55 protein-coding genes and 3 tRNA genes (2 of these 58 cut by a window edge) are annotated in these 55104 nt (G+C 66.8%); 17 read left to right on the top strand and 41 right to left on the bottom strand.

The annotated features are described in order from the left end of the window. The 5 genes in view from J7I84_RS04390 to J7I84_RS04370 are tightly spaced (at most 20 nt apart) and all read right to left on the bottom strand, a layout consistent with a single transcriptional unit that may run on beyond the window. Window positions 1-253 carry the beginning of a CoA transferase subunit B gene (locus tag J7I84_RS04390; protein WP_251046026.1) on the bottom strand. Its footprint begins 530 nt before the window's first position, so the window shows 253 of its 783 coding nt (coding positions 1-253); it begins with the start codon at window positions 251-253; its stop codon lies off the left edge, out of view. Continuing rightward, window positions 250-1014, bottom strand: a complete 765-nt coding sequence (locus tag J7I84_RS04385; RefSeq protein WP_214941056.1) for a CoA transferase subunit A — start codon at window positions 1012-1014, stop codon at window positions 250-252. The genes J7I84_RS04390 and J7I84_RS04385 overlap by 4 nt, the downstream gene beginning before the upstream one ends. Before the next feature lie 20 nt (window positions 1015-1034). After that, on the bottom strand, window positions 1035-2198 hold the full coding sequence (locus J7I84_RS04380; RefSeq protein WP_214941053.1) for an acyl-CoA dehydrogenase family protein: 1164 nt from the start codon (window positions 2196-2198) through the stop codon (window positions 1035-1037). Window positions 2199-2200: 2 nt separating this feature from the next. After that, on the bottom strand, window positions 2201-4417 hold the full coding sequence (locus tag J7I84_RS04375) for a biotin carboxylase N-terminal domain-containing protein (protein ID WP_214941050.1): 2217 nt from the start codon (window positions 4415-4417) through the stop codon (window positions 2201-2203). 7 nt (window positions 4418-4424) lie between these two features. Further along, window positions 4425-6032, bottom strand: coding sequence for a carboxyl transferase domain-containing protein (locus tag J7I84_RS04370; RefSeq protein WP_214941047.1), 1608 nt, complete (start codon window positions 6030-6032; stop codon window positions 4425-4427). 146 nt (window positions 6033-6178) lie between these two features. Between J7I84_RS04370 and J7I84_RS04365 the strand changes: the two genes are divergently transcribed. After that, a complete protein-coding gene (locus tag J7I84_RS04365) occupies window positions 6179-6856 on the top strand; it encodes a TetR/AcrR family transcriptional regulator (RefSeq protein ID WP_214941044.1) in 678 nt (225 codons plus the stop codon). On the opposite strand, the gene J7I84_RS04360 is transcribed toward J7I84_RS04365, so the two are convergent. The 3 genes from J7I84_RS04360 to pdhA are packed head-to-tail and all read right to left on the bottom strand — an operon-like array spanning window position 6843 to window position 10425. Then, on the bottom strand, window positions 6843-8237 hold the full coding sequence (locus J7I84_RS04360; protein WP_214941042.1) for a dihydrolipoamide acetyltransferase family protein: 1395 nt from the start codon (window positions 8235-8237) through the stop codon (window positions 6843-6845). The two genes, J7I84_RS04365 and J7I84_RS04360, sit on opposite strands and share 14 nt — an antisense overlap. A gap of 8 nt (window positions 8238-8245) precedes the next feature. Continuing rightward, complete coding sequence (locus J7I84_RS04355; protein WP_214941038.1) at window positions 8246-9256, bottom strand: alpha-ketoacid dehydrogenase subunit beta; 1011 nt, start codon at window positions 9254-9256, stop codon at window positions 8246-8248. After that, the gene (gene pdhA / locus J7I84_RS04350; protein WP_214941035.1) at window positions 9256-10425 is read right to left on the bottom strand and encodes a pyruvate dehydrogenase (acetyl-transferring) E1 component subunit alpha; all 1170 of its coding nucleotides are present in this window, start codon (window positions 10423-10425) and stop codon (window positions 9256-9258) included. The genes J7I84_RS04355 and pdhA overlap by 1 nt, the downstream gene beginning before the upstream one ends. Before the next feature lie 193 nt (window positions 10426-10618). On the opposite strand from pdhA, the gene J7I84_RS04345 reads away from it, so the two are divergent. Both J7I84_RS04345 and J7I84_RS04340 read left to right on the top strand, forming a co-directional pair. Continuing rightward, window positions 10619-11092: an Lrp/AsnC family transcriptional regulator gene (locus tag J7I84_RS04345; RefSeq protein WP_214941032.1), complete on the top strand. Its 474-nt coding sequence runs from the start codon at window positions 10619-10621 to the stop codon at window positions 11090-11092. A 145-nt stretch (window positions 11093-11237) separates the two neighbouring features. After that, window positions 11238-11801, top strand: coding sequence for a hypothetical protein (locus tag J7I84_RS04340; RefSeq protein ID WP_251046025.1), 564 nt, complete (start codon window positions 11238-11240; stop codon window positions 11799-11801). A gap of 84 nt (window positions 11802-11885) precedes the next feature. Here J7I84_RS04340 and J7I84_RS04335 read toward each other — a convergent pair whose 3' ends face one another. Then, on the bottom strand, window positions 11886-13502 hold the full coding sequence (locus tag J7I84_RS04335; RefSeq protein ID WP_214941029.1) for a cation acetate symporter: 1617 nt from the start codon (window positions 13500-13502) through the stop codon (window positions 11886-11888). Continuing rightward, entirely contained in the window at window positions 13499-13879 is a 381-nt protein-coding gene (locus J7I84_RS04330) for a DUF485 domain-containing protein (protein WP_214941026.1), read from the bottom strand. The genes J7I84_RS04335 and J7I84_RS04330 overlap by 4 nt, the downstream gene beginning before the upstream one ends. Before the next feature lie 219 nt (window positions 13880-14098). On the opposite strand from J7I84_RS04330, the gene J7I84_RS04325 reads away from it, so the two are divergent. Genes J7I84_RS04325 through J7I84_RS04310 form a run of 4 tightly spaced genes read left to right on the top strand, consistent with a single transcriptional unit; the run spans window position 14099 to window position 17872 of the window. Continuing rightward, window positions 14099-15280 carry a sensor histidine kinase gene (locus tag J7I84_RS04325; protein WP_214941023.1) on the top strand — a complete coding sequence of 394 codons (1182 nt, stop codon included), beginning with the start codon at window positions 14099-14101 and terminating at the stop codon, window positions 15278-15280. A 33-nt stretch (window positions 15281-15313) separates the two neighbouring features. Further along, a complete protein-coding gene (locus tag J7I84_RS04320) occupies window positions 15314-16030 on the top strand; it encodes a LytTR family DNA-binding domain-containing protein (protein WP_214941020.1) in 717 nt (238 codons plus the stop codon). Next, a complete protein-coding gene (locus J7I84_RS04315; RefSeq protein WP_214941017.1) occupies window positions 16027-16398 on the top strand; it encodes a hypothetical protein in 372 nt (123 codons plus the stop codon). The genes J7I84_RS04320 and J7I84_RS04315 overlap by 4 nt, the downstream gene beginning before the upstream one ends. A gap of 7 nt (window positions 16399-16405) precedes the next feature. After that, window positions 16406-17872: a cation acetate symporter gene (locus J7I84_RS04310; RefSeq protein ID WP_214941371.1), complete on the top strand. Its 1467-nt coding sequence runs from the start codon at window positions 16406-16408 to the stop codon at window positions 17870-17872. Between the two features lie 100 nt (window positions 17873-17972). On the opposite strand, the gene J7I84_RS04305 is transcribed toward J7I84_RS04310, so the two are convergent. The 6 genes from J7I84_RS04305 to rpsB form a co-directional block, all read right to left on the bottom strand. After that, window positions 17973-18557: a DivIVA domain-containing protein gene (locus J7I84_RS04305; protein ID WP_214941014.1), complete on the bottom strand. Its 585-nt coding sequence runs from the start codon at window positions 18555-18557 to the stop codon at window positions 17973-17975. Between the two features lie 118 nt (window positions 18558-18675). After that, a complete protein-coding gene (locus J7I84_RS04300) occupies window positions 18676-19596 on the bottom strand; it encodes a phosphatidate cytidylyltransferase (protein WP_214941011.1) in 921 nt (306 codons plus the stop codon). Beyond that, a complete protein-coding gene (gene frr / locus J7I84_RS04295; protein WP_214941008.1) occupies window positions 19596-20153 on the bottom strand; it encodes a ribosome recycling factor in 558 nt (185 codons plus the stop codon). The genes J7I84_RS04300 and frr overlap by 1 nt, the downstream gene beginning before the upstream one ends. A 129-nt stretch (window positions 20154-20282) precedes the next feature. After that, window positions 20283-21020: a UMP kinase gene (pyrH, locus tag J7I84_RS04290; protein WP_141161027.1), complete on the bottom strand. Its 738-nt coding sequence runs from the start codon at window positions 21018-21020 to the stop codon at window positions 20283-20285. A gap of 148 nt (window positions 21021-21168) precedes the next feature. Then, a complete protein-coding gene (gene tsf, locus J7I84_RS04285; RefSeq protein ID WP_214941004.1) occupies window positions 21169-22005 on the bottom strand; it encodes a translation elongation factor Ts in 837 nt (278 codons plus the stop codon). Between the two features lie 128 nt (window positions 22006-22133). Beyond that, window positions 22134-23027, bottom strand: coding sequence for a 30S ribosomal protein S2 (gene rpsB, locus J7I84_RS04280; RefSeq protein ID WP_214941001.1), 894 nt, complete (start codon window positions 23025-23027; stop codon window positions 22134-22136). A gap of 448 nt (window positions 23028-23475) precedes the next feature. Here rpsB and J7I84_RS04275 point away from each other — a divergent pair, with 448 nt between their 5' ends. Further along, entirely contained in the window at window positions 23476-24060 is a 585-nt protein-coding gene (locus J7I84_RS04275; RefSeq protein ID WP_214940999.1) for a M23 family metallopeptidase, read from the top strand. Window positions 24061-24077: 17 nt separating this feature from the next. Here the strand turns inward: J7I84_RS04275 and J7I84_RS04270 are convergent, their stop codons facing one another. The 6 genes from J7I84_RS04270 to J7I84_RS04245 form a co-directional block, all read right to left on the bottom strand. Further along, the gene (locus J7I84_RS04270) at window positions 24078-25268 is read right to left on the bottom strand and encodes an acyl-CoA dehydrogenase family protein (protein ID WP_214940995.1); all 1191 of its coding nucleotides are present in this window, start codon (window positions 25266-25268) and stop codon (window positions 24078-24080) included. Between the two features lie 137 nt (window positions 25269-25405). Next, a tRNA-Ile gene (locus J7I84_RS04265) sits at window positions 25406-25479 on the bottom strand. 73 nt (window positions 25480-25552) lie between these two features. Continuing rightward, window positions 25553-26749, bottom strand: coding sequence for a glycosyltransferase (locus J7I84_RS04260; RefSeq protein ID WP_214940992.1), 1197 nt, complete (start codon window positions 26747-26749; stop codon window positions 25553-25555). Window positions 26750-26861: 112 nt separating this feature from the next. Beyond that, window positions 26862-27770: a DMT family transporter gene (locus tag J7I84_RS04255; RefSeq protein ID WP_214940989.1), complete on the bottom strand. Its 909-nt coding sequence runs from the start codon at window positions 27768-27770 to the stop codon at window positions 26862-26864. Next, entirely contained in the window at window positions 27770-28393 is a 624-nt protein-coding gene (locus tag J7I84_RS04250; protein ID WP_214940986.1) for a CDP-alcohol phosphatidyltransferase family protein, read from the bottom strand. Before J7I84_RS04250 ends, J7I84_RS04255 begins: the two co-directional genes overlap by 1 nt. 114 nt (window positions 28394-28507) lie before the next feature. After that, window positions 28508-29359, bottom strand: a complete 852-nt coding sequence (locus tag J7I84_RS04245) for a phage holin family protein (protein WP_214940983.1) — start codon at window positions 29357-29359, stop codon at window positions 28508-28510. 179 nt (window positions 29360-29538) lie between these two features. Between J7I84_RS04245 and J7I84_RS04240 the strand changes: the two genes are divergently transcribed. The 3 genes from J7I84_RS04240 (at window position 29539) to J7I84_RS04230 (ending at window position 31506) form a co-directional block, all read left to right on the top strand. Continuing rightward, entirely contained in the window at window positions 29539-30762 is a 1224-nt protein-coding gene (locus J7I84_RS04240; RefSeq protein ID WP_311381059.1) for a multidrug effflux MFS transporter, read from the top strand. A 63-nt stretch (window positions 30763-30825) separates the two neighbouring features. Then, a complete protein-coding gene (locus J7I84_RS04235; RefSeq protein ID WP_214940978.1) occupies window positions 30826-31020 on the top strand; it encodes a complement resistance protein TraT in 195 nt (64 codons plus the stop codon). A gap of 78 nt (window positions 31021-31098) precedes the next feature. Next, on the top strand, window positions 31099-31506 hold the full coding sequence (locus tag J7I84_RS04230; protein WP_214940975.1) for a hypothetical protein: 408 nt from the start codon (window positions 31099-31101) through the stop codon (window positions 31504-31506). Between the two features lie 68 nt (window positions 31507-31574). On the opposite strand, the gene J7I84_RS04225 is transcribed toward J7I84_RS04230, so the two are convergent. The 11 genes from J7I84_RS04225 to J7I84_RS04175 all read right to left on the bottom strand — a co-directional run bounded on the left by J7I84_RS04225 (window position 31575) and on the right by J7I84_RS04175 (window position 41555). After that, a tRNA-Asn gene (locus J7I84_RS04225) sits at window positions 31575-31647 on the bottom strand. A 122-nt stretch (window positions 31648-31769) separates the two neighbouring features. Next, window positions 31770-31842 (bottom strand) — tRNA-Asn (locus J7I84_RS04220). 95 nt (window positions 31843-31937) lie between these two features. Beyond that, entirely contained in the window at window positions 31938-33881 is a 1944-nt protein-coding gene (gene dnaG, locus J7I84_RS04215; protein ID WP_214940972.1) for a DNA primase, read from the bottom strand. A gap of 29 nt (window positions 33882-33910) precedes the next feature. Next, the gene (locus tag J7I84_RS04210) at window positions 33911-34171 is read right to left on the bottom strand and encodes a ferredoxin (protein WP_214940969.1); all 261 of its coding nucleotides are present in this window, start codon (window positions 34169-34171) and stop codon (window positions 33911-33913) included. Further along, window positions 34168-35436, bottom strand: a complete 1269-nt coding sequence (locus J7I84_RS04205) for an NADH-ubiquinone oxidoreductase-F iron-sulfur binding region domain-containing protein (RefSeq protein WP_311381058.1) — start codon at window positions 35434-35436, stop codon at window positions 34168-34170. The genes J7I84_RS04210 and J7I84_RS04205 overlap by 4 nt, the downstream gene beginning before the upstream one ends. Beyond that, window positions 35433-35990 (bottom strand): ferric reductase-like transmembrane domain-containing protein, encoded by a 558-nt coding sequence (locus tag J7I84_RS04200; RefSeq protein WP_251046021.1) that lies wholly within the window; start codon window positions 35988-35990, stop codon window positions 35433-35435. Before J7I84_RS04200 ends, J7I84_RS04205 begins: the two co-directional genes overlap by 4 nt. Next, the gene (locus J7I84_RS04195) at window positions 35983-37041 is read right to left on the bottom strand and encodes an FAD:protein FMN transferase (RefSeq protein ID WP_214940966.1); all 1059 of its coding nucleotides are present in this window, start codon (window positions 37039-37041) and stop codon (window positions 35983-35985) included. Before J7I84_RS04195 ends, J7I84_RS04200 begins: the two co-directional genes overlap by 8 nt. A gap of 1 nt (window position 37042) precedes the next feature. After that, window positions 37043-37354 (bottom strand): hypothetical protein, encoded by a 312-nt coding sequence (locus tag J7I84_RS04190; RefSeq protein ID WP_214940964.1) that lies wholly within the window; start codon window positions 37352-37354, stop codon window positions 37043-37045. Between the two features lie 101 nt (window positions 37355-37455). Next, window positions 37456-38700, bottom strand: a complete 1245-nt coding sequence (locus tag J7I84_RS04185; protein ID WP_214941363.1) for a deoxyguanosinetriphosphate triphosphohydrolase — start codon at window positions 38698-38700, stop codon at window positions 37456-37458. Window positions 38701-38767: 67 nt separating this feature from the next. Further along, window positions 38768-39946 (bottom strand): tRNA dihydrouridine synthase DusB, encoded by a 1179-nt coding sequence (dusB, locus tag J7I84_RS04180; RefSeq protein ID WP_214940961.1) that lies wholly within the window; start codon window positions 39944-39946, stop codon window positions 38768-38770. Between the two features lie 157 nt (window positions 39947-40103). Further along, entirely contained in the window at window positions 40104-41555 is a 1452-nt protein-coding gene (locus tag J7I84_RS04175; RefSeq protein ID WP_214941360.1) for a YibE/F family protein, read from the bottom strand. A gap of 139 nt (window positions 41556-41694) precedes the next feature. On the opposite strand from J7I84_RS04175, the gene J7I84_RS04170 reads away from it, so the two are divergent. After that, window positions 41695-42477 carry an alpha/beta hydrolase gene (locus J7I84_RS04170; RefSeq protein ID WP_214940958.1) on the top strand — a complete coding sequence of 261 codons (783 nt, stop codon included), beginning with the start codon at window positions 41695-41697 and terminating at the stop codon, window positions 42475-42477. Window positions 42478-42489: 12 nt separating this feature from the next. Next, entirely contained in the window at window positions 42490-43314 is an 825-nt protein-coding gene (locus J7I84_RS04165) for a 1-acyl-sn-glycerol-3-phosphate acyltransferase (RefSeq protein ID WP_214940954.1), read from the top strand. Window positions 43315-43385: 71 nt separating this feature from the next. Here J7I84_RS04165 and J7I84_RS04160 read toward each other — a convergent pair whose 3' ends face one another. The 3 genes from J7I84_RS04160 to J7I84_RS04150 all read right to left on the bottom strand — a co-directional run bounded on the left by J7I84_RS04160 (window position 43386) and on the right by J7I84_RS04150 (window position 46943). Then, on the bottom strand, window positions 43386-44429 hold the full coding sequence (locus tag J7I84_RS04160; protein ID WP_214940951.1) for a GNAT family N-acetyltransferase: 1044 nt from the start codon (window positions 44427-44429) through the stop codon (window positions 43386-43388). 2 nt (window positions 44430-44431) lie between these two features. Then, on the bottom strand, window positions 44432-45817 hold the full coding sequence (locus tag J7I84_RS04155; protein ID WP_214940948.1) for a glycine--tRNA ligase: 1386 nt from the start codon (window positions 45815-45817) through the stop codon (window positions 44432-44434). A 130-nt stretch (window positions 45818-45947) separates the two neighbouring features. Then, a complete protein-coding gene (locus J7I84_RS04150; protein WP_214940945.1) occupies window positions 45948-46943 on the bottom strand; it encodes a DMT family transporter in 996 nt (331 codons plus the stop codon). Between the two features lie 32 nt (window positions 46944-46975). Here J7I84_RS04150 and J7I84_RS04145 point away from each other — a divergent pair, with 32 nt between their 5' ends. Further along, window positions 46976-47209, top strand: coding sequence for an RNA-binding S4 domain-containing protein (locus tag J7I84_RS04145; RefSeq protein WP_214940943.1), 234 nt, complete (start codon window positions 46976-46978; stop codon window positions 47207-47209). A gap of 32 nt (window positions 47210-47241) precedes the next feature. On the opposite strand, the gene J7I84_RS04140 is transcribed toward J7I84_RS04145, so the two are convergent. Further along, a complete protein-coding gene (locus J7I84_RS04140) occupies window positions 47242-47892 on the bottom strand; it encodes an alpha/beta hydrolase (RefSeq protein ID WP_214940940.1) in 651 nt (216 codons plus the stop codon). Between the two features lie 79 nt (window positions 47893-47971). Here J7I84_RS04140 and J7I84_RS04135 point away from each other — a divergent pair, with 79 nt between their 5' ends. Both J7I84_RS04135 and J7I84_RS04130 read left to right on the top strand, forming a co-directional pair. Further along, complete coding sequence (locus tag J7I84_RS04135; RefSeq protein ID WP_214940938.1) at window positions 47972-48841, top strand: SGNH/GDSL hydrolase family protein; 870 nt, start codon at window positions 47972-47974, stop codon at window positions 48839-48841. A 49-nt stretch (window positions 48842-48890) separates the two neighbouring features. After that, complete coding sequence (locus J7I84_RS04130; RefSeq protein WP_214940936.1) at window positions 48891-49433, top strand: hypothetical protein; 543 nt, start codon at window positions 48891-48893, stop codon at window positions 49431-49433. Window positions 49434-49533: 100 nt separating this feature from the next. On the opposite strand, the gene J7I84_RS04125 is transcribed toward J7I84_RS04130, so the two are convergent. Next, window positions 49534-51018: a CoA-acylating methylmalonate-semialdehyde dehydrogenase gene (locus J7I84_RS04125; RefSeq protein ID WP_214940933.1), complete on the bottom strand. Its 1485-nt coding sequence runs from the start codon at window positions 51016-51018 to the stop codon at window positions 49534-49536. A gap of 34 nt (window positions 51019-51052) precedes the next feature. Further along, window positions 51053-51970, bottom strand: a complete 918-nt coding sequence (gene mmsB, locus J7I84_RS04120; RefSeq protein ID WP_214940930.1) for a 3-hydroxyisobutyrate dehydrogenase — start codon at window positions 51968-51970, stop codon at window positions 51053-51055. 112 nt (window positions 51971-52082) lie between these two features. Here mmsB and J7I84_RS04115 point away from each other — a divergent pair, with 112 nt between their 5' ends. Continuing rightward, window positions 52083-53015 carry a LysR family transcriptional regulator gene (locus J7I84_RS04115; protein WP_214940928.1) on the top strand — a complete coding sequence of 311 codons (933 nt, stop codon included), beginning with the start codon at window positions 52083-52085 and terminating at the stop codon, window positions 53013-53015. An 18-nt stretch (window positions 53016-53033) separates the two neighbouring features. On the opposite strand, the gene J7I84_RS04110 is transcribed toward J7I84_RS04115, so the two are convergent. Both J7I84_RS04110 and J7I84_RS04105 read right to left on the bottom strand, forming a co-directional pair. Beyond that, a complete protein-coding gene (locus J7I84_RS04110; protein WP_214940925.1) occupies window positions 53034-54179 on the bottom strand; it encodes an alcohol dehydrogenase catalytic domain-containing protein in 1146 nt (381 codons plus the stop codon). 246 nt (window positions 54180-54425) lie between these two features. Then, window positions 54426-55104, bottom strand: partial view of a homoserine O-acetyltransferase gene (locus J7I84_RS04105; protein ID WP_214940922.1) — the 3' portion only. 437 nt of this gene lie beyond the right edge of the window; only the last 679 of its 1116 coding nucleotides appear in the window; its start codon lies beyond the right edge, outside the window; the stop codon is at window positions 54426-54428.

The raw sequence follows: 55104 nt of genomic DNA, 5'->3' as shown, positions 1-55104 counted from the left end.
GCAGCACCACTTCCACCCCTGCCGGGATGTAGTTGGGAATCAGGGTTGGCATACCGATGCCAAGGTTCACGTACTGGCCGTTGCGCAGTTCCCTGGCCACCCGGGCGGCCAGTTCGTTGCGGTTCCACCCTTTTGTTTCCGCGGCGGACGTCGAATCGCCGGGGCCGGCGTGCTGTTGGGAACGCGCGCGCCGGTACTCGGGGCGTACGGCTTCCGGGCGCGGAGCCTCAGGGAAGTTGGGATCCATGGTCATGCTCCTGCCTGGTGGAGTGCCACCGTCCGCTTTTCGATCCGCTTCTCCCCGTTCTGCGCCAGGACCACCCGCTGGACGAAGATACCGGGGGTATGGATGTGTTCGGGGTCCAGTTCGCCCGGTTCCACGAGTTCCTCCACCTCGGCGATGGTGATCCTGCCGGCCATGGCGCACAGCGGGTTGAAGTTCATGGCCGTCGCGTGGAACACCAGGTTGCCGTGCCGGTCGCCCTTCCATGCGTGCACCAGCCCAAAGTCCGGTGTGAGCGATTCTTCCAGGACGTAATCCACCCCTCCGAAGGAACGCACTTCCTTCGGAGCCGAGGCAACCGCGATCCCGCCGTTGGCGTCGTACTTCTGCGGGAGGCCGCCGTCGGACACCTGCGTGCCAACCCCCGCCTTGGTGTAGAACGCCGGGATCCCAGCCCCACCGGCCCGCAGTTTTTCTGCCAGCGTGCCCTGCGGGGTGAGCACCACCTCGAGCTCGCCAGCAAGGTACTGGCGGGCGAACTCCTTGTTTTCGCCCACGTAAGAGCTGATGGTCCGGCGGATGCGGCCATCGCGGAGGAGGATGCCGAGCCCCCAGTCGTCCACGCCGCAGTTGTTGCTGACAGTCTCCAGGTTCGTGGTGCCTGCCCGGTGCAAAGCGTCGATCAGGGCTACTGGAATTCCGCAGAGCCCGAATCCGCCCACCGCGAGCGAGGCGCCGTCGGGGATGTCCGCGACGGCCTGGTCCGCACTGGCAACAACCTTGTCAATCATCTGTGATCCTTTCGGCCCGGCTAGAGTCCCAGTTCGCGGGCGATCAGCATCAGCTGGACCTCCGTGGTGCCTTCCCCCACTTCAAGGATCTTGGAGTCGCGGTAGTGGCGTGCCACGGTGAACTCGTTGATGAAGCCATAGCCGCCGAATACCTGGGTGGCATCCCGCGCGTTGTCCATGGCCGCCTCGCCTGCGACCATCTTAGCGATGGCCGCCTGGGTCTTGAACGGCTTACCGGCAAGCATCCGGGCGGCCGCGTCGTAGTAGGCCAGGCGGGCCGTGTGGGCCCGCGCTGCCATCCGCGCGATCTTGAAGGAGATGGCCTGGTACTTGCCGATTTCGTGGCCGAACGCCCGGCGCTCGCGGGCGTATTTGACGGACTGGTCGACGCAGCCCTGCGCGGCGCCGGTGGCCAGGGCAGCGATGGCAATCCGGCCCTCGTCCAGGATGGACAGGAAGTTGGCATAGCCGCGCCCCTCCGAGCCCAGCAGGTTTTCCTCCGGAACCCGGACGTCCTTCAGGGTCAGCGGGTGGGTGTCGGAGGCGTTCCACCCCACCTTGTTGTACGGCTTTTCCGCCTTGAAGCCGGGGGTGTCCGTGGGCACCAGGATGGTGGAGATTTCCTTTTTGATGCTGCCGTCTTCGCGTTCTGTCTGCCCGGTGACGGCCGTGACGGTAACCAGCCGGGTGATGTCCGTTCCGGAGTTGGTAATGAACTCCTTGTTGCCGTTGATCACCCACTGGCCGTCCTCACGCCGGGCATGCGTCTTGGTCCCGCCTGCGTCGGAGCCCGCTTCCGGCTCGGTCAGCCCGAACCCGGCGAGCGCCTGTCCCGAAGCCAGCACGGGCAGCCACTCCTGCTTCTGGGCGTCGGTGCCGAACCGGTACACCGGCATGGCGCCGAGGGACACGCCGGCCTCCAAGGTGATCGCGACCGATTGGTCCACGCGGCCGAGCTGTTCCAGGGCGAGCGCCAGGGCGAAGTAGTCCCCGCCCATGCCGCCGTATTCCTCCGGGAACGGCAGCCCGAACAGGCCCATCTCCGCCATCTGCTTCACCACTTCATAGGGGAAGCTGTGCTCTTCGTCGTGCTTTGCGGAGACCGGGGCCACCACGTTGTCCGCGAAGTCGCGCACGGTGTCGCTAAGGTCCTGGTATTCCTCGGTGAGTTCAAAACCGGTCATGGTCAGGCTCCTTCGCCTTGGTCGGCAGCTGTGTCTGTATCTGTGTCTGCGTCTTTGTCTGTGGAATCTGGTTCAACACCCGTGGGATGAGGGTGGATGGTGGCCAGGATTTGATCGGCCTTTACAAGGTCGCCGGTCCGGGCGGTCAGGTGGACCGTCCCCGCGAGGGGAGCAACGAGGTGGTGTTCCATCTTCATGGCCTCCACGGACACCAGGACCTCCCCGGCCTGGACCGAGTCCCCGTCGCTGACCGGGACGGCCACTACTGTCCCGGGCATCGGCGAGCGCACCTCGGGATCTGCGGCACCTTCCTGTCGCTGCACGGCTGCCAGCACCCGTTCCAGACGTGCTTCCCGGGTCAGGACCCGCAGGTTGCAGGACCAGCCGTCGTTACCCAGGAAGAAGGTGAGCGGCTGCCCGGGCGCTATGGCCACCTGGTACTCCAATGCCGCTCCGGCAAAGGTAAGGACTGCGCCACTGCCGTCCGCAACATGCAGCGATGCGGTCCGTTGCGGGCCGCCGTCCACAGCCACCGTTGCGGTGCCTCTACCCCTGGGACTGCCGCTGACCTGCACTGTTGCCACGCCGCCGTCGGGGGTTCCCAGGCTGATGCGGCGCGGTGCCGGTGTGCCGAGGCGCCAGCCGCTCCTGCCCTGCCAGGTTCCGCCCGCCGGGGCGGGGCAGTTCTGGGATTCCAAGCTGAGGGCGTACAGCGCGGCGGCCACGAGTTCGGCCTCGCCGGCGCGCCGGAATTCCAGTCCCGGCAGCTTCCGTTCGATCAGCCCGGTGTCCAGGCGCCCGGCGCGGACGTCGGGATCGTTGAGCAGGAGCCGCAGGTACTCGACGTTGGTCTCGATGCCCAGCGCGGTGTAGCCGGACAGTGCACCGTCCAGGGCTGCCAGGGCGGCTGCACGGTCCTCACCCCAGGCGATCACTTTGGAAATCATGGGATCATAATGCGCGGAGAGCTCCAGGCCTTGCACCAGGGAGGAGTCCACCCGGACGGGGCCGTGCGTACCCATCGGCAGCTCATCCAGCCGGAGCACAGTCCCTGTGGATGGGAGGAAGTTCTTCTCCGGCACCTCGGCGTAGACCCGGGCCTCTACCGCGTGGCCCGAAAGTTCGACGTCGGCCTGCCGGACGGTGAGCGCCTCACCGGCGGCGATCCGCACCTGCCATTCCACCAGGTCGATTCCGGTGACCATTTCCGTGACCGGGTGTTCCACCTGCAGCCGCGTGTTCATCTCCATGAAGAAGAACTCATCCGGCGCATCATCCGACACCAGGAATTCCACGGTTCCCGCCCCGGTGTAGTTCACGCTGCGGGCGGCATTGCAGGCGGCCTCACCGATCCGCGCACGGACTCCCGGACCGCTGGGGAGGCCCTCCAACAGCGGCGACGGGGCTTCTTCAATGACTTTTTGATGCCGCCGCTGGAGCGAGCATTCGCGTTCGCCCAGGTGGATGGCGTTGCCGTGGCCGTCGGCCAGCACCTGGACCTCGATGTGCCGCGGCGTGGTCACCAGGCGCTCCAGGAACAGGGTGTCATCACCAAACGCTGCGCTGGCCACGCGCCGGGCTGTGGCCAGTGCGGCAGGCAGGTCAGCCGGTTTTTCGACCACGTGCATGCCTTTTCCGCCGCCACCGGCGGACGGCTTGATCAGGAGCGGATAGCCGACGGCGGCAGCGGCCTCCATCAGGTCACTGTCCGTCATGCCAGGCCTGGCAATGCCGGGCACCACGGGCACGCCATACCCTGCCACGTGGTTCTTGGCGCGGATCTTGTCACCCATGACATTCAGTGCTTCCACGCCGGGACCAATGAACGTAATGCCGGCTTCGTCCAGGGCACGGGCAAAGTCCACGTTCTCGCTGAGGAAGCCGTAACCCGGATGGACGGCCTCGGCGCCGGACTGCCGGCAGGCCTCGAGGATGGCGTCGATGCTGAGGTAGCTTTCGGTTGCCGCTGCGGGACCGATGCGCACGGAAGTATCAGCTTCGCGCACGTGGCGGGCGCCGGCGTCGGCGTCGCTGTAGACGGCCACCGAACGGATTCCCAGGAGGCGCAGTGTGCGGATGACCCGGCACGCGATTTCACCGCGGTTGGCCACCAGCACGGTGCCGAAAAGGGGGCCGCCGGTCCTTGCGTTGCGGGACTCACTGGCGGTGGCGGTGTTGGGGGTGCTTTGCTGCTGGGCGGTGTTGGTCTGCAGGGTCATTGCTGGCTCACATCCGGAAGAGGCCGAAGGAGGTCTCCGGCAGGGGGGTGCGGGAGACGACATCGAGCGCCAGGCCCAGGACGGTGCGGGTATCGGCGGGGTCGATGACGCCGTCATCCCACAGCCTGGCGGTGGAGTAGTAGGGACTGCCCTGGTCCTCGTACTGCCGGCGGATGGGTGCCTTGAAGGCTTCCTCGTCGGCGGCCGTCCACTCCTCCCCCGCAGCTTCGTACTGGTCCCGCTTCACGGTGGCCAGCACACTGGCAGCCTGGTTGCCGCCCATCACCGAGATGCGGGCCGCGGGCCACATCCACAGGAACCGCGGCGAGTAGGCGCGGCCGCACATCGAGTAGTTTCCGGCGCCAAAGGAGCCGCCTATGACCACCGTGAGCTTGGGGACCCGGGCCGTGGCAACGGCGGTCACCATTTTGGCCCCGTTCTTGGCGATGCCGCCCTGCTCGGCGTCCCTGCCCACCATGAAGCCGGAGATGTTCTGCAGGAACAGCAGCGGGATGCCGCGCTGGTCGCACAATTCGATGAAGTGCGCCCCTTTGAGCGAGGACTCACTGAACAGCACTCCGTTGTTGGCCACGATCCCCACGGGGTGTCCGTCGATCCGGGCGAATCCCGTGACTAGGGTGGTGCCGTACTCCTTCTTGAACTCATGGAACCTGCTGCCGTCCACCAGCCGGGCGATGACCTCATGGACGTCGTAGGGCGCGTTGACGTCCGTGGGCACGGCGCCGTATAGCCCTTCCGGGCTGACGGCGGGTTCGACGGCGGGTTCCACCTGCCACGCGGGCTCGGCGGGAGGCGGCAGGGTGGCAACGATGTCCCTGATGATCTGAAGCGCATGTTCGTCGTTTTCGGCCAGGTGGTCCGTTACCCCGGAGACCCTGGAGTGCACCTCGCCCCCGCCCAGTTCCTCAGCGGTGACGATCTCCCCGATGGCTGCCTTCACCAGCGGCGGCCCGCCCAGGAAGATGGTGCCCTGGTTCCGGACGATGACGGTCTCATCGCTCATGGCGGGAACGTAGGCTCCCCCGGCCGTGCAGGACCCCATGACGGCAGCGATCTGGGGAATCTTGGCTGCCGAGAGGCGTGCCTGGTTGTAGAAGATCCGGCCAAAATGGTCCTTGTCCGGGAATACCTCGTCCTGTTTGGGCAGGAAGGCGCCGCCCGAATCCACCAGGTAGACGCAGGGCAGCCGATTCTCCAAGGCGATCTCCTGGGCGCGGAGGTGCTTCTTGACCGTCATGGGGTAATAGGTCCCGCCCTTGACGGTGGCGTCATTGGAGATAACCAGGACCTGCCGGCCGTGCACCAGGCCGATCCCTGCGCTGACTCCGGCGCCGGGTGCATCGTCGCCGTACATCCCGTTGGCCGCGAGGGGTGCGATTTCCAGGAACGGGCTCCCGTCATCCAGCAGCCGGTCGATCCGGTCCCGCGGCAGCAGTTTGCCCCGGGCCACGTGGCGGTCCCGCGACTTTTGGGGGCCGCCCAGTGCGGCATCCGCCAGCTTCTTCCGCAGCTCCCCGGCGAGCGACAACTGCTCTTCCCGGGTGGCGCGGAAGGCCTCGCTTGCCGGGTCGAGCCGGGTGGCCAGGGTCTCCATCGACGCTCCGTCCTTGTGTCGGTCCGGGCGGCCGCCAGGGCAACTCGGTTAGTGACTAATAACTGAGATTCACGTTAGTCTCGATTAACTGTGATGTCCAACACATCACCGCGTTGCTAGAATCTGGGTCGGCCCAAGGAGGAAAAGTGTCCAGCAATACAGCGCCGCCGGCCCTGCCCATCCAGGCCCCCACCACGCAGCGCGGCAAGGCCAAGGAGAACCGGCGGCAGGCGTTGCTCTCCGCTGCTGCCTCACTGTTCGCGGCCAACGGCTTCAACCGCGTTTCACTGGAGGACCTCGGAGCGGCAGCAGGCGTCAGCGGACCAGCTGTCTACCGGCACTTTCCGGGCAAGCAGGCAGTCCTGGCCGACCTTTTGGTCACAGTCAGCCAGGAACTGCTCGACGGCGGGCGTGAAGTTGTGGAGCGCACTTCCGACCCCCAGGCTGCACTGCGGCAGCTGGTGGAGTTCCAAGTGGATTTCGCCCTCGGCAAGCCCGAGGTGATCCGGGTGCAGGACCGTGACTTCACCAACCTGTCCGAGCAGGACCAGCTGGCCGTGCGTACACTCCAGCGCAGCTACGTGGAGGTGTGGGTGGATGTCCTGGCCAAGGTCCACCCCGCAATTGATCCTGCGGAGCTGCGGATGCGCGCCCACGCCACGTTCGGCCTCATTAATTCCACTCCGCACTCGGTCCGCAGCCACGGCAGGCGCATGGCAGCCGGCGTCGCCCGCCCCCTGCTGGAACGGATGGCGCTGGCCGCCCTGATGGTGGATGGCACCCCCGCCTCCCAGCCTGGGACGTCAACAGCTAAACCATGGTGAGCACCATGCCTGGCTCGGCCAGGATGGCTCCCACGTCCGCCAGGAACCGGGAACCCTGCTCCCCGTCCACCAGGCGGTGGTCGAAGGACAGGCTCAGGGTGAGCACCTGGCGCAGCGCCACCTCCCCCCGGTATTCCCACGGCATGGTGCGGACCGCGCCCAAGCCAAGGATCGCTGCCTCGCCCGGATTGAGGATGGGAGTGCCGGCGTCGATGCCGAAGACGCCGATGTTGGTGATGGAGATGGTGCCGCCTGCAAGATCGGCCGGCGTGGTCTTGCCCGCCCGGGCGGTTTCGGCGAGCGCCGTCAGCGCCTGGGCCAGCTGCCGGAGCGCCAAGGTCTCGGCATCCTTGATGTTGGGGACGGTGAGTCCCCGCGGCGTGGCGGCGGCGATGCCCAGGTTCACGTAATTGAAGGTGACGATCTCCTGGTTTTCTTCGTCCCAGCGGGAATTCAGTGCAGGGTTGCGGTGTAAGGCAACGAGCACGGCCTTGGCGGCGAGCGTCAGGGGCGTGAGCTTGATTCCGGCGAATTCCCTGCTGTTCTTGAGCCTGGCCAGCAGATCAAGGCTGGGGGTGACATCCACGGTGAGGAATTCCGTGGCATGCGGCGCGGTGAAGGCGCTGTGCACCATGGCGGCCGCGGTCAACTTGCGCACGCCCTTGATCGGGGTCCTGGTTTCCCTCTCCACCGCACCGGTTCCACCCGCAGGCGCTTGCCCTTCCATGGGTGGGGCGAGCTGTTCCGCCTGCCCGGCAAATTCCTGGACGTCTTCCCGCGTTATCAGCCCGCCGGGACCCGTGCCGCGGACCTGCACGAGGTCCACTCCCAGGTCCTTGGCCAGCTTGCGGACCGGAGGCGTGGACCGCGGGCGTTCCGCTGGTATGGTCCCAGCGGGCTTGCTTTCGACCGGTTCAACTGCCGTGGCTTGGCTTTCAACAGGCCTGGTTTCGACGCGCTCACCCACCGGGGCAAAGTTCCGCGGCCGTCGTGCCGGCCGCCCGGAACGCTCGACGACGGCGCCGTACCCCACCAGGTTCGGCTCCCTTTTCGGCAATTCCACCACCGGCTCCCGCGCCCCGGCAGCTAAGTCGCCGGCAGCCATGGCACCGGACGGCGTCGAAGGTGACGCGCCGGCGTCGTCCGCTACCTCGAACGAGACGATGGGCTTGCCCACCTCGACGACGGAACCGGGCTGTTCGTGGAGTTCCTTGATGACCCCGGCGAACGGCGACGGAAGCTCCACCACGGCCTTGGCGGTTTCCACTTCGGCGATGACCTGGTTGAGGCTGACGGTGTCCCCGACATCCACTTTCCAGCTGAGGATTTCAGACTCTGTGAGTCCCTCGCCCAGGTCCGGGAGCCGGAATTCCTTGATCATGGTGGCGCTCAACCTTCCAGTCCGCTCAGGGAGTTGGGGCGGCCCAGCGCGCGGTCCACGCCGTCCAGGATGCGGTCCAGGCCCGGCAGGTGGTGCATTTCCAGCTTCGAGTACGGGTAGGGGATGTCGAACCCGGTCACCCGCACCGGGGCAGCCTCCAGGTGGTAAAAGCACCGTTCGGTGATGCTGGCCGCCACTTCCGCGCCCAGGCCGCCGGACTGCGCAGCCTCATGCGTGATGACCAGGCGCCCGGTCTTCCGCACGGACGCCACCACCGGCTCATAATCCACGGGGGCCAGGGAACGGAGGTCAATGACTTCGATGGAGATGCCCTCGTCCGCTGCGGCGGAGGCGGCGTCCAGGGCGGTCTTGACCAGGGGCCCGTAGGCAACCAGGGTGACGTCATTGCCGTCGGTGAGTACCCGGGCTTTGTCCATGGGCGGTGCCGAAGCCGGATCTGCGGACTCGTCCACCTCGCCTTTGTCGTGGTAGCGGCGCTTGGGCTCGAAGTACAGGACGGGGTCGTCACAGGCAATGGCCTGCTGGATGACCGTGTACGCGTCCTGCGGGTTTGCAACGGTCACCACCCGCAGCCCCGAAGTATGGGTGAAGTAGGCTTCCGGGGACTCGGAGTGGTGTTCGGGTGAGCCGATGCCGCCGCCGAACGGGACCCTGATGGTGATGGGCATCCTGACGGCCCCGCCGGTGCGGTAGTGCAGCTTGGCCACCTGGCTGACGATCTGGTCGAACGCCGGGTAGATGAACCCGTCGAACTGGATTTCCACTACGGGCCGGTAGCCGCGGTAAGCCAGGCCGACGGCGGTCCCCACGATGGCGGACTCCGCCAGCGGGGTGTCCACCACCCTGTGCGTGCCGAAATCCTTTTGCAGGCCGTCCGTTACCCGGAAGACACCGCCCAGGGCGCCAATGTCCTCGCCGAGGAGAACCACCTTGGAGTCGTTTTCGAGCGACTTCCTCAGCCCGGCATTGATGGCGCGGGCAAAGGTCAACTGGGTCATCAGCGTGCACCTTCCTCTGAAACGGCTCCTGCGGGATCGCCGAAGGAGGCCAAATATCGTGCGTAATGGTCCTGCTGGCGTTCCAGCCAGGAGTTGGGCGTGCTGTAGACGTGCTTGAAGATGTCCATGGCCTGGGGCTCCGGCATGGTGGTGCAGCCGCGCCGCATCTGTGAAGCCACGGTGTCGGCTTTGTCCTTGACCTGCTGCTGCAGCTCGGCGGTCAGCAGTCCCTTCCGCTCCAGGAGGCCGGCCAGCCGGGAGATGGGATCCTTGGCGGCCCAGTCCTCCAGTTCGTTGGCGTCCCGGTAGCGGGTGGGATCATCGGCGGTGGTGTGCGGGCCCATGCGGTAACTCACGGCTTCGATGAAGGTGGGGCCGCCACCGCGCCGTGCCCGGTCCAGGGCCAGCCTGGTGGCGGCCATGACCGCCAGGACGTCGTTGCCGTCCACCCGCAGGCTCGGGATGCCAAAGCCGGAAGCCCTGTCCGCGAGCTGGATGTGCGACTGCAAACGCACGGGCTCGGAGATGGCCCAGTGGTTGTTGGTGCAGAAGAACACCACCGGGGCCTGGAAGCTGGCGGCGAACACCATGGCCTCGTTGACGTCGCCCTCGCTGGTGGCTCCGTCGCCAAAGTAGGTGACGGCCACGGCATCGGCGCCGTCGTTCTGGATGCCCATGGCGTAGCCCGTGGCGTGCAGGGTCTGGGCGCCAATGATGATCTGCGGCGTGGCCATGTTGATGCTGTACGGATCCCAGCCGCCTGAGGCGTTGCCGCGCCAGACCCGCAGGAGGTCCGTCAGGTCCACGCCGCGGCAGTAGGCCACGCCGTTCTCGCGGTAGCTGGAGAATACAAAGTCGTCCGCGCGCAGTGACCGTCCGGAGCCGATCTGGGCTGCCTCCTGGCCCAGGAGCGGGGGCCAGAGGGCCAGCTCACCCTGCCGCTGCAGGGCGGTGGCCTCGACGTCGATGCGCCGGATGACGGTCATGTCCTCAAAGAGGGAGCATAACTGGTCATCGGTGACGTCCCTGACCCAGAAATCGAACTCGGGATGGCTGATCCGTTCACCGGCCGGGGTAACCAGCTGGAGGAATTCCGGCCCGGTTTCTCCGGGGTTCCCTGCGCCTTGGGGGGTGTTTGCGCCGTCATGGCCCGTTTGGTCTGTAGACACGATTGCCGCAACCTTCGAACGTCGTTGACCTGTGGTTTCCGGGCTTTTGGCCCCTGCCGCCACCGGCCTTCCGGGCGTCATTGCCCCAGATACTGTGACCCTACTCACAATAACCAAGGGGTACAACCACTATCGCCGTTTCTGAGCAAAGTGCCCTGTCCGGCTCCCCGACACCGTGCTAGCGTTGCGCATTATGCGAGCTTTGGATGGCACTGACACCCGCCTGCTGTCGGCGTTGGCACAGGACCCGCGCCGGACCGTGGTGGCGCTCGCGCAGAAGCTGGGCCTGTCCCGAAATACCGTCCAGGCGCGCATGGCGCAGCTGGAGAAGAAGCACGTCTTCCTGTCCTTCGAGAGGCGCCTCAATCCGGTGGCACTGGGGTATCCGCTCATGGCATTCATCTCCGTCCACGTCCAGCAGCAGAAACTCGGGCGGCTGGCAGAGGAAATCGCCGCCATCCCGGAGGTCCTGGAGGGGTACGGGCTGACGGGATCGGCAGACCTGCTGCTGCGCGTGGTGGCCCGGGACGCCGAGGACCTTTTCCGCATCAACGGCAAGATCCTGGCGTGCGATGGCGTGGAGCGGGCAGATACGGCGCTTGCCATGGGCGAGTTGATCCCCTTCCGGGTGCAGCCCCTGCTGGACCGGGGCTCCGAAAGCAGCTAGCAGAGACACCCGGACCGGCTGTGCGACGTTGCAGGTACGACGCCGCCCGGCAGGGTTATAGGCTGGTTGCAGTGATGTGCCGGGCCGGGAAGGTCCGGGTCAGTTCGCCGGCGCCAGGGCGCCTGTTCGACCGAAAGGCTCCCCCTTGAGCAGTTCCAAGGATCTGAGCAGTCCCCACGATCCGTACCGGCAGGGCCAGGCGGATTTCCCGCCGCAGCCGTTGTCCCGGCTGGCGGAGCAGCCTGCTCCGTTCGGCCTCCCCGGGGAACCACCACTGGGCCGGGGCCGGCGGAAGCTGTGGATCGTCCTTGGCAGCATTGGTGGGGTGCTGCTCCTGGTGATCCTCGGCGTCGTGATCCTGGTCAATGTTGTGGGCAGTGCCACCAACCAGGCCAGGGGCCTTGCGGACGACTTCACCAAGAGGGTGATCGCCGGCGACTCTTCCGACGCCTACGACCAATACCTTGACCCGGCCCTGCAGAAGCAGCTTTCCAAGGAAGCATTCATCTCCGGGGTGCAGAGCCTGGAAATGGACAGCTCCTGCCAGCCCGCCTACAACGACCTCAAGGTCGCCACCGAGAACGGCGTGAAGTCGGCCGAGGTGGTGGGCCAGATCAGCTGCACCGGTAAGAAGGTTGACCTCGCCTACCGCTTCGAGGGCACCGACCAGCTGCGGATGACCAACATCAAACTGCGGCCTGCAGCCTGATTCTTGAGCAAGGGAAGAGCCCCCGCTCCGCAGAATGCGGAACGGGGGCTCTCTTGCGCCGTCAGGAACCCGCCGGGCTCCCTCCTAGTGGTCCACAGCCTTTTCGGCTCCAATCCCGGTGAGCGAACGGACTTCCATTTCGGCCTGCTTGGCCGGGTCCTCCCGCCTCTTGTCCAGGGTGGTGCCCAGCCAGCCAAGGAAGAACGCCAGCGGGATGGAAACGATGCCCGGGTTGCTGAGCGGGAAGAGGGCGAAGTTGGCCCCGGGGATCATGGAGGTCTTCAACCCCGAGACCACCGGTGAGAACACGATGAGCAGGATCGCGGAGGCCAGGCCGCCGTACATGCTCCACACAGCGCCCTGGGTGGTGAACTTCCGCCAGAACAGGGAGTAGATGATGGTGGGCAGGTTCGCCGATGCCGCGACGGCGAAGGCCAGTGCCACCAGGAAGGCCACGTTCTGGCCGTTGGCGAAGATGCCGCCAAGGATGGCCAGGATACCGATGACCACCACCGTCCGCCGGGCCACCCGGACTTCTGTGGCGGCGTCGGCCTTGCCCTTGGCGATGACGTTGGCGTAGATGTCGTGGGCGAAGGATGCTGCGGCGGTAATGGTCAGGCCTGCCACCACCGCCAGGATGGTGGCGAACGCCACCGCGGAGATGAAGCCGAGCAGCAGCGGGCCGCCCAGGTGGAAGGCCAGCAGCGGGGCCGCTGCATTGACGCCGCCGGGTGCGGACTTGATGGTGTCCGCCCCCACCAGGGCGGCTGCGCCGTAGCCCAGCACCAGGGTGAACAGGTAGAACAGGCCGATAAGCCAGATGGACCAGACCACGGACTTGCGTGCTTCCTTGGCCGTGGGGACGGTGTAGAAGCGCATCAGCACGTGCGGCAGGGCTGCCGTCCCCAGGACCAGCGCCAGGCCCAGCGACATGAAGTCCAGCTTGGAGGTTTCGCTCTTGCCGTACTGCAGGCCGGGGTTGAGGACCGCGGGGTTCTTGGCAGTCTCCACGGCGCCGCCCAGCAGGGCCGAAAGGTTGAAACCGTAGATGCCGAGGACCCAGAGCGTCATCACGGCGGCGCCGGCGATCAGCAGCATGGCCTTGATGATCTGGACCCAGGTGGTGCCCTTCATGCCGCCGATAAGGACATACATGATCATGAGGGCGCCGACGACGATGATCACCAGGGCTTGTCCGCCCCAGTCGCTGATGCCCAGCAGGAGGGAGATCAGGCTTCCTGCGCCGGCCATTTGGGCCAGCAGGTAGAAGAAGCAGACCGCCAGGGTGGAGATGGCTGCGGCGATCCGGACCGGCCGCTGCTTCAGCCGGAAGGACAGCACGTCCGCCATGGTGAATTTGCCGGTGTTGCGCAGCAGCTCAGCCACCAGCAGCAGCGCAACCAGCCAGGCCACCAGGAAGCCGATGGAGTACATGAACCCGTCGTAGCCGTTGATGGCGATGGCCCCGGTGATGCCCAGGAAGGATGCGGCCGACAGGTAGTCGCCGGCGATGGCGGTACCGTTCTGCGAGCCTGTAAACGAGCGCCCGGCGGCATAGTAGTCGGCGGCGGTCTTGTTGTTCCGGCTGGCGCGGAACACAATCACCATGGTCACGGCCACGAACAGGCCGAAGATGCCCATGTTCAAGAGGGTGGTGTCTTTGAGGGCGGCAACGTCCACCGCAGCAGGAATTGCGATCATTTGTTGGCTCCGCCCACTCGGTTTCCGTTCTTATCGAATTCGTGCCCCTCGATTTCGTGCCTGATCTCCGAGGCGATGGGGTCCAGCCGCTTGTTGGAGTAGTGCACGTACCAGCCGGTGATGGCGAACGTCGAGACGAACTGCAGCAGGCCCAGGATCAAGCCGATGTTGATGTTGCCCCAGACCTTGGTGGACATGAACTCCACCGCGTAGTCGGCGAGCAGCACATAGGCGAAGTACCACAGCAGGAAGGCCACTGCCATGGGGAAGACAAAGCTGCGGTGACGCTTGCGCAATTCCTGGAACTGCCCGGTTGACTGGACTTGCTCAAAGTCCACGGACGCCGCTGCGTCCGGAGTATGGGCCTCATTACCCATCGTTCCTCCTCATTGAGTTGCCGGAACACACCGGGCGGAAGGCCCTGAGCCAGAGGCGCTGGACAGTGACCTGGCCAGCAGCACCATGCAGGGGCACCGCAGATGTGACACCAATCACTTTGCCGTCCGTCCGCCGCCGTATTCCAGCACTTTGCCGCCCACTGTCGCTCAACGGTTGCGATGCTGCGGCAAACGGCACCCGCCGCTACGCTGGGCACCATGCCGGACTCCCCCCTCCTCACCGCCGCGGCCGTTGCGGTGATCGCCATGGCCATTGCCGTCGTCGTCGGCGTGGGCCTGAAGGTGCTCCGCTCCTTCCGGGAGCTGGGCACTGACGCAGAGCGCGCCACGTACCACACACTGCACGCTGCCTCCCAGGCCGGGCAGCACCTGCGGCGCGGCCTGAACCCGGCCGGCGCCGCGAAAGCCAGCCGCCAGCTGCGCGCCCTGCTGGCCTGCGACGCCCTGGCGATCACGGATGCAGCAGGCGTGCTGGCCTGCGACGGAGGTGCCGAGGACATCAGGCCCCGCCTGATGGAACTTGCCGCCGGTGTGCTTGGCTCGGGCCGGACAGCGGTCCTCTCAGCAGGCGCGGACGGAACCGGCGGCCAGCTTGCCGGTGTCATCGCCCCGGTACGGGCCGGCACCCGGGTGGTGGGTTCGGTGGCAGCCTTCGCCCCGTCCGTGGGCGCAGGCCTTGTCAGGGCAACAGGGGAAGTGGCCGACTGGGTTGCGGTCCAGGTGGAACTTGCCGAGCTGGACGCCTCCAGGACGCTTCTGATGGAAGCGGAGGTCCGGGCGCTGCGGGCACAGATCAGCCCGCACTTCATCTACAACTCACTCAACGCCATCGCGTCCTTCATCAACACCGATCCGGAGCGGGCCAGGGAGCTGGTGGTGGAGTTTGCCGATTTCACCCGCTACTCGTTCCGGCGCCACGGCGACTTCACCACCCTTGCCGAGGAGCTCCGCTGCATTGACCGCTACCTGCTCCTGGAGCGTGCCCGGTTTGGCGAGCGCGTCCAGGTCAGCCTTCGGGTCGCCCCGGAAGTGCTGGGCACCGTCATCCCCTTCCTCAGCCTCCAGCCGCTGGTGGAGAATGCCGTCCGGCACGGGCTCGAGGCCAAGGCCGGCCCCGGGCACATCAGCATCACGGCGGAGGACGCCGGGGCCTTCGCTGAGGTCACCATCGAGGACGACGGCGTGGGCATGGATCCTGACCATCTCCGGTCCGTATTGGCGGGCCATACCGACGGGGACCATGTGGGGCTGCGGAATGTGGACGCACGCCTTCGCCAGGTGTACGGCAACGACCATGGCCTGGTGGTGGAAACGGCGCCCGGTGAGGGAACACTCATCACCATGCGGGTGCCGAAGTCGCAGCCAGGACATGATGCGTGAGGCGGGTCCTGCCGCTGGAAGTACCCTAGGAGAATGATTAACGTCCTCGTCGTTGATGATGAGCTGCCCGCCGTTGAGGAGCTGGCGTTCCTGCTGGGCAGGGACGAGCGCATCGGCAAGGTGCTGCGGGCGACGTCCGGGGCCGAAGCGCTCACGGCCCTGTCCTCCGGCGGCATCGACGCCGTATTCCTGGACATCCACATGCCCGCGGTGTCCGGCCTGGACATCGCCGGTGCCATTGCCCGCAGCAGCAATCCGCCTGCCGTTGTTTTCGTCACCGCCGACGAGGACCATGCCCTGGCGGCGTTCGAACTCGCCGCCGTGGACTACCTGCTCAAGCCGGTGCGCACGGAACGGCTGGCCCGTTCCGTGGCACGGATCAGTGAACTGCGCGACGGCGGCGCGGCACCGGAGATGATCACGGTGGACCAGGGCGGGACCACCAGGATGATCCGCCGCGACGACGTCACCTACGTGCAGGCCCAGGGCGATTACGCCCGGCTGCACACGGCTGACGCAAGCTACCTCATCCGGGTGCCGCTGGCCGACCTCGAACAGCAGTGGGCGGACGCCGGATTTATCCGCACGCACCGCTCCTACCTTGTGGCGCTGAAGCATGTGTCCTCGATGAAACTGGCCGCCGACGGGCCGCGCGTGACAGTGGCCGGTGCCGGACTGCCCATCAGCCGGCGGCACCTGCCCATCGTGCGGGAGAAGCTGGAGGCAACCAGGATCAGGCCGCACGCATGACCCGGGTCCGGGTCACGGCCCCGCGGGCGCCTGCCCGCACTCCGGTACGCGGCGCAGGGCGGCGGGTCGAATCGCGGGAGGCCGCGCAGGATTCCGACGTGGGGCAGGTGTTTGTCCGGTCGCTGATCAGGTCCCAGCTGCGGCTCGCCCTGGTGGTGGCGGGCGGGTTCCTGCTGATCCTGGCCGCGTTCCCGCTGACCCTGCTGGTGGTGCCCGGCCTGGCCGATACCCGGATTGCCGGCATCCCGTTCGGCTGGCTCCTGCTGGGCGCCGGAATCTACCCGGTGATCGGGTTGAGCGCCTGGCTGTATGTCAGGACTGCCGCGCGCAATGAGGCGCGGTACCGGGACCTTGCAGGTGAGCCGTGAGGCGCGGGTGAACGCCGGCGTCGCCATCACAGCGGTCACGGTGGTGTCCCTCGCCACGGCCATCATCGGGTTCTACGGGCTGCGGATTTCACGCACCACGGGAGACTTCTACGTTGCGTCGCGGACCGTGCGGCCCTGGTGGAACGCCTCGGCGATCGGCGGCGAGTACCTTTCCGCGGCCAGCTTCCTGGGCGTGGCCGGACTCATCCTGCTGTCCGGGACAGACGCTCTCTGGTTCCCGGTGGGATACACCGCCGGCTACCTGATGCTGCTGCTCTTCGTTGCCGCCCCGCTGCGCCGGTCGGGCGCCTACACCATCCCGGACTTCACCGAGTCCAGGCTTGCGTCCCGGACGGTCCGGCGGGTCACCAGCCTGGTGGTGGTGATGGTGGGGTGGCTGTACATCGTGCCGCAACTGCACGGGGCGGCGCTGACCATCCAGATCGCCACGGGCCTGCCGCCCTGGGTAGGTTCCCTTGCTGTCGTTGTGGTGGTGTGCCTCACAGTGGTGGCGGGCGGGATGCGGTCCATCACGTTTGTCCAGGCGTTCCAGTACTGGCTCAAGCTCACGGCCCTGGCCGTGCCCATCCTCTTTATCATCTTCCTGGTGGCCGGCCACGGAACCGAGCCCCAGTCCATGCCAGCGGTCAACCCCACGGGCATGCCACCGGCCGGGCTCTACCAGAACGTGTCCCTGCTGGTGGCGCTGCTGTTCGGCACCTTGGGACTGCCCCACGTGCTGGTGCGTTTCTACACCAATCCGGACGGGCACTCGGCACGGCGTACGACGTTGATCGTCCTGGGGCTGCTCTCTGTGTTCTACCTCTTCCCTACGGCGTACGGCCTGGTGGCGCGGATGTTCGCCCCCGGCCTGGCCCGCTCCGGGCAGCCGGATGCCATGGTCCTGCGGCTCCCCGGCGAACTCGTTGGCGGGGTACCGGGCGACCTGCTCTCCGCCCTGGTGGTGGCCGGCTCGTTCGCCGCGTTCCTGTCCACCACCTCTGGCCTGGTGGTCTCCCTGGCAGGCGTGATCAGCCAGGACGTCCTGGGCGGCAGCGTCCGTGGGTTCCGGCTCGCCGCCGTCGTCTCCGCCGTCGTCCCCCTGGGTTTTGCGCTTATGACGGGCTCCCTGGCGCTTGCCGGCAGCGTGGGCCTGGTCTTCGCGTTCACCGCGTCCACTGTCTGCCCGGTCCTGCTGCTCGGCATCTGGTGGCGCGGCCTGACCGACGCTGGAGCGATCGCCGGAATGGTGACCGGCGGGGTGCTCTGCGGCGGGGCGATGATCGCGGGCGCAATCTCAGGTTCAGGCCTGACGCCGCCGTGGCTCGCGCAGCCCGCGGCCTGGAGCGTGCCTGCCGCGTTCGCCGTAATGGTCATCGTTTCCCGGGCCACGCCACACCGGATTCCCGGCACCATGCCGCGCATCATGACCCGCCTGCATACTCCGGAACGGCCGCTGGCAACCGAACGGTGAATCGGGAGGAGAGGCCTTGATTGCCATCCTCAGGGGCCTGCAGGCGCCGCTCTCCCCACGGCGCCGGCCGGGGACTAAGCGGCCCCGGGGCAGTGGCCCGTCAGTCGATGGCCGCCATCAGCTCAACCACGCGGTCCAGGAAGGCATCCACCTGGGATTCCTCGTAGCCCTCACGGCCCACGGCCGGACGGAAGACCGCGCGGCGCACGCTGTCCACGCTCAACGGCTTGTCCTGTTCGAGGTAGGCGACGAGCTCGCGGCACAGCCGGTCGACGTCGTCGGTGTTGTAGCTGCGGGCCTTGCTCTTGGTGGGACGGCGGAACCTGTCTCCGTCGGGCCGGTGCAGGCGTCCGCGGAGGATGCCGGAAAGGCTTCCGATTTCGCGCAGCCAGGCTTCCTCGCCGCGGGCCGCGATGAGTTCATCCCGCTCCCTGCGGGCGAAGGCGTCCTCGAGCCGGTCCAGTGCGGCGTCCACGACGGCGGCGGAGTACCCGCCCTTGACGGGGTCGAAGGACACGGCCCGCACGTCGGCGCTGTTGACGGGTTCGGTGGCGGCCTGGGGCGTTTCCAGGGAGACCCTTGCCCGCTGCAGGAACTGGTCAACCTGCCTGGCGTTGTATCCGTACTCGCTGCGCTGCACGCGCTCAAAGGACGCAGGGATCTGCCGATGAATGTCCAATGCCACTTCGATTCCTTCAATGCTGTTCAGCGGTTGTGCTTCCGCACCAGTTTAGGGTGCCGGGATTGGTGCCGGCACCCGGATCCTGTTTGTGTTGGATGCCCGGCCGGCCGGGCTGGAGGGATTAGGCGCCAGCCACCAGGCCGTACAGGATGAAGGCCACCGGTGAGGCGAAGACAATGGAGTCCAGCCTGTCCATCACTCCCCCATGGCCAGGCAGGATGCTGCTCATGTCCTTGACGCCCAGTTCACGCTTGACCATGGACTCGGCGAGGTCCCCGGCAGTGGACGCTGCCACGGTTCCCACCGCCAGCACTGCGCCCACCCACCATGGCTTGTCCAGCACGAAGAGGGCTGCCAGGACGCCGATCAGCATGGCGCCTGCCACCGACCCCGCGAAGCCCTCCCAGGACTTCTTGGGGCTGATCTTCGGTGCCATGGGGTGCTTTCCCAGTGACGCGCCCACCAGGTAGCCGAAGGTGTCGTTGGAGACCACCAGCAGCAGCATGACGGCTATCTCCCATGCTCCGATGGGGGCCATGCCACCGGGCCACAGCCCTAGCGGAGTTGCGCCTGCCGCGTGCAGCGGCAGTGCAGCGAAACTGATGAAGAAGGGCACCCAGCCCAGCGTGAAGACACCGGCAAAGATACTGTTTGCCGAGCCGGCGGCACTCTCGATCGAGCGCCACAGCAGCACGGCCACGGCGCTGAGCAGCAGGGCGAACAGCTGGCTCTCGATGCCGCCAAAGTACGCGGCGAAAGGCAGTGCCAGCGTGCCGGTCATGACCGGCACGATGGGCATCCTGGTGCCGTTGGCCTCCAGCGCCCGGTAGATCTCCCACACGCCAAAGACAGCGAAGGCCGTGACGATGGCTACGAACACCAGCGGGAGGAACAGCAGTCCGCCGAGCACGGCGAGGAGCATGGCCAGCCCCACCACGACGGCGGCGGGCAGGTTCCGCCCGGCCTTTGGCGTGGGGTTGCTCCTGGGCTGCTTCCCCCGTGCGCGCGCCCTTGGTGCGGGGGCCTGATCTGCCTGGCCCATCAGACTTCGAGCAGCTCTGCTTCCTTGCGCTTGAGCAGCTCGTCGATGCCGTCCACATGGGCCTTGGTGAGGCTGTCCAGTTCTTTTTCGGCACGGTTGCCGTCGTCCTCGCCCGCCTCGCCGTCCTTGACCAGGCGGTCCAGGGTTTCCTTGGCCTTGCGGCGGATGTTGCGGATGGAGACCTTGGCGTCCTCGCCCTTGGTCTTGACGATCTTCACGTATTCCTTGCGGCGCTCCTTGGTCAGTTCAGGAATGGTAATCCTGATGACGTTGCCGTCGTTGGACGGGTTGGCGCCGACCTCGGAATCGCTCAGGGCGCGTTCGATGTCCCGCATGGCGGTCTTGTCGAACGGGGTGATCAGGATGGTCCGGGCGTCCGGGATGGCAAACGAGGCCAGCTGCTGCAGCGGCGTGGGCGAGCCGTAGTAGTCCACCAGGACCTTGTTGTAGAGGCCCGGGTTGGCGCGCCCGGTGCGGACGGCGGCGAAGTCTTCCTTGGCTACCTCTACCGCCTTGTCCATCTTTTCTTCGGCTTCGAGCAAGGTCTCTTCGATCACGGTCTCTCCTGACGGTTCTGGTGCAGTCCGGGGCGCCGGTTCCATGCACTCACGTTGTTCTTTGTTGCTGTTTCCGTCCCCGCCCGGAGGGACGGGGACGGAACTGTCCTGAAAACATCCTAGCCGCAGCTAGGCGGTGACCAGCGTGCCCAGCTTCTCGCCGAGGATGGCGCGGGTGACGTTGCCTTCACCCTCCATGCCGAATACCACCATGGAGAGGTCGTTGTCCTTGCACATGGTCATGGCCGTCTGGTCCATGACGCGGATGTCGCGGCGCAGCGCGTCGTCGTAGCTGAGGGTTTCCAGGCGCTCCGCGGTGGGGTCCTTCTTGGGGTCCGCGGTGTACACGGCGTCCACCCCGCTCTTGGCCATGAGGACCACGTCGGCGTGGACTTCCAGGGCGCGCTGGGCCGCCACGGTGTCGGTGGAGAAGTAGGGCAGGCCGGCGCCGGCACCGAAGATGACCACGCGACCCTTTTCCATGTGGCGGATGGCCCGGCGCGGAATGTAGGCCTCCGCCACCTGGCCCATGGTGATGGCGCTCTGGACGCGGGTTTCCACGCCCGCCTGCTCCAGGAAGTCCTGCAGTGCCAGGCAGTTCATGACCGTTCCCAGCATGCCCATGTAGTCGGCGCGGGAGCGGTCCATGCCGCTCTGCGACAGTTCGGCACCGCGGAAGAAGTTGCCGCCGCCCACCACAATGGCCACCTCCACTTCGGGGACGGCTGCCGCGATCTGCTTGGCGACGTTGCGGACGGTCTCGGGATCGACACCGAGCTTCCCGCCGCCGAAGACCTCGCCGGAGAGCTTCAGGAGGACCCGCCGCCGGTTCTTCTCCGAATGCGTGACAGTGTTGACGGCTTCCATGATGCCTTCCCGTTGGTGACTCTGAAAAAAGGGTATCCTGCCGGATCCGGTGGTCGGAACCGGCGGCGGTCCAAGCCGACTGGGCGCCAGTCGATTGGGCGCATGCAAAAGGGGCGGCCACCGAAGTGGCCACCCCTTGCAGTTTCGACTAGGAGCCGACGCGGAAACGCGTGAAGGCGGTTCCCTTGACACCGGCCTCTTCGAGGACCTGTGCCACGGACTTCTTGGCATCCTTGGCGAATGCCTGGTCAACCAGGACCTCGCCCTTGTAGAAGCCCGTCACGCGGCCTTCCACAATCTTGGTCATGGCAGCCTCGGGCTTGCCCTCTGCCTTGGCTGTCTCTTCGGCAATGCGGCGCTCGGACTCAACAAGCTCGGCCGGAACGTCCTCACGGGTGAGGTAGTTCGGAGCCATGGCGGCGATGTGCACAGCGACGTCGTGGGCGGCGGTGGTGGCGGCTTCGCCTTCACCGTCGACAGCGAACAGAACGCCCACCTGGGCCGGGAGGTCCTTGGAGGTCTTGTGCAGGTAAGCGTCAACCGTGGCACCCTCAACGCGGGAGAGGCGGCGGACAACAACCTTCTCGCCCAGGATGGCGCCTTCTTCGACGACAACCTCGGAGAGCGGCTTGCCGTCAACATCGGTTGCCAGCAGGGTCTCGAGGTCGGCAGCGCCGGACTCGACGGCGACGGCCAGGACCTTGTCGGCCAGCTGGATGAACTTGTCAGCCTTGGCAACGAAGTCGGTCTCGCAGTTGACCTCGATCATGACGCCGACGCCGTTGCTGACCTTGGCGGCCACGAGGCCTTCAGCGGTGGAGCGGCCTTCGCGCTTGGTAGCGCCCTTGAGGCCCTTGATGCGGATGATCTCGATGGCCTTCTCGGCGTCACCGTTGGCCTCGTCAAGAGCCTTCTTGACGTCCATCATGCCGGCGCCGGTGCGCTCGCGCAGGGCCTTGATGTCCGCGGCAGTGTAGTTCGCCATGTGAACCCCTCTGTCTAGAAATGTGTGGTGGTGTACGGACCGACAGGATGGCAGCCCACGGGGGTGGGCCGCCATCCTGTCAGCAGCTCCGGCTGCGGACAGCGCGGAGAATCCGGATTGTGCGTGTCTTACTTGGCGTCTTCGGCGGGAGCCTCGGCGGCCGGAGCTGCCTCGGCAGCCGGAGCTTCAGCGGCGGGAGCCTCGTCGGCAGCCGGAGCTGCAGCGTTCTCGGCCGGAGCTGCAGCGGCTTCTGCCTTGTTGCCTTCGAGGAGCTCGCGCTCCCACTCGGCCAGCGGCTCTTCCGGAGCTTCCGTGGCGCCCGTGCCGCGGTTGTTGCGGGCGATCAGGCCCTCGGCAACGGCGTCGGCAACAACGCGGGTCAGGAGGTTCACGGAGCGGATGGCGTCGTCGTTGCCCGGGATCGGGAAGTCGACTTCGTCCGGATCGCAGTTGGTGTCCAGGATGGCCACAACCGGGATGTTCAGCTTCTTGGCCTCGTCAACGGCGAGGTGTTCCTTCTTGGTGTCAACAACCCACAGCACGGACGGAGCCTTGGTCAGGTTGCGGATACCGCCCAGGTTGGACTCCAGCTTGGTGAGCTCGCGCTTGAGGAGCAGGAGTTCCTTCTTGGTGTAAGCGGAACCGGCGACGTCGTCGAAGTCGATCTCTTCGAGTTCCTTCATGCGCTGGATACGCTTGGCAACCGTCTGGAAGTTGGTCAGCATGCCGCCGAGCCAACGCTGGTTGACGTAGGGCTGGCCCACGCGGGTTGCCTGCTCGGCAATTGCTTCCTGGGCCTGCTTCTTGGTGCCGACGAAGAGCACGGTGCCGCCGTGGGCAACAGTGGCCTTGACGAACTCGTAGGCGCGGTCGATGTAGGACAGCGACTGCTGGAGGTCGATGATGTAGATGCCGTTGCGCTCGGTGAAGATGAAGCGCTTCATCTTCGGGTTCCAACGGCGGGTCTGGTGTCCAAAGTGGACGCCGCTGTCAAGCAGCTGGCGCATGGTTACGACGGGCATTCCGGCGCTCCTTATTTTCCGGCAGGTCATTCATGAGAAAACCCGGGGGCTTCTTACCCTGCCAATAGTTGACGGTTGATCAGCGTGGCCCGGACGGGCCGTGCTCCTGGCATCCACCGTTCTTCCCATCAGGAACAAAGCCTGACCGCAGGAAGTACGGTCCTCCATGGACGACGCCGGGGCGTTCGCTGCCGGAGGGCTGGATGCGCGTAGTCAGCCGCCGCTCCCCCACACTCCTGAATGAGATGTGCCGACACAATCCGGACAAGGAAATGCACCGCGGGGGTGAACCACTGGGACGGAAAGCGTTGAGGGCGCAGCAAACTGCTCCATCAAGTGTACTACAGGCACCCCCTGCCGCCGGACGGGGAAGCACCCGGCCGGGACGTTGTCCACATAGCCGCAACCGGCCCTGCCCCGCTCCGCGCTGGACAGGGAGGCTGGTGGCATGAAACCACCGGTCCTCCTGGCCGCACTCCTGCTGCTGCCTGCATCAGTGGCCTCCCCCGGCCCGTCATTCCAGTACAGCGCCGCAGGTGCGGGGCAGCCGTACCCGGCCCGGTCCACCGTTCCCAGGCAGGAATGGACGACGGCGGCTTCCGGGGTGGGTGCCAGGCCTTCCTGGCAGTGGCCGCTGGCACCGCGCCCGCCGGTGCTGCGGGGTTTCGACCCCCCGCCAAAGCCCTGGCTCAGCGGGCACCGCGGCGTGGACCTGGACTTCGCCGGAGGCACGCAGGTTGTGTCACCCGCGTCGGGAACGGTGAGTTTCGTGGGCGTGGTGGTGGACCGGCCGGTGATCACCATCGACCATGGCGGCGGGCTGCGCAGCAGTTTCGAGCCGGTGGAAAGCACGCTGAAGGTGGGCGCCGCCGTGGCTGGGGGCGGGGTCATCGGCACTGTGCTGCCGGGACATTGTCCGGCGGCCCAGTGCCTGCACTGGGGAGTGCGGGAAGGAGAGAACTACGTCAATCCCCTGCAGTTCGTCCTGGACCTCCGCCCGTCCATCCTGCTGCCGCTGTCCGGACCGCCGTAACCAGGGCGGGCTGGCGCTTAGACGATGGCCGATATGCCAGTGATGGCCCGGCCCGTCACCAAGGTGTTGATCTCGGCGGTGCCCTCGTAGGAGTAGATGGCTTCGGCGTCGGCGAAGATCTTGGCCATCCCATAGTCGGTCACGATGCCGTTTCCGCCCAGGATGCTGCGGCCCAGCGCCACGCTCTCCCTCATGCGATCGGTGGCGAAGGCCTTTGCCAGCGCGGACTGTTCATCCTTGGCCACGCCTTCGTCCTCCAACTGCGAGAGCCGGACCATCATGCCCATGGAGCTGACTGTGTTGCCCAGGATCCGGACCAACTGGTCCTGGATGAGCTGGAAGGACGCCAGCGGGCGGCCGAACTGTTGGCGGTCCACGGCATAGCGGCGGGCAACATCGAAGGCGGCCATCTGGAGCCCGACAGCCTGCCATGCAACAGACAGGCGGGTGACCTTGAGCACCTTATTGACGTCGCGGAAGCTGTTGGCGTTAGCGAGCTTGAAGTGGTCCGGGACCACAACGTCCGCCAGGACGATGTCGGCATTCTGGACGGTGCGCAGGGAGATCTTGTTCTCGATCTTTGTAGCGCTGAACCCGGCCAGGCTGGTGTCCACCATGAAGCCCTTGACCTGGTTGTCGGCCACGTCGCGTGCGTACACCACCACCCAGTCAGAGAACGTGGCGTTGCCGATCCATCGCTTTGCGCCGTTGAGGATCCAGTTAGCCCCGTCCCTGCGCGCCGTGGTGCGTGTTCCGCCGGCAACGTCGCTGCCGCCCAGCGGCTCGGTCAGGCCAAAAGCGCCGATCTTCTTGAGCGCGTAGATATCGGGGAGCCACTCGTCCTTCTGCTCCTGGGATGCCAGCAACTCAATGGAGCCGGTGAAAAGCCCGTCGTGCACGCCCAGGAAGGTGGCGATGGAGGCGTCGGCGCGGGTGGCCTCGGCGTGCAGCATGCCTGCGAAGAGGTTGGAGTACCCCTGCCGCCGCACCGGGCTGACCAGGTCCAGGCCGGCGAGCTTCGGCACCAGGTCCATGGGGAACTCCCCGCGGTTCCAGCAGTCCACCGCAATGGGCTTGACCTCGCGCGCCAGGAACTCCCGGACTTCTGCGAGCCGGTCCCGCTCCTTGCCGGAGAGAAGCTGCTCAAAGGCGAAGAAGTCGCCGTCGGCGTAGGGAAGCTCTTGGAATTCGGCTGCGGAGGTGGCCATGGTTACCTTCTTTGTGAATCAGCGCTGACCATGCCGCGGAGCGGAGCACGGTATGTTACTGGTCAGTAACATACCGCAGGGTGCGGGGTTAACCAAGAAAACCGCGGCCAACGAAGATCGTCGGCCGCGGTTGTCGGTAGGGCTACTCGGACTTGAACCGAGGACCTTAGGATTATGAGTCCCGCGCTCTAACCAGCTGAGCTATAGCCCCAAGCCCCGGGGCACGTGTTCAAACAGCCACGCTCCGGCAGGGCAAAAACACTCTAGCAAACCCGGGAAAGGGTTCAGACCACTTTGTCCTCGTAAGAGGCGCCGCGGTACAGGTCCTCGAAGGTCTGCAGCGTTCCCTGGATGCTGTGCGGTTCCACCATCTGCCGGCTTGCCCGGCCCATGGCGCGCTGTTCGTCCTTCGGCAGTTCCAGGACCTGGGTGATCTTCTTGGCGAGGTCATCGCTGTCGTTGGGCGTGAAAAGGTAGCCGTTTGCGCCGTCGCGCACCAAGTGCGGGAGCGCCATGGCGTCGGCCAGGACCACAGGAGTGGAGGCGGACATCGCTTCCAGGGTCACAAGGGACTGCAGTTCCGCGGTTCCGGGCATGCAGAACAGGTCGGCCCGGATGTAGGCGGTACGCAGTTCATCATCGCTGGCAAGGCCCAGGAACTTGACCCGGTTGGTGAGTCCAAGCCGCCGGACGAGGTCCTCCAGGGCGGAGCGCACTTCGCCGCCGCCCACGATCTCCAGGTGCACGTTCAGCTCGGGCGGCGTTTTGCCGATGGCCTCGACGAGCACGTCCACATGCTTTTCCTCCGCCAGGCGTCCGGCGAACAGCACTGTGGGGTGGGCATGCGGCTCGATGTGCTCGCCGGGCTTCAGCTCATAGGCAGCGGAGTCGATGCCGTTGGACAGCGGGAGCACCTTCCGCAGGAAAGCGTGTTCGTGCATGGCCCTGGCCGCCAGGGGTGTGGGGGTGGTCACCACGTCCGCCTGGCCCATGACCTTGCCCATGTCCTTCCAGGAGATCCGCCCAATGATGTCCTTGAACCACTGCGGGAACGGCAGGAAGGGGTTAAGGTTTTCGGGCATGAAGTGGTTGGTGGCCACGATGCGCACTCCGCGCTTTACGGCCTCATAAAGTACGTGTTCGCCGATCATGTAGTGGCTCTGGATGTGCACCACGTCAGGCTTCACCCGGTCGAAGAGCAGGCTGATTTCCTTCTTGATTTCCCAGGGGAAGCAGAGGCGGAAGCTCTCGTGCGTGAACGCCCTGTGCGAGCGGAGCCGGTGCACGGTTGCTTCCTCGCGAAACTCCGTGAAGCTCTTTCCCTTGCTGTCGCGGGACGCCAGGACATGGACGTTATGGCCCCGGGCAGTCATTCCCTTGGCCAGACGGTACCCAAACTGGGCAGCGCCGTTGACATCCGGCGGATAGGTGTCCGCCGCGATCAGGATGGTCAGGGGACGCTGGTCGGCTGGCGTGGTCATGGGGAGTGCTCCTGATGGTCACGGTGCGGACAGCGTGGAACTGACAGCACGGTTGGCCGCTGGCGCAGGGGCGCCGGGCTTCGTGGAATTGCTGGATTCGGACGGGAATGTACTAGTGCGACGGCCTTCCGGAAGCCTTCCGCGCATCCTTCCTGCGCTTGGTGACCTCCGGGTGGTGCCGGGAAAGGGCGATAACCCCAACGATAGCAAGGCAGGCAGCCGTTCCCATCGCAATGGCCATAACTGCATGCACATCGGGGCGCAGTTCGCCCAGGATGATGACGCCGATGGCAATGCCCACCATGGGGTCCACCACGGTGAGTCCGGCAATCACCAGGTCCGGCGGCCCGGTGGAGTACGCGTTCTGCACGAACCAGGACCCCAGGCCCCCGGCCGCGATGATGGCCACCACGGAATACCACTGGACGTTAAGCAGGAAGAGCCCATTCGGATCCAGGAGGTGCTTGCCGATGATCCGGGTGAGGACTGCCACGAAGCCGAACAGGATGCCGGCGCCGAGGATGTAGATGAACGCGTTCATCCGGTGCTTGAACGTGACAGCCAGCGTGCCGAACAGCCCCACGGCCAGGGCCAGCAGCAGCACGATGGTGAGCTCGTCCTCCGGGCTGACATGGTGGTTTTCCTGGGTCACGTTGACCGCCAGGAGGACGAAGAGCGCCGATCCGGTGACGCAGGCGCCAATGGACACGGCCGTGGCGCGGTTGATGGTCAGGTCCTGGTCCCGGGCGTTGACCACCGTGGTGATCACCAGGGCAATGGCGCCGATGGGCTGGATCACCGTCAGTGGTGCGGAGACCAGGGCGACGGCGTTCATGGCCATGCCGGTGCACAGCAGCAGGAGTCCGAGCATCCAGCGGGGATTGCGCAGGAGGCGCAGGAAGCCGTTGGAGCTCAGGGCCAGGCCGCCGGTATCGGCTTTGACGGCGCTGCCCTGGCGCTGGGCCCCCAAAGCCAGGCAGAAGGCGCCAAGTACCGCCAGGCCCACGGCAAGCCACACCATCAGTCGTTCCCGCCGTCGTGCTGTTTCTGTTCCCGGCCCTTGCGCAGCATGGCCCAAAAGTAGTTGTAGGCAGCAATCCAGTGGCCAACAAGGCCCAGGCCCAGCACCACCCAGGCCGCGGCGAAGAGTTGGCCGGAGAACCCGGTGTCCAGGCGGGAGAGGACCAGCAGCGGCGTGCCCAGCAGCAGCAGCCCGGTCCGCACCTTGCCCACCACGCTGACCGGAAGGTCCGGGTGGCCGTGGAAGAGAGAGAGCGTCAATACCAGCAGGACGGCATCGGGTACCACCAGCGCAGCCAGGTACGCCCAATGCACGACGCCGGCAATCAGCAGGGTGAACGCCACCGCCAGCAGGGCAAGGCGGTCTGCAAGAGGGTCAAGGACCCGGCCAAGCTTGGAGGCTTGGTCGAACCGGCGGGCGATATAGCCGTCAATCCAGTCCGTCCCCGCCATGACCGCAAGGACGACCACTCCGGCCCCGTATTCCTTTTGGCCCAGGACAAGCCAGATGAAGAGCGGAACACCCATGAACCGCACCACGGTGAGCAGGTTGGGAATAGTGGCCACGCGGTCATGGTCCACCTGCGGACGGCCGGGGCGGGCGCCTGCACCAATGAACTTCACCCGTCCCCCTCTCCTTCCTGCTGTGCCGCAGCGCGGTCTTTCGGTTATGCCTTCTTTGGCCGGAACCACGTCCGCCCAAGGGATGCGCGCCGGAACGCTGCCACCGGACAGAGCCTAGTTGGAGCGCAGGAGCCGGCGCAGGAGGACCACCAGGACCGTCCCGGCGGCAACAAAGGCCGTCAGCGGCTTCCAGCGCCTGGACAGGTCAGCGGATCCGGAGATGGCCGCAAGCCTCTGTCCGGCCGCGTCCACGCCGCGCTGCGCCAGCACCTGGCCCTCGCGCGCCTTGACCTGGGCGGCCGCCAGCACGTACCGGGCCTGGGTCTTCACATCCAGCTCCGTACCAAGTTCGTCGCGTACCTCTGTGAGGTGGTGGCGGCGCTGGCTCAGCCGGCGCACCAGCTCAGGTTCGGACGCGTGCGGGAACTCCTGATCGTCCCGGGCGGCCTTGGCTTCCTTCTCCGCCTTGGCCTTTGCCGCTGCTTCGGCCTTCGCAGCCTTCGCAGCCTTGGCCTCAGGGCTCGCCGGATCAAGGATGGCCGGGTTGAAGGCAGAACCCTCGCGGGCAATCCCGATATCGTGCCTGATGCCGCGGATGGTTTCCTCCGGCATCAGCGGCATGGCCTTCTTGAACCTCGCGAGGCCAACCAGGCCGCCGATGAGGGCTATCAGCAGGAATGCCGCTGAGACCAGGAGGGCTGCCAGCCAGGCGGGCATGATGGTGGCCAGCCCCATGATGGCGGCAACGATCAGGCCAACCACCAGGAACGCAAGGAACAGAAGCGCCACGGCGAAGAAGGCCGCCGCCACCCCCACCTGAATTCCCTTGCGTTTGAGTTCAATCTTGGCGAAGGCGATCTCGTCGTTGAGCTGGCGGGGGGCCAACCGGAAAAGGAGTCTTGCCGTCCCGGGCAGCGCAGTGATGCGCAATCCCGGGCTGGTACGCCCGCTGTGACGTCCGCTCATCGGTTCCGCCTTACTGGTTCATGGGTCGATACTGCATCCGTTTGCTGCGGAGATGTGCAGCCGCACAGTCCACGCCACCAAAACTACCATTCAGGTTCAGGGCGAACTTGGGGGCTTGCCGGACGGCGCGGCCTACAACGATGCAAAAACCGCCTCGACCCGGCCTAGGATTGTTCTCCGTGACCAATCCCCCCAATCCGGGCGACCTGCTGAGCCGTCGCCGGAAGCTCCTGTACATCCTCCTCCTGGGCGCCTTGACGGCCCTCGGTCCATTCACCATCGACCTCTACCTGCCCGCCTTTCCGGCGCTGGAGGCAAGCCTGGGGGTGACCGAGGCCCAGGTCCAGCTCACCCTGGCAGGCACCACGGTCGGTTTCGCATTCGGGCAACTGGTTGTGGGCCCCTTCAGCGACAAGTTCGGCCGGCGCACTCCCCTGATCCTGGCCACGGCCGTGCACATCGCAGCATCCCTGGGCGCCGCTTTGTCCTCGGACATCACCACCCTGGGCATCTTCCGTGTGCTGATGGGGGTTGGCGCGGCCGGCGGCGGCGTGGTGGCGATGGCCATGGTGCGTGACCTGTTTTCCGGCTACGCCATGGTGCGGATGTTCTCCCGGATGTCCCTGGTCAACGGGCTGGCACCCATCCTTGCCCCCGTCATCGGCTCACAGCTGCTCCTGGTGATGCCATGGCCGGGCATCTTCGTGTTCCTGGCTGCCTACGGGACTTTGGTGATCGTGGCCGCGCTGCTCCTGGTGCGTGAAACGCTTCCGCCGGAGAAGCGGGGCCGGAGCGGAATGACCATCCGGCAACGCTACAGGACACTGTTCAGCGATCGGATCTTCGTGGGGCTGCTGATGGTGGCGGGCTTCAACTTCGGCGGCCTCTTCACCTATCTCTCAGCGTCGCCCTTCCTTTTCCAGGACGTGTTCGGCTTCTCCGCACAGCAGTACGGGCTGCTCTTTGGCATCAATTCCCTGGGCATCGTGGCCGGCGTGCAGACCAGTTCCCGGCTCATCAGGATTGTCCCGCCGCAGTGGATCCTGGCCGGCGCCACGGCCTGGATGTTCCTCATGGCCTTGCTGATCGTGGTCTTCGACCGGGCGGGCCTGGGGCTGTGGGGCGTCATGGTCCCGCTGTGGTTCTACATTATGGGCACAGGCTTCATGTTCCCCTGCGTCCAGGTGCTGGCCCTGGCCGGACACGCAGCCCAGGCCGGAACGGCAGCCTCGCTGCTGGGAGCGGCGACATTCCTCATGGCCGGGCTCATCTCCCCCGTGGTGGGTTGGCTTGGCATCACCAGCGCCGCGCCCATGGGAGCAGTGCAGGCGGCCTGCATCCTGCTGGCGATCGCAGCACTGTGGCTGGTGGTCCGACCGCGCACGGTACCCTCGATCCACTAGGCCGTACCCCCGATCTGCTGGGCGCGGGCAATCCACCACCCGGCCATACTCGAAAGGCAGGCAATGAGCCGCAGACCGCACCGCAACGGAAGGGGACTCTTCCTCGGGGCGGTGCTTGGCGCCGTCATTGGCTATTTCGCCGGCCGCGCCCTGGGCAACCCCGCCTGGGGCATCATCCTGGGGACGCTGGCTGGCGCCGCGCTCCTGTACCGGGTGAACCCTGGCACAAGGAAGCCACGCTCCCGCGGCCGCCGCTGAACAACCTGACCGGATCGATGTTCCGGCGGGGTGCGGCTTTCCCTGCCGTCCGGCCCCCTCCCGCGATAAAATGATGCCGTGCCCAACTGGCAGAACCAACCGCCACTTCCGGCCACATGGCAACGGTGCGACGCCCGGATTCTGCCACTGTGGTGGGAGCGGCTGTGCGCGCAGGCGGGGCAACAGTCGGCGGCCCTGTATGCGGCAGGGTTGTTCACGGAGGACCGGCGCCGGCCCATCGCCCAATGGTTCAATCCCGCGTTCAATGCGGCCCTGCTGGTGGCGCCGGAAACCTCGCCCGAATGGCCGGTGCAGCGGTTCGGGATTTTCTACGCTCCCCCGGACGCCGGCTTTGTGCGGATCCACTCCGCGCCGCACGAATGGAGCCCGCGCGAACCGCGGAAGTCGCCCACGGAGCATGAAGCTTTCCAGGCCGCCATTGCCGAAGCGGAAAGGTTCCTGCAAGTGGAAATGGATTTCGTCTAACCCGCTGCGGCCCGCGAAAGAAAAAATCCCCGCTCCTCCAGCCGGAGGAACGGGGATTTTTCGTAGCGCTCCTCCTGCTGGACTTGAACCAGCAACCCTTCGATTAACAGTCGAATGCTCTGCCAATTGAGCTAAGGAGGAATGAAGCAGGTATGACATTAGCAAAGGTTTCCGGCCCAAGGGAAATCGGCGGTTTTCCGGGCCCAGACGCCCTGCCCGGAAGCAAAAATCCCCGTTCCGGAAGCCGGAACGGGGATTGGAAGCTCCTCCTGCTGGACTTGAACCAGCAACCCTTCGATTAACAGTCGAATGCTCTGCCAATTGAGCTAAGGAGGAATGAGGCGGGTATTAGCCTAGCAAACACTTGCCGCGGACACGAAATCGGACTGCCGTGACCTGGCCCACCTCCGGGCATGGGGACCAGGCCCTGCCTACGACTCCGCCCGCAGTGCCCGGCGTTCCATTTCCAGCATCATCAGTTCGCGGTTGAGCCGCTGGTAGGTCTCCGGGTCCGCCGCCGCGTCCAGGCGCTGCAGCTGGCCCATTTTGTCCGCCTTGACCCGGGTGATCTGGAGTTCGAAAAGCCGGGACAGGATGTCGCGGCAGTACTTCAGCACCGCTTCTTCTGTGTGGGCCGGCAGCGGCACCACGGCGAGCTCGGACACCAGCGGCCGCAGGGGTTCCGGGACCTCATTCATTACGTGCTCCACCCAGCCCACCGGATCGACAGTGAGGCCGGGGCCCGTGGCACGCATTGCGTCATGGACGGCCTGGAAGGCGGGGATGGCGAACCGGGCGGCGGCGAAGCGGTCCCAGACTCCGCCCGCCAGCAGGGAGGGCTGCTGCAGCGCCACTTCCAGCGCCTGACGCTCCATGGAAGCCACAGGATCGCGCGGGTCCGGGCGGTGGAAGGAGGGAACAACGCCCGACGACGGCCCGGCAGCTACGCCGGGGCCGCCGGGTTGGGCGGGGGCTGGGCGGGCGGGGCCGTTTGGCTGCTGCTGGCCCGGGGCCGGTGACCGTCCCGGTTCACCGCGTTTTGCGGCGTTCTTCACTTCTGCGGTGACCAGGCGCAGGACCTCGTTGGGGTCCGGCATGCCCAGCCAGCCGGTCAGCGCCTGGCAGTAGCCGGTCCGGGTGGAAGCGTCGCGGATGGCCGCCACCACCGGCACGGAGGCCTTGAGGCCCTGGACGCGGCCTTCGACAGTGTCCAGGTTGAACTGCTTCAGCGTGCTGCGGATGGCAAACTCGAACAGCGGCCGCCGGGACTGGATCAGGGCGTGCACCGCCTCATCCCCCCGGCTGAGCCGGAGGTCGCACGGGTCGGCGCCGGTGGGTTCCACGGCCACGTACGTCTGGGCGGTGAACCGCTGGTCCTCTTCGAAGGCCCGCAGGGCCGCCTTCTGCCCGGCGGCGTCGCCGTCGAAGGTGAACACCACTTCTCCCCCGGTGCCGTCGTCGGACAGGAGCCGGCGCGCGATCTTGATGTGTTCGGTGCCAAACGCCGTTCCGCAGGTGGCTACCGCCGTCGTAATTCCTGCAAGGTGGCAGGCCATGACGTCGGTGTAGCCCTCCACCACCACCAACTGCCGGTCCTTGGCGATGCTGCGCTTGGCCAGGTCGATGCCGTAGAGGACCTGGGACTTCTTGTAGAGCGTGGTTTCGGGGGTGTTGAGGTACTTGGGGCCCTGGTCATCCTCATAGAGCCGGCGCGCGCCGAAGCCGATGGTGTCGCCGGCCATGTCTTTGATGGGCCAAATGAGGCGGCCGCGGAAACGGTCGTAGATGCCCCGGTTTCCTTCGCTGAACATCCCGGTGAGCTTGAGCTCGGCGTCTGTGAAGCCGCGGCCGCGAAGGTGCTTCAGGAGACCGTCCCACCCTTGGGGGGCGTAGCCGCAACCGAAGTGCTCCGCGGCTGCCCGGTCGAAGCCCCGGCCGAACAGGAAGTTGCGGGCCTCCGCGGCTCCGGGCGTGAGCATTTGGGCGCGGAAGAATTCGTCCGCAATCTTGTGTGCGTCCAGCAGCCGCTGGCGGCGGCCTACTTCCTCCCGGTTAGGGCCGGTTCCGCCGTCTTCGTAGCGGAGCTCGTAGCCGATCCGGGATGCGAGCTTTTCCACTGCTTCCTGGAAGGAGCTGTGGTCCTGCTTTTGGACGAAGGCGATGACATCCCCGTCCTCGCCGCAGCCGAAGCAGTGGTAGCGGCCTACCTGGGGACGGACGGTGAAGGACGGCGAGCGCTCGTCGTGGAAGGGGCACAGGCCCTTGAAGGTTCCCAGCCCGGCGCCCTTGAGCGTGACGTAGCCGTCAACCACTTCCTTGATATCCGTGCGCTGGCGTACTTCGTCAATATCTTCACGTTTAATCAGCCCAGCCACACAGCAATCCTAGTGTCACCGGCGCGGCTTCACTGCCCGGGCACCTGCTTCCCGGTTTCCGGTGCCTTCCCGTCCAGCAGGCTGAGGGCCAGCCTGGGGCAGAGGAAGACCGCTTCCCGTGCGGCTTCCCGGTCGGCATCGCGCAGCGGGACGTCCGTCCGTTCGCGGCCCACCTTCCCGCGCGCCACCGGGTACCCCCAGTCGTCCCGGTCCAGCACCCCGGGAAGCAGTTCGGCGCACAGGCCGCGGCCGTCGCAGCTGGTCCAGTCGATGTGCAGGTGTGTCTTCATGCCGCTGCGCCTCCCGGACCCGTGCAGTATCCGGAAACGTGGGCACGGAAGTCGGCCGCGAAGACCTCCAGGGCGCTGCTGACCAGTCCGGTGGTCCCTTCCGGGTGCCTGCACGCACCGCGCCCGGAGACCAGCCTGCCCAGGCGGTCCAGCTCGGAGGCAAGGCGGGGATTCGCTTCCCCTCCGGCGATCCGGTTGAGGACGGACGCCATGGCCGGAAGGCCGAACATGCAGGGTCCGCACTGCCTGGCCGACTGGCCGGCAAGGTAGCTGACTATCCGGGCCGTCGCCTGGATGCCGCAGGCCTGCAGATCCAGGGCATGGATCACGCCTGCGCCGGGCCGCACCACCCGGCTGGGCGGTCCCACGGGTGAGAGCGTGTGCCCCGCGGGGCGCACCCACCGCCCGTGGTAGCCGCCCACCAGGACCGCGGACAAGGCGGCAGGGTCCATTCCCGCTTCCCGCAGGACCGCGGAAAGGGGTGCGCCGCCGGGCACCTCCAGCACCACATCCCGTACCGGGGCTGGGCCGGAAACAGACACCAGCCGGGTGCCCGGGTCCGTCCCGGTCCCGGCCTGGCGGAACCACTGCGCACCATAACGGGCTATCAGGGCAACCTGGGCGAGGGTTTCGACATTCACCACCAGGGTGGGGCGGCCGTTGAGGCCCGACTCGCTGAGGCGGCGGCGCTGGTCAGTGGGGACGGCGCTGCCGTTCGCGATCATATTGACGACGGCGCTGGACTCACCGGAGATGAACGTTTCGGGGGCCTGAACCACCCTGATCCGTTTGCCCCGGGGGCGTTCGCCGACGGCCCGCTGCACGTGGGGCAGGCCGGCCGCCGGCGCGTACACGTACATCTCTGCGCCGCCCAGGGCTGCGGCCAGGGCAATCAGCCCGTCGATGACCAGATGGGGCGCGTGCGTAAGGAGTGTCCGGTCCTTGAAGCTGAGCGGTTCGCCCTCGGCGCCGTTGGCGATCACCACCGGCCGTGCCGGGAACAATCCCTTCCTGACGGACCCGGCAGCGGCTGTGGCCTTGCGCCAGGTTTCGAAAGCGGCTCCGCCCCGGCCGGTGAGTCCGGCTTCCGCCAGCGCCTCCAGCAGGCCCGGTCCGGCTGTGTGCGGTTCCGAGGACCCGAAGGTGCCAACGTGCTGCTCCCAGCCTGCGTCAGCGCCTGCGGCCAGGAGCCGCGGTTCCTGCCGCGTCGTGTCCTGCGCCGGTTGCAGGGGCACCGGCGGGTACGTGTCATTGGCTTGGCTCACGGCAGGTTTCCTTGCCTGGCATGGGAGGTTTCGAGGAAGGAGGGGCTCAGCCGCCACAGCAGGGCCGCGGCAACGGCCACCGCGGATGACGCGGCCAGCAGGAGGAACCAACCGCTGGAGACGTCGGTGCCGTTTCCCAGGGCGTGCGCCATGGCCACCGGCCAGACGCCGTAGCTGAGCCAGTGCACGGCCTTGAAGCTGCGCTGCCCAATCCGATGCCGCAGCAGCCCGGTCACTACCACTGCCAGGACAAGGTCCAGGGCCACCGTTCCCAGCCCCTGCCAGAAGGGCTGAAAGGAGCCAAGGAACGGCACCACGATGTCCACCGGATTCAGCTTGGCAAAGGAGTCAAGGAGCAGGGATCCCACGTGCAGCCCCAGGAAAATCGTGGCCAGCAAGGCTATGTTCCCGTGCAGGAGGCTGATGGAGAACCGTGGCAGTACCATCAGCGGCCGGCCGGACCGGTTCAGGATCCCCAGCAGCACGGACCCGGTGAACAGTGCCAGGGACACGAAGCCGCTTACCCGGCCAAATGCCCACATTGCCTCATCCATGGCCGGCACCCCCGGGACTGGAGTTTGCGGAGGAACCTGCGGGAGGGCTGTAGCTTTCGGCGGGCCAGCCACCGGTGGTTGCGACCCGGCCGCGGCTGTCCACGAGCCGGGCGGAAATGCCTTCGCTCCGAAACCATTCCAGGGCGGCGAAGCCACGGACAATGGCCGCCGTGCTGTACGCGTTCGCTTCCAGGCAGGTGGGCGCCGCCACGCTCACTGAGCGCCAGACCGCGTCGGCAGGCAGGCCAAAGCGGGGATCAAGGATGTGGTGGACCTGGGTTCCCTGGTGCCTCCAGCGGCGCTTTTGCGTGCTGGAGGTGGCCAGGGCAAACCCGGGAGCCAGGGAAATCTGCTGGGCAGGGTCGGAAGGAAGGTCCTGCACCATGACCTGCCAGTGGCCCGGCTTTCCACCCTCCAGCGGCCCCGGCCCCGCGCTTGCCAGGTCTCCCCCCAGGCCCACAAGCACGCCGCACCCAAGCTGCTGGTGCACCGCGTCCGCGGCGAGATCGGCGGCCACAGCCTTTGCTGATGCTCCCAGGTCCAGGTGGAGATCGGCCGGCAGGGTGAGCATCCTCGAGTCAAGCCGCAGGCGGGACCAGCCTGGAACGCGCGGGGCGGGTGCAGGCCGGGGAGATGACGGCGGGGAAGATGCAGCCTGCGGCGGTACCGGCAGGCTGGTGAGCCCCGGAGTGGCCTGCGGTCCCGGGCCATGCCCCAGTGCGGCCAGATCTGCTCCGAGGGTGGGGTCGACGTCGCCGCCGGTCATCCGGGCGGCGTCCAGGGCGCGCTCCAGGAGCAGCCGGAACATAGGGCTGATACTGACGCCCCGCGCCATCCGGGGCTGGAGCACTGTCAGTTCGGAATCGTCACGGAAGCGGCTGCAGGCTAAATCCACGGCGGCAACAACGGAACGGGCAATCTCCCCGGCTGCGGCGAGTTTTTCGCCGTCGGTTACCGTGACGAAAGCCTCAAGCTCCCAGACTGTCCAGGCGGATTGGGCAGCAACTCCTGGGGCAGCCGTAGCAGGAGCAGCCGTACCGGGACCTGCCATGTCAGGACCCCGAGGACCGGCCGTGGACGGTGCCGCCGTTGCCGGGCTGGACAGGGGCAGTGCTGCCATAGCTCTTTGAGCGGCGTGAGCCGTTGTTCTTGGTAGTCCCGTGATCGTCGTCGGAGCGGGCGGACCCTGATTGGGGTGTGCTTCCCTGCGTGCCGGTGTCGGTTGCCGGAGTTGTCCTGGCAATCACGGCGGGTGTCGAGGCATACACGGCGGTTGCGGCGACGCCGGCTGCTGCGAAACTGCCCACACCCACGGCCGCGGTAATCCCGGCCGCAAGGCGTTTGCCCCTGCTGCGAGGGCTCATGACCTGCTCCCGTCTTAACGGCTTGCCCTTCTCCCATGGTGCACCTCCTTCCTGTGTAGATGCTTTAAGGAAGCTGTTGACCGGGCGGGAGCAAATGGCGGTTACCAGAGCGAGGGCAGGCTCCCCACCAGGCGCTCGTACATGGCCAAGGCGGAGCCATCCGTGAGCGACGCCACCTGGTCGATGACCACGCGAAGGCGTGCGCCGTCGTCGTCCGCCGCCCGCCAGTCCGCCGCGAACATCGGCTCCAGGTGGCGGTCACCGGTGGCGCTGAGGGCGGTCACCAGGGCGTGGAGCACTTCCCGCTGCCGCTCGTAGATGGGTTGCCGGTGCTCGGTGGTCATCACGAACGTGGTGGCCAGGCCCTTCATCACCGCGATCTCCATGACGGTCTCGTCCGGGACCATGAGTTCGGCGTTGTAGCGGGTCAGGTTTTCCGGCCCGTAGACGGAGCGGGTGGTCTCCAGGGCCTTCTGGCAAAACCGGCCGATCAACTGGCTGGTCATGTTCTTCAGCGCTGCCATGGATTTACGGCTGCCATCGGCCTCGCGCACCCAGACGTCCGTGGCCTCCAGGCGTGCCAGGGCCGCGTCAATGGCGGCGGGGTCGTTGTGCGGCAGGTACCACTGCTTGGCGTAGCCCACCACGCGTGCGCGGTGGTCCGGGTTGTCCATCCAGCGCAGCTGGAAGTGGCCGGCAACGATCGCGTCCTCCACGTCGTGCACGGAATAGGAGATATCGTCCGCCAGATCCATGACCTGGGCTTCAAGGCAGGTCCGGCGTTCCGGCGCGCCTTCGCGGATCCAGTTGAAGATTGGGAGATCGTCCTCGTAGGCGCCAAACTTGCTGGTCCGCTGGCCGTGGATCACCGGTGCCTCCAAGGCTGACCAGGGATATTTCGACGCCGCGTCCAGGCTTGCGCGGGTGAGGTTCAGCCCGGCGGGGTGGCCGTCCTCCGTGAGCACCTTGGGTTCGAGCCGGGTGAGCAGGCGGAGGGTCTGGGCATTGCCTTCGAAACCGCCGATGGCATGTGCCACCTCATTCAGCGCCGACTCGCCGTTGTGGCCGAAGGGCGGATGGCCAAGGTCGTGGCTGAGGCAGGCCGTGTCCACCACGTCCGGATCGCAGCCCAGGGCCCTGCCCAGTTCGCGGCCCACCTGGGCCACCTCCAGGCTGTGCGTGAGGCGGGTGCGGACGAAGTCGTCCGTGTCCGGTGCCACCACCTGGGTTTTGGCACCCAGCCGGCGCAGGGCCGACGAGTGCAGCACCCGGGCCCTGTCCCGTTCGAAGTCGGAGCGGTAGGTGCTCTTGGGCGGCTCCTCCACCCAGCGGGCGGAATCGTGCATGTCGTAGCCGGGCAGCGCCAAGGCGGCGGTGGGGGTGCCCGCGGGTAAGTGTCCGGCCACGGATGCTTCAGCCACCGGAGACGTCCAGTTCTGCGGCCGCGATGTTCCGGGACTGGTCTTCATTGAGCGCCCGGGAGTCCAGCCAGTCCTTGGGCAGGGCAGGCCGCTTGGGCGAGCCGGCGCGGCCGCGGGGACCCTCGGCATCCACACCGGGGTAGGGCGAGTCCAGGTCCAGCTCGGCCAGCGTGTCCCGGAGCACCTCCAGGCTGGTGACCAGGGCCAGCCTGGTACGCAGTTCCCCACCCACCACATAGCCCTTGAAGTACCAGGCGATGTGCTTGCGGATCTCCCGCAGCGCCTTGCCTTCATCGCCGAAGGTTTCCACCATCAGTTCCGCGTGGCGGTATACGCCCTCGGCCACCTGGCGCAGGTTGGGGCGGTGGCGGACGTCGCTGCCTTCAAACGCGGCCTGCAGGTCCCCGAAGAGCCAGGGCCTGCCCTGGCATCCGCGGCCCACCACCACGCCGTCCACGCCGGTTTCGCGCACCATCCGGACAGCGTCCTCGGCGGACCAGATATCGCCGTTGCCCAGCACGGGAATGTCCGGCAGCGCTTCGCGGAGCCGGGCGATGGCGGACCAGTCGGCCTTGCCCGAATAGAACTGGGCGGCCGTCCGGCCGTGGAGGGCGACGGCGGCAACACCGGCATCGCGGGCGATGCGTCCTGCGTCGAGGTACGTGAGGTGGTCATCGTCGATGCCCTTGCGCATCTTGATGGTCAGCGGAACGTTGCCCTTGGAGGCTTCCTTGACGGCGGTTTGCACGATCGAGGTGAACAGGTCGATCTTCCAGGGCAGGGCGGAGCCGCCGCCGCGCCGGGTCACCTTGGGGACCGGGCAGCCGAAGTTGAGGTCGATGTGATCGGCCCGGTCTTCCTCCACGAGCATCCGCACGGCCGCGCCGACCGTGCCCGGGTCAACGCCGTACAGCTGGACGGAGCGGACTTTCTCGTCGTCGTCGTGCGAAATGATGCGCAGCGATTCTGGTGTCCGCTCCACCAGCGCGCGGGAGGTGACCATCTCCGCCACGTACATGCCGCCGCCGTATTCACGGCAAAGCCTGCGGAAGGCGGAGTTGGTGATGCCGGCCATGGGGGCCAGGATCACGGGGGTGTCAACCGTAATGGGTCCCAGCTTCAGGGGCGGGAGTTCCAGCTTGGGTGCGGGAGGAGTTGCTGTAACAGTCACCTGTCCATTGTTGCAAAGCCGGGCAAATCGGCGATTGCAGCCAGTGCCATTGGGGCCTGTCACAGGTTTCCGGCGGATGGGGCCATCCATACCTGGTTGCTCCACCCTGACGGCGGCCCTTCCGGGCGGCAGCGTGCGGCCGTCCAGGAGGCCAGGCTTAGCCGCGGTCTGCCCGCCGGCCCCGGCGGGCAGCAGGTTCCCCAGTTGGTTGGACCGCGGGCACGACGGCCGTGCGCCGGCTGCGTTCCTCAAGGGCGGCTGCGGCGAGCGCCCCGGTGTCCGGCACGTCGTCCGCGTGGCTGTGCCCGCCGTCGTGCTTTCTGTCCTGTGGCGCCCCGCTCACTGCCTCACCGTCTGCAGCCCTGATGCCGGTCGCCTTGACCACGAGCACGGCGATCAGGGTGGTGACAGGGATAGCCAGGACCAGTCCGATGGAACCCACGAGCGTCCGGATGACTTCCTCGGAGAGCTCGGCGCTGGTGAGGGTGTCGATCAGGGGCCGGTCGTAGAGCATGACGATGATCAGGGTGGGCAGTGCGGCGCCCGCGTAGGCGAAGGCGATGGTGTACACGGTGGAAGCGATGTGGTCGCGGCCGATCCGCATGGCGGACGTGAACAGCTTCCGGGCGCTGCTGGCCGGCGCCAGCTCGTAAAGCTCCCACACGGCCGAGGACTGCGTGATGGTGACGTCGTTGAGGACGCCAAGGCCGGAAATGATGAGTCCGCAGAGGATCACGCCGGAGATGGAGATGTTCGACGACGTATTCACCAGGGTGGCGGCGTCGTGGCTGCCCACGCCGGCGAGGTTGGCGGCGTCGGTGGCCCAGGCCGCCAGCACGGCGGTGATGGCCAGCCCGAAGATAGTGCCCAGGAGCGCTGTGGAGGTGCGCGCGGAGAATCCATGGGCGAAGTACAGCACCCCGATCATGATCACCGTGGACCCCACCAGGGCCAGCAGCAGGGGCGGTTTGCCTTCCACCAGGCCCGGGAGCAGGAAGTTTGCCAGCACGAAGTACGCGCCCACCAGTCCGATCAGGGCGCGCAATCCACGCCACCGGGCGACGGCGATGACTACCACGGCGTAAAGAAAGGCCAGCAGGATGATCGGCAGGGTCCGGACGAAGTCCACGAAAATGTAGGCCGGCGACCCTTGTGACCCTGTGGCGCCCTGGGCGTTTGAGAGGTTCAGGTACCGGATCTGGTCCCCGGGCTTGACCCCGTGGGATGCCGCAACGTCAGGGTTGATGACCACCTTGACCGGGCTGCCGCCTTTGTCCGGCTCGGTGAAGGCGAAGGTGCAGTCCGAGCCCTTGCCCGGCTGCTGCTGCGGGCCCTGCTGGCTGGTTCCCTGTTGATCGGTGCCCTGTTGGCCGGCGCCCTGCTGGCCAGTTCCCTGTTGGCTGGTGCCCTGCATGCAGTTCCCGGTCACCACGTTCTGGATGGTGCCGGTATCGAAGGTGACGCCAGGGGCGGTGGAGTATGGGTTGGCGAGCGAGACCCCTTCCTTGCTACCGGATGGCCACAGCGCTGCCATTCCGGCGAGGGTCAGCAGCGCCAGCGGAATGAGTACCGCGGCCAGGATGCGGTTCGCCTTGCTGCGGGCAGCCATCGCCTGGGGCGTCGGCTCCGAATGATCCAAGGAAGCGTGGGAGTGACCGGCGCCCATCAGCAGTACAACCTCATGGTTGAACTCTACGTGCGGCGCCATAGGGTTTATAAATGGACCATCGGGATGGGGAGGAACCAGCATGGACAACCGTGGCGGGCATGGGACCGGCAGCAGTGGAACAGCGGACAAGGACGCGCTGCAGGCCGGGCAGGTCCCGCTTGTTGCCGTCCACAAGCCGGCACTGAGCGTCCTCGAAGCATCCGGCAACACCAAGGGCGTGGTCCTGGTCCTGCACGGAGGCAAGGCCCACAGCCGCGACCCGGTGGAGGCCCGGCACCTGAGCCCGGCCAGGATGATCCCGTTCGCCAGGCACCTGCACCGCGCCGGCCGGAAGTACGGTCTGGCCGTTTGGTCCCTGCGCAACAGCGTCCGCGGCTGGAACGGCCCGGACATGTCCCCGCTGCAGGACGCCCGGTGGGCCCTGCAGCAGATCGCCGAACGCCACCCCGGGGTTCCCGTCTTCCTGCTGGGCCACTCCATGGGCGGGCTGACCGCAGTGTGCGCAGCAGACCACCCGCAGGTGGAGGCCGTGGTGGCGCTGGCACCCTGGCTGGGCCCGGAAACCCCCGCCGACAGGGTCACCGGCAGGAAGGTACTGATTATCCACGGCACCACCGACCACATGACCAGTCCCTCGCAATCGCTCGCCTTCGCCCAACGGGCTTCCGCGGATGCGGCCACCATGCAGTACGTGTCCCTCAAGGGCGTAGGGCATTTCATGCTCCGGAAGGTACGCCTATGGCAGACCCTTGCAACCGGGTTCATCATCAAATCATTCGCCGAGAGCACAGGCGCCGACGTACAGCCATCCCGCGCCTTCACGGACCTGCTTCCCGAGTCCTCCGTCCACGTCACCCTTTAGGCATCCGCTCCCATGCCCTGGCGTCCCCCGGCCAACGACCGCTTCTACCGGTTGATCGTGCGCACGGGGCAGCTCCTGCGCTGGGCCCTGCAGCTGGACATTCGAGCCACCGGCCTGGAGCACCTGCCCGCAGGGCGACCGCACAGCGGTCCGTCCCGGCAGGCTGCCCGCGGGGACGGAGCCGTTTTTGCCGTGACGCACTTCGGCTACGTGGATTTTGCTGTGGTGGAACTGCTCCTGTGGCGCCACGTCCGCGCCCAGCTGCGGTTCCTGGTCCACCAGGGCGCTGCCGACCACTGGCTTGCCGGCCCCGCCATCAGCGCCAGCGGCCACGTGGTGGTGGGATACACGGGCCGCTCGGACGCTTACGCGGCTGCGGTGGCCAGGCTGCGGGACGGCGAATACCTGGCCGTGTTCCCCGAGGCTGGGGTCAGCAGGAGTTTCACCGTCCGCGACTGCCGGACCGGGGCGGTCCGGATGGCGGCAGAGGCAGGCGTTCCGGTCATCCCGGTATCAATTTGGGGTGCCCACCGGATTATCACCCGTGGGCACGGCTTTGCCCTGGGTCGCGGCTGGCGGGCGCCCATCCGCGTCCACGTTGCCGCGCCGATGGTAATTCCGGCGGACGTTGAAGTCGAGGCGGCCACCGAAGCGCTGCGTGGCACGCTGCAGGCAGGAATCGACCGCTGCATGGCCGACTTTCCGCTTCGGCCGGAGGCCGCAGCGTGGTGGGTGCCCGCGCACCTGGGCGGGAGTGCACCGACGGATGCGGAGCGGCAGCTGCTGGACGCCGCGGACGCAGCCGCGGGCCGCCGTCGTGCTCCCCGCCGAAAATAGGCATGTCCGCCCCCGTCCCCAGCCGGGTGGCGGAGGGATGGGACAGGGACGGGACAGTGGCCGGCGGTGCCTTAGTCCGAGACCACCAGGGTTTCGGCGCCCGCCAGCCGGGCTTTGCCCCCCGCAAGGAGAGGCTCGACGGCGGCGCGCAGGGCGGTCATGGAATCGTCCAGTTCCAGCATGACCGGGTGCTGGTAGGCGATCAGGGCGAGCATGTCCCGGACCGCCTCGGCCGCATCGTCAGCGGCCAATGCCGGCTCGTGGCCCACGAAAACGTCCGTGGGCGTGTCCGTCCCCGTGCTCCCGGCAGCTTCCGTGTGGGGTGCGTCGTCAGGCCCGGCAGGGGCGGCGTAGCTGACCGCAAACGCCCGGATGCGGCCCTTCCTGCCCGGCGCCACACCGGCACCAAACGCGGATTCCGGCTGCGCCCGCAACACGATGGCCCCGTGGGCGCCGGTGAGCTCGTCCAGGAACAGCTTCTGCACCTGGCCCACCGACAGGACTCCCGGGGAGTCCCAGCCATGGATGGCGGTGTAGTACCGGCCCACCACGTCGGTCAGCTCCACTGACCCGGTGGCCAGGTCCATCACAATGTCGGCACCGGCGTTTTCGCCGTCGATGGGGCGGCCGCCGTGGTCCTTGTCCGGGAAGACGGGCAGCCGGAGGGCTCCCGGTTCCACGATGACCAGCCGGGAACGCTGGATGGGCGCCAGCCCGGCCGCTTCGGCGAACGCGGCACCCGCGGTGCCGGGCTCCACCTTGGCACGCAGCCTGGTGATGCCCGACGGCGCGTGCGCGGCCTCGCGCCGCAGCATGGTCAGGAGGCTTGCGCCGATGCCCGTGCGGCGGTGGTCCTTCGCGACCTCGATATAGGTCCAGAGGCGTTCAGGGTGGAGGGACGCTTCATAGACCACGCCGGCGGCAACGGGAATGCCGACGCCGTCAATGACGTCTTCGGCCACGACGCAGCGGCGCCACGGGGTGCCGTTCCTCCCGTTGGAAGACGGGGCGAGGGCGCCGCGGAACTGGCGGGCCTGCGCGGTGTCCGGGTCGCCCCAGATTTCCAGGAGCGCGAGGTCGTCGCCGTCGTGCCATTCGCGGTATTCGATGGCCATGCTCAGGCGCCGATCAGCCGTGCCGCCAGGTAGCCTTCCACCTTGTCCAGGGAGACGCGTTCCTGGCTCATGGTGTCCCGCTCGCGGATGGTGACGGCCTGGTCCTCGAGGGTATCGAAGTCAACGGTGATGCAGAACGGGGTGCCGATCTCGTCCTGGCGGCGGTAGCGGCGGCCGATTGCGCCTGCGTCGTCGAAGTCGATGTTCCAGTTCTTCCGCAGCTGGGCGCCCAGGGCCTTGGCCTTCGGGGACAGGTCCTCGTTGCGGCTCAGCGGCAGCACGGCGGCCTTGACCGGGGCAAGGCGCGGGTCCAGCTTCAGCACGGTGCGCACATCCACCCCGCCCTTGGCGTTGGGGGCCTCGTCCTCGGTGTAGGCGTCCACCAGGAACGCCATGAAGGAACGGGTCAGGCCGGCCGCGGGCTCGATGACGTAGGGGGTGTAGCGCTCGTTGGTGGCCTGGTTGAAGTAGCTCAGGTCCGTGCCGGAGGCCTTGGCGTGGGTGGAGAGGTCAAAGTCGGTGCGGTTGGCGATGCCTTCCAGTTCGCCCCATTCCGAGCCCTGGAAGCCGAAGCGGTATTCGATGTCAGTGGTGCCCTTGGAGTAGTGGCTGAGCTTCTCCTTGGGGTGTTCGAAGAAGCGCAGGTTCTCCTCGCGGATGCCCAGGCCGGTGTACCAGGCCATGCGCTCCTTCATCCAGTACTGGTGCCATTCCTCGTCGGTACCGGGCTCCACGAAGAACTCCATTTCCATCTGCTCGAACTCGCGGGTGCGGAAGATGAAGTTTCCGGGCGTGATTTCGTTGCGGAAGGACTTGCCGATCTGGCCGATGCCGAACGGCGGCTTCTTCCGGGAGGTGGTGAGCACGTTGTTGAAGTTCACGAAGATGCCCTGTGCGGTCTCGGGGCGGAGGTAGTGCAGGCCTTCCTCGCTGGCCACCGGGCCCAGGTAGGTCTTGAGCAGGCCGGAGAACTCCTGCGGTTCGGTCCACTGGCCGCGGGTGCCGCAGTTGGCGCAGGCGATGTCCTTCAGGCCGTTCTCGGCCGGGCGGCCCTTCTTCTCCTCGTATTCTTCCTCGAGGTGGTCAGCGCGGTAGCGCTTGTGGCAGGAGAGGCACTCCACCAGGGGATCGGAGAAGACTTCCACGTGGCCGGAGGCTTCCCACACCTGGCGGGGAAGGATCACGGAGGAGTCCAGGCCCACCACGTCCTCGCGGCCCCGGACCACGGACTGCCACCACTGGCGCTTGATGTTTTCCTTCAGCTCGGCGCCAAGGGGCCCGTAATCCCAGGCAGAGCGGGAACCGCCGTAGATCTCACCGGCCTGGAACACAAAGCCCCTCCGCTTGGAGAGGGAAATGACCTGGTCGAGGACGGATTTTGCTGCCATGGGGTAACTCCAATTTCTACAGGGCCGCTGGGTGCGGTCCGCGGGTTGTCAGGCCCCGGCTGCTCCGTGCCTGGGGCACAGGGGCAGCGGGTCGGGGCGGATGAAGGAAGAACGCGGAAAAGCTTGTGTCCTAGCGTACCGGCCGCTGCCTGCGCAGCGCGCCCCGGGGCCAGGGCAGGGTGGCCAGGATGATGGCACCGAGCGTCAGCAGGGTTCCCAGGACGGTGGCAGGGGCGACGACGGTACCCGGGGCGGGCAGCGCAAGGTCCAGGGCCAGCGAGCCGAGCAGTTGGCCCGCGATCATGCCCAGCCCGGTCACCAGGACGCCAAGGGTTCGGACCAGGAGGGCGCCCAGCCCAATGAAGACGCAGCCCATGGGGCCGCCCAGGTAGTACCACCACTCCCCCGGCAACGGGTTGGCGGGGCCGGCCACCGCCAGCTTCACGGCGAACGCGGCCCAGAGCACGATGCAGCCGGCCACGAAGTTGACCAGGGTGGCGGCAATGGGGGTGCCGTAGTGAAGGGTGGCGGTGCCGTTCATGGCCTGCTGGAAGCTCATGAGGAAGCCAGCCGCCACGGGCAGCAGGATGGGCAACAGGAGCGTGGCGGGTCCGCCGTCGGAACCGGAGCCTGCGCCGCTGAACCTCGGCGATACCGCCCAGGCGACGGCGGCGATGGTCAGGATGCAGCCGACAATCCGGATGCCGGTGACGGACTTCTTTCCGGCCGGGCCAATCCCCAGCCGGTCCACCAGCAGGCCGCTGACGGTTTGCCCGGTGACAGCCGCCACGGTGAAAAGTGCCACGCCGAGGATACCCACGGTGAAGGACTGGGCAAACACGAACAGGGCACCAATAGCGCCGGCCACCACGTAGATGCGGGGAAAGGCGCGGTTGCGGACCGCTGGGAGGATGCTGGCCAGGCCTGCCCGTCCCCGCGGGAGCAGCAGCGAGATGACGATCATGACCAGCAGGCCTGTGCTGAAGCTCACGGACGCTGCGGCGATTCCGTCATTGAGGCGGGCACCCAGGGCCCCGTTGATGCGGCCCTGGACGGGGATGGCCAGGCCGGAACCCACGGCGAGGGGCAGGCCGGCAAGGGCCGGCAGGCGGGAAGGGGAGGTCATTGAATCCACCTTAGTTCAGGCATTATTGCTCTATGAGCAACCCCATTGACGACGTCCCCATCCGCGACAGCATGATCCGGCTGGGCCAGCTGCTGAAACTCGCCAACCTTGTTGAGGACGGGGTGGAGGCGGCGGAGCTCATCAAGAACGGGCTGGTCAAGGTCAACGGCGAGATCGATGACCGCCGCGGCCGCCAGCTGCACAACGGGGACACTGTGACGGTCAACGGGCAAACAGTGCGGGTAGTGGCGCCGGAGGAGAGCTAGCGACGGCGGCTGAAGCGCCGCCGTCGTACGTTCTATTTGTTCAGCACTTCGTGGGTGAGGAACTCCCCTACGTGCCCGATCTCCTGCTGGTTGATGCCGTGCCACATGCCGGTGTACAGCACCTTGGTGAGCCTAACGTGCTTGCGCACCCAGCCCATGGTGAACTCGATCTTGTCCTGGGTGATCACGGGGTCCTGCTGGTCGCGGCCCCAGAACATGGGAACGGATCCATCCAGCTCGGCGTCCTTGAACGACGGGTCGCCGCCGGCGTCCACCACGAAGCCTGACAGTCCGACGACGGCGGCGAAGTCCGAGGGCCGCTGGCGCAGGAGCGTGGTGGCCATGGCCATGCCCATGGAAAAGCCCAGCAGCGAGACGGACGGGTGGCCGGGCCTGATCGCATCGATCCACTCCAGCACGTACGCCGAAGCCGTCTTAACGCGATCCAGGGAGTACTCAATGGAGGCCGTCAGCGGGAACCACGTGAAGCCCGGGCCCATGGCGATGGGCGCCCGCACGGACGCGACGGCGAAGTCCCCGGGCAGCATGTCGGCCAGGCTGAGCAGGTCCTGCTCGTTGGCGCCGTAGCCGTGGAGGAGCACCAGCAGCGGCTTGCCGGCGCGCTGGTCTTCCGGATGGGACCACAGGACAACGGGGGCAGGAAATACTTCGGCGTCAGTCATGGTTTCCATTCATACCAGTTACTTGGAGGTAACAACCTACGTTCGCGTAGCCAAAGAGGCGGAAGGCAGGATAGGGACCGTGACTGACGCAAGTGCCATCCAGACCCCGCCCGCGCACGCCGGATCCCATCCCTGGAGCCGGTACGTGGCAATGGGCGACTCTTTCACCGAGGGCATCGGCGACCCCGACCCCTCAAGCCCCGGCCGCCACCGCGGTTGGGCCGATCGTGTGGCCGAAGAACTGGGCCGCACCCAGCCGGACTTCGCCTACGCCAACCTTGCCGTCCGGGGCAGGTTGCTGCAGCAGATCGTGGACCAGCAACTGGCCCCCGCCCTGGAGCTGAAGCCGGACCTGGTCACCCTGTCCGCCGGCGGCAATGACCTGATCCGCCCCGGGGGCGATCCTGACGTCCTGGCCGAGAAGCTCGATTCCGTGGTCCAGATCCTGTCCATGGGCGGCGCCACGGTGGTGCTCTTCAACGGCCCGGACACGGGTTCGTCGGTGCTGGGCCGGATTCGCAGCAAGGTGGCCATCTACAACGAGAACCTGCGCACCGTCGCAGCCCGGCATGACGCAGTCATTGCGGACATGTGGTCGCTGCGGCAGTTGAGCGACCCGCAGATGTGGGACCAGGACCGGCTGCACTTCTCCCCCTTGGGCCACCACACCATCGCGGCCATGGTGCTGGACGCGCTGAACGTGCAGCATTCCCTGGAACCCCTGCAGCCCAAGCCCCTGCCGCCCCGGACCTGGCGCGAGGCCAGGAGCGGGGACTTCGTCTGGGCACGCGAATACTTCGTCCCATGGGTGCTGCGCCGGCTGCGCCACCAGTCCTCCGGCGACGGCATCACCGCAAAACGGCCGACGCCGGGTCCCGTCTTTGGCCCGGGCGTTCCGTTGGGATCCGGCGAGGGTCCGTTGGGAACCACCGAACCCAGCCGCCGGTAAGGCCGCCCGGGGTTACGCTGGAAGGACAACACACGAGAGGCGCGGCACCGTGAGCTTGTTTTTCTGGATCATCATCCTGTCCTTCGTTGTCCCCGCAGTCAGGGGGGCGTACCGCCGCTCCGTTGCACGCCGGGACCGGGACCAGGGCTTCCCCGGCCAGTTCCCCGGACCGGGCCAGTACCCCGGTCCGGACCAATATCCGGGTTCCAACCAGTTCCCGGGCTATGGCCAATTTCCAGGCTCCGCCGGGCCGCAGAGCAGCCAGCCCCGCGACGGCTATACCCAGCAGGACTACTTCTCCGGCGGTTTCCGCCAGCCGGGCACGCAGGGCCAGCCGCCACTGCCCAACCAATACGGGCAGCCGCCCATGAACGATCCCCGGTACGGCGCTCCGCAGGAACCGCCGTTCCGGCAGGAGCCTTTCCAACAGCACGGACGGGAGCAGTCTTCCGGGCCTGCCACGCCTCCGCCGCCGGCAGCACCGCAAGGGTTCCGGGCGCGGAAACTCGCGGAGCTGGACCAGCAGTACAGCAACGGTGAGCTGTCCATGGAGGAGTACATGAAGCGCCGCGGCGACATCATGAACGGCTAGCCAGGGCTTTTGCACAGCCAGGTTCAGAACAGCCAGGCTCTGAACAGCCAGGGCGGGGACCGGAATCCGGTCCCCGCCCTGTTGTGCTTATTCCACTGCCTTAGTCCACCTGCGGGAAGCCCAGGTCAATCACGGAGGTGGAGGGGTCCGGCCAGCGGGTGGTCACCACCTTGCCACGGGTGTAGAACCGGATGCTGTCGGGACCGTACATGTGGGTGTCGCCGAACAGCGAGTTCTTCCAGCCGCCGAACGAGAAAGTACCCACCGGGACCGGGATGGGGACGTTGACGCCCACCATGCCCGCCTCGACGTCGAACTCGAACTGCCGCGCCGCGCCGCCGTCGCGGGTGAAGATCGCCGTGCCGTTGCCGAACTCGTTGTCGTTGACCAGCTTCACGGCGTCACTGTAGGTGTCCACGCGGACCACGGACAGGACGGGGCCGAAGATCTCGTCGTCGTACACCTTCATGCCGGGCTTGACGTGGTCCACCAGGCTGACGCCGATGAAGAACCCCTTCGAATCGAACTGCTGCGAGCGGCCGTCCACCACCAGGGTGGCCCCTTCACCTTCGGCTCCGGCAACATAGGACGCCACCCGGTCCCGGTGCTCAGCGGTGATCAACGGCCCCATCTGGGAGGCGGGGTCGGTTCCCGCACCGATCGTCAGGTCCGCCATGCGGCTGGAGATCGCCTTCACCAGGTCATCGGCAATGCTGCCCACAGCCACCAGGACGCTGACGGCCATGCAACGTTCGCCGGCGGAACCGTACGCGGCGGAAACCGCAGCGTCGGCAGCCATGTCCAGGTCGGCGTCGGGAAGCACCACCATGTGGTTCTTTGCGCCGCCCAGCGCCTGCACCCGCTTGCCGTGCTCCGCTGCCCGCTTGTAGATGGACCGGGCCACGGGGGTGGATCCGACGAAGCTCACTGCCTTTACGTCAGGGTGTTCCAGCAGGACATCGACGGTTTCCTTGTCCCCCTGGACCACGTTCAGGACACCGGCTGGAAGGCCCGCCTCGGCGAAGGCCTCTGCGATGAAGACGGCGGCGGACGGATCCTTCTCGCTGGGCTTCAGCAGCACGGTGTTGCCACACGCCAGTGCGCTGCCGATCATCCACAGCGGCACCATGGCCGGGAAGTTGAACGGGGTAATGCAGGCCACCACGCCCACCGGCTGGCGGACGGAGTGGACATCGATGCCGCCGGAAACCTGCTCCGAGCGCTCACCTTTGAGCATGTGGGACAGCCCGGTGGCGAAATCGATGTTCTCCAGGCCGCGGGCAATTTCGCCCTCGGCGTCGGAGAGGACCTTGCCGTGTTCGCTGGTAAGGACGGCGGCGAGTTCGGACTTCCGCTGGGTCAGGATTTCGCGGACCTTGAAGAAGATGGTGGTGCGCTTGGCCAGGCTGGTGGCGCGCCATGCCGGCAGTGCGGCGCGGGCTGCCGCGATGGCTTCCTCTGTCCGTGCCGCAGAGGCCAGCACCACCTGCTTCTCCTGTTGGCCAGTGGCGGGGTTGAAGACGGGACCGAAGCGGTCGGCATCGGTGACGCGGGCGCCGTTGATGTAGTGCGGAATGGTTTCCAAGGGACTCTCTTTTCCTGCGTTGCGTGCTGCGTGGCTAGTTGGACGGCGCCTGGTCGGCGGCCTGGAGCGAGCCGTCCACGAGCTTGATGATCATCGAGCAGTCCTTGCCCGCGTCACCGGCGTCGATGAGCCGCTGGAACAGCTGCTGGACGTGTTTTCCGATTTCCAGGGGCGTGCCCGTGTCCTCGGCGGCGCTGATGGCCAGGCCGATGTCCTTGTTGGCCAGCTCTGCGGTGAACGTGGGCGCGAAGTCGTTGTTGGAGGCCGCGGTGGGAACCACCCCGGGCACCGGGTACCAGGTCCGCAACGCCCACGAATCTCCTGAAGAGACCGAGGCAATGTTCCAGAAGACCTGCTTGTCCAGGCCCAGCCGGTCAGCGAGGACCGCGCCCTCTGCGGTGGAGGCAAGGTTGATGAAAAGCATCAGATTGTTGCAGATCTTGGCCGCCTGCCCCGTGGTGGGGCCGCCGGTGGGGATGATGTTGCCGGACATGGGCCCGATGAAGCCCGCAGCGTCTTTGACGGCACCCTCTTCGCCGCCCACCATGAACGTCAGGGTTCCGGCCTCCGCGCCGCTCATTCCGCCGGACACCGGGGCGTCCACGAAACGGAAGCCGGCGGCAGCAGCGGCGTCGTGCAGTTCCTGCGCGGAGGCGATGTCGATGGTGGAGGAGTCGATGAGCAGCGTGCGGGTATCCGCGTGCGCCAGCACGCCGTCCTCCCCGAGATATACGGCGCGGGCGTGTTCGCCCTTGGGCAGCATGGTAAACACGGCGTCGGCGCCGTCCACTGCTTCAGGAATGCTCGCTGCGCGCTTGACCCCGCCGGCCTCAGCGGCTGCCAGTGCTGCGGGATTGAGGTCGAACCCGCGCACATCATGCCCGGCCTTCACCAGGTTCACTGACATGTGGCCGCCCATGTTCCCCAGGCCGATCCATCCGATAACTGCCATGAGTAAGCTCCTTTGCTTCAATTCCGGCCTCTGCTGCCGGTATGCCTGTGTCAACCATCACACCCTGCTAGAGTGCAATCAAGGGGAAAAATCACAGACACTGTGTGCACTGATGCACACCACAGGAAGGCCCAGCGTGGAATCGAGACGGTTGCCAAGCCCGGACGACCTGCTGATCCTTCTGACCGTGGCGCGCCTGGGCCGCTTCAATGCGGTGGCCGAGACCCTGGGGACCACCCACACCACTATTTCCCGCCGGATCCTCGCACTGGACAAGCAGCTGGGCGGCCGGACCCTGGAACGCAGCCCGCACGGCTGGGAGTTGACCCAGCTTGGTGCGGCCGCGGTGGAAGCGGCGGAGGCGATCGAAAGCACGCTCGGCTCGTTGTCCGGCTTGATCAGCCAGGACCAGAGCGCCCTGGCCGGCCTGGTCCGCGTCGCCACCACCGACGGAGTGGGAGCCGTGTTCGTCACACCGTCGCTGGTGCGGCTCCAGCAGCAGAACCCGCAACTGAACATAGAAATGCTAAGCGCCACCCGGAAAGTCAGCCAGAACCGGTCAGGGGTGGACCTGGAGATCGTGGTGGGCCGGGCCGACGTCAGCACAGCGCAGACCATCTTCCTGAGCAATTACTACCTGCGCCTCTATGCCAGCCACAGCTATGCAGCGCAGCACGGCCTGCCGGAAACGCTCGACGACGTGGGGCAGCACGCGTTTGTGTCCTACGTGGAGTCCGCGCTCCAGGTGGCTGAGCTGGGGGCCCGATGGTCATCGCAGCTTCCGACGCCCAGGACAAGCTTCCAGGCCACCAGCGTGTTCGCACAGGTGGAAGCGGTACGCCAGGGCGCCGGCATCGGGCTGCTGCCGAACTTCATGGTGGCGGACCGTGACGATTTCGTCCCCGTCCTGGCAGGCGATTTCGAACGCCAGCTCCCCATCTGGGCCGTCGCCCGCCCGGAGTCGCTTCGGTCCGCGCGGGTGCAGGCTGTGATCGCGGCCCTCAAAGAGGAAGTGAAAGGGCGGGCCGGGCTGCTGGCGGGATAGCTGCTGCCAGGTGGGGCGTCAGGCCCGAAAAAGACGCCGCACCACCTGCCCTGCCGCGAGCGCATCCAGGCCCTCGTTGATCTCGCTAAGTGGCCGCGTGTCGGTATGGAGCAGCTCAACCGGAAGCCTGCCCTCCCGCCAGTACCCCAGATACTTGGGGATGTCCCGCGCGGGAACGGCGTCGCCCATGTAGGAGCCCAGCAGCCGCTTGCCGGCCCCGGCGAACTGCAGGGCGGGTACGGTCAACTCTGCGGACGGGTGGGGCAGTCCCACCGAGACCACCGCGCCGCCCCTGGTGACCCGTTCCAGGCAGGATGCGATCACCCCCGCCGAGCCCACGGCCTCGATGGCAACGTCAACGCCGTCGCCGGAAGCTTCCCCAACCAGCCGCACTGCCTCGTCCGGCGTCCCCACTGCGGTAGCTCCGGCGTCGCGGGCCAGCTGGTGCTTGCCCTGGTTGGGATCGATGGCAATCACGCTGGCAGCCCCTGCCAGGCGGGCGGCCATCACTGCCGAAAGGCCCACCGCACCGAGGCCGAAGACTGCCACGGACTGCCCGGGTCCCACCCCGGCAGTGTTGAACACCGAGCCCATTCCGGTGAGCACGGCGCAGCCGAACATCGCCGCGACAGTGTCCGGGACGTCGTCGTCAATTACCACCACTGATTCCCGTGCAACCACTGCGTAATCAGCGAAGGCCGAAACACCGAGGTGGTGGTTGATGCGCTCCCCTGCCGGCGTCCGCAGCAGTGCCGGCCCGTGCAGCAAGTCACCGGAGCCATTGACCTCTGCTGCCCGGTGGCAAAGTGCCGGGCGGCCGGCCAGGCAGGCCCGGCAATGCCCGCAGCTGGGCACGAACACCAGCACCACGTGGTCCCCCACGGAGACGTCGGCCACGCCGTGGCCCACGGACACCACCCGTCCCACCGCCTCATGGCCAAGGGCCATGGGAAGGGGCCGGACACGGGAACCGTCCACCACGGACAGATCGGAATGGCAGAGGCTTGAGTAGGTGATGGAAACTCCGAGCTCACCGGCGCGCGGCTCGGGCTGCTCCAGTTCCTGCACCAGCAGTGGCCGGGACTCGGAGAAGGTTTGCTTTCCCGGAGCGCCTGCTGTGGCGGGAGCAGCGGGAACGGTGGAATACAGGACAGCGGCTTTCATGCAGCTCCTTGCTACTTCTTGCTGGCGGCGTTCCGAACTCATGCGAACTCCTTCGGCGTCGTCGTCGACACTACGGGGACCGTTCGAACGGCAACCGGGTGGGATGCACCCCAAAAGCCGGATTCGATGAGTATGGCCTGCCTGGGGTGCATTCTCAACGCCGATTGGTGCAGAATGCATCTGCAGGAATGCACAGGTGGGACTGCCCGGACGCTCCCGGGCCCGGAATTCCCGGACCGGGAATGCCTAGGCCAGGAAGCTGCTCCGGAGCTGGCCGCCCAACTGCCCAATCTCGGTCAGGAACCCGTCGTGCCCGATCGGGGCCTGGATGACATGCACGTCCACGCCGCCCGGCAGGGCCTGGGCCAGCTCGCGGGACTGCGACGGGAAATAGAGCCTGTCCGAGTCGACCGCCGCCACAAAGAACCGCGCAGTGGACCTGGCCAGGCTTTCGGCCAAGGTTCCTCGCCCCCGGCTGACATCGTGGCTCATCAGAGCCTCGGTCAATGCGATGTAGCTGTTGGCGTCGAAGCGCTTCACGAGCTTGTTGCCCTGGTGGTCCAGGTAGCTTTCCACCTTGTAGCGGCCGCGTGAAGCAAGGACGTCCCCCCGCAGGGGCGACTCGGGCGCCTGGGGTGCTCTGCCGAAGCGGCCTTCCAGTTCCGCGGCCGACCGGTAGGTGATGTGGGCGATGCGCCGGGCGAGCGCGAGCCCGTCTTCCGGGCTTGGTCCGCCGTAGTAGTCGCCGCCGTTGAAGTTAGGATCCTGCCGGATGGCCAGTGTCTGGGCCTGCGCGAACGCGATCTGTTCTGCCGTGCTGGCGGCGCCCACGGAAATCACTGCACAGCGCTGCACCCTTTCCGGATAGGTGACGGCCCATTCCAGGGCGCGGGCGCCGCCCATGGATCCCCCGAGGACGGCGAAC

The organism is Arthrobacter sp. ISL-85 (genome assembly GCF_018613675.1).
Classification (GTDB): Bacteria; Actinomycetota; Actinomycetes; order Actinomycetales; family Micrococcaceae; genus Arthrobacter.
This window is presented reverse-complemented; position numbering and strand designations above follow the sequence as displayed.

Coding starts and splice junctions, on each gene's coding strand:
- J7I84_RS04185 (WP_214941363.1), bottom strand. CDS start 38,700: ATGCACGATTCCGCCCGCTGGGTGGAGGAGCCGCCCAAGAGCACCTAC.
- J7I84_RS04355 (WP_214941038.1), bottom strand. CDS start 9,256: ATGACCCAGTTGACCTTTGCCCGCGCCATCAATGCCGGGCTGAGGAAG.
- J7I84_RS04160 (WP_214940951.1), bottom strand. CDS start 44,429: ATGGCCATCGAATACCGCGAATGGCACGACGGCGACGACCTCGCGCTC.
- J7I84_RS04345 (WP_214941032.1), top strand. CDS start 10,619: ATGCGAGCTTTGGATGGCACTGACACCCGCCTGCTGTCGGCGTTGGCA.
- J7I84_RS04260 (WP_214940992.1), bottom strand. CDS start 26,749: ATGACCACGCCAGCCGACCAGCGTCCCCTGACCATCCTGATCGCGGCG.
- J7I84_RS04170 (WP_214940958.1), top strand. CDS start 41,695: ATGGACAACCGTGGCGGGCATGGGACCGGCAGCAGTGGAACAGCGGAC.
- tsf (WP_214941004.1), bottom strand. CDS start 22,005: ATGGCGAACTACACTGCCGCGGACATCAAGGCCCTGCGCGAGCGCACC.
- J7I84_RS04150 (WP_214940945.1), bottom strand. CDS start 46,943: ATGACCTCCCCTTCCCGCCTGCCGGCCCTTGCCGGCCTGCCCCTCGCC.
- J7I84_RS04195 (WP_214940966.1), bottom strand. CDS start 37,041: ATGGCAGGTCCCGGTACGGCTGCTCCTGCTACGGCTGCCCCAGGAGTT.
- J7I84_RS04155 (WP_214940948.1), bottom strand. CDS start 45,817: ATGGCAGCAAAATCCGTCCTCGACCAGGTCATTTCCCTCTCCAAGCGG.
- J7I84_RS04115 (WP_214940928.1), top strand. CDS start 52,083: ATGCACACCACAGGAAGGCCCAGCGTGGAATCGAGACGGTTGCCAAGC.
- J7I84_RS04375 (WP_214941050.1), bottom strand. CDS start 4,417: ATGACCCTGCAGACCAACACCGCCCAGCAGCAAAGCACCCCCAACACC.
- J7I84_RS04360 (WP_214941042.1), bottom strand. CDS start 8,237: ATGATCAAGGAATTCCGGCTCCCGGACCTGGGCGAGGGACTCACAGAG.
- J7I84_RS04245 (WP_214940983.1), bottom strand. CDS start 29,359: ATGAGCGGACGTCACAGCGGGCGTACCAGCCCGGGATTGCGCATCACT.
- J7I84_RS04300 (WP_214941011.1), bottom strand. CDS start 19,596: ATGGGCCAGGCAGATCAGGCCCCCGCACCAAGGGCGCGCGCACGGGGG.
- J7I84_RS04165 (WP_214940954.1), top strand. CDS start 42,490: ATGCCCTGGCGTCCCCCGGCCAACGACCGCTTCTACCGGTTGATCGTG.
- J7I84_RS04175 (WP_214941360.1), bottom strand. CDS start 41,555: ATGGCTGCCCGCAGCAAGGCGAACCGCATCCTGGCCGCGGTACTCATT.
- J7I84_RS04190 (WP_214940964.1), bottom strand. CDS start 37,354: ATGAGCCCTCGCAGCAGGGGCAAACGCCTTGCGGCCGGGATTACCGCG.
- pyrH (WP_141161027.1), bottom strand. CDS start 21,020: ATGGAAGCCGTCAACACTGTCACGCATTCGGAGAAGAACCGGCGGCGG.
- J7I84_RS04330 (WP_214941026.1), bottom strand. CDS start 13,879: ATGGGTAATGAGGCCCATACTCCGGACGCAGCGGCGTCCGTGGACTTT.
- J7I84_RS04270 (WP_214940995.1), bottom strand. CDS start 25,268: ATGGCCACCTCCGCAGCCGAATTCCAAGAGCTTCCCTACGCCGACGGC.
- J7I84_RS04380 (WP_214941053.1), bottom strand. CDS start 2,198: ATGACCGGTTTTGAACTCACCGAGGAATACCAGGACCTTAGCGACACC.
- mmsB (WP_214940930.1), bottom strand. CDS start 51,970: ATGGCAGTTATCGGATGGATCGGCCTGGGGAACATGGGCGGCCACATG.
- J7I84_RS04385 (WP_214941056.1), bottom strand. CDS start 1,014: ATGATTGACAAGGTTGTTGCCAGTGCGGACCAGGCCGTCGCGGACATC.
- J7I84_RS04315 (WP_214941017.1), top strand. CDS start 16,027: ATGACCCGGGTCCGGGTCACGGCCCCGCGGGCGCCTGCCCGCACTCCG.
- J7I84_RS04335 (WP_214941029.1), bottom strand. CDS start 13,502: ATGATCGCAATTCCTGCTGCGGTGGACGTTGCCGCCCTCAAAGACACC.
- rpsB (WP_214941001.1), bottom strand. CDS start 23,027: ATGCCCGTCGTAACCATGCGCCAGCTGCTTGACAGCGGCGTCCACTTT.
- J7I84_RS04255 (WP_214940989.1), bottom strand. CDS start 27,770: ATGGTGTGGCTTGCCGTGGGCCTGGCGGTACTTGGCGCCTTCTGCCTG.
- J7I84_RS04200 (WP_251046021.1), bottom strand. CDS start 35,990: ATGGATGAGGCAATGTGGGCATTTGGCCGGGTAAGCGGCTTCGTGTCC.
- J7I84_RS04145 (WP_214940943.1), top strand. CDS start 46,976: ATGAGCAACCCCATTGACGACGTCCCCATCCGCGACAGCATGATCCGG.
- J7I84_RS04370 (WP_214941047.1), bottom strand. CDS start 6,032: ATGGAGACCCTGGCCACCCGGCTCGACCCGGCAAGCGAGGCCTTCCGC.
- J7I84_RS04140 (WP_214940940.1), bottom strand. CDS start 47,892: ATGACTGACGCCGAAGTATTTCCTGCCCCCGTTGTCCTGTGGTCCCAT.
- J7I84_RS04320 (WP_214941020.1), top strand. CDS start 15,314: ATGATTAACGTCCTCGTCGTTGATGATGAGCTGCCCGCCGTTGAGGAG.
- J7I84_RS04275 (WP_214940999.1), top strand. CDS start 23,476: ATGAAACCACCGGTCCTCCTGGCCGCACTCCTGCTGCTGCCTGCATCA.
- J7I84_RS04210 (WP_214940969.1), bottom strand. CDS start 34,171: ATGAAGACACACCTGCACATCGACTGGACCAGCTGCGACGGCCGCGGC.
- J7I84_RS04235 (WP_214940978.1), top strand. CDS start 30,826: ATGAGCCGCAGACCGCACCGCAACGGAAGGGGACTCTTCCTCGGGGCG.
- J7I84_RS04110 (WP_214940925.1), bottom strand. CDS start 54,179: ATGAAAGCCGCTGTCCTGTATTCCACCGTTCCCGCTGCTCCCGCCACA.
- J7I84_RS04325 (WP_214941023.1), top strand. CDS start 14,099: ATGCCGGACTCCCCCCTCCTCACCGCCGCGGCCGTTGCGGTGATCGCC.